The organism is Lentzea sp. NPDC004782, assembly GCF_040609115.1.
Classification (GTDB): domain Bacteria; phylum Actinomycetota; class Actinomycetes; order Mycobacteriales; family Pseudonocardiaceae; genus Lentzea.
The window spans coordinates 111,458-167,914 of the sequence record NZ_JBEXJN010000004.1 but is presented as its reverse complement, the minus strand read 5'-3'; the positions used below and the strand labels follow the sequence as shown (position 1 = coordinate 167,914).

At 69.4% G+C, this 56,457-nt stretch carries 56 protein-coding genes and 1 pseudogene (1 of these 57 running past the window's edge); 24 read left to right on the top strand and 33 right to left on the bottom strand.

Going from position 1 to position 56,457, the window contains the following annotated elements:
• Positions 1 to 117 precede the first annotated feature (117 nt).
• The 3 genes from ABZV40_RS05595 (at position 118) to ABZV40_RS05585 (ending at position 2,815) form a co-directional block, all read left to right on the top strand.
• Positions 118 to 702, top strand: coding sequence for a DNA-binding protein (locus ABZV40_RS05595; RefSeq protein WP_355436290.1), 585 nt, complete (start codon positions 118 to 120; stop codon positions 700 to 702).
• A 28-nt stretch (positions 703 to 730) separates the two neighbouring features.
• Positions 731 to 1,387, top strand: coding sequence for an RES family NAD+ phosphorylase (locus ABZV40_RS05590; protein WP_355436287.1), 657 nt, complete (start codon positions 731 to 733; stop codon positions 1,385 to 1,387).
• Positions 1,388 to 1,450: 63 nt separating this feature from the next.
• The gene (locus tag ABZV40_RS05585) at positions 1,451 to 2,815 is read left to right on the top strand and encodes a hypothetical protein (protein ID WP_355436284.1); all 1,365 of its coding nucleotides are present in this window, start codon (positions 1,451 to 1,453) and stop codon (positions 2,813 to 2,815) included.
• Here the strand turns inward: ABZV40_RS05585 and ABZV40_RS05580 are convergent.
• Positions 2,805 to 4,664 carry a S9 family peptidase gene (locus ABZV40_RS05580; RefSeq protein ID WP_355436281.1) on the bottom strand — a complete coding sequence of 620 codons (1,860 nt, stop codon included), beginning with the start codon at positions 4,662 to 4,664 and terminating at the stop codon, positions 2,805 to 2,807. The two genes, ABZV40_RS05585 and ABZV40_RS05580, sit on opposite strands and share 11 nt — an antisense overlap.
• Positions 4,665 to 4,753: 89 nt before the next feature.
• On the opposite strand from ABZV40_RS05580, the gene ABZV40_RS05575 reads away from it, so the two are divergent.
• Positions 4,754 to 5,962: an amidohydrolase family protein gene (locus ABZV40_RS05575; RefSeq protein WP_355436278.1), complete on the top strand. Its 1,209-nt coding sequence runs from the start codon at positions 4,754 to 4,756 to the stop codon at positions 5,960 to 5,962.
• Positions 5,963 to 6,031: 69 nt separating this feature from the next.
• Here the strand turns inward: ABZV40_RS05575 and ABZV40_RS05570 are convergent, their stop codons facing one another.
• Complete coding sequence (locus tag ABZV40_RS05570; protein ID WP_355436275.1) at positions 6,032 to 7,033, bottom strand: TerC family protein; 1,002 nt, start codon at positions 7,031 to 7,033, stop codon at positions 6,032 to 6,034.
• 369 nt (positions 7,034 to 7,402) lie between these two features.
• Here ABZV40_RS05570 and ABZV40_RS05565 point away from each other — a divergent pair, with 369 nt between their 5' ends.
• Together ABZV40_RS05565 and ABZV40_RS05560 are read left to right on the top strand one after the other, a co-directional pair.
• Complete coding sequence (locus tag ABZV40_RS05565) at positions 7,403 to 10,228, top strand: alpha/beta fold hydrolase (RefSeq protein ID WP_355436272.1); 2,826 nt, start codon at positions 7,403 to 7,405, stop codon at positions 10,226 to 10,228.
• Positions 10,229 to 10,602: 374 nt separating this feature from the next.
• Complete coding sequence (locus ABZV40_RS05560; protein ID WP_355436268.1) at positions 10,603 to 11,529, top strand: ABC transporter permease subunit; 927 nt, start codon at positions 10,603 to 10,605, stop codon at positions 11,527 to 11,529.
• On the opposite strand, the gene ABZV40_RS05555 is transcribed toward ABZV40_RS05560, so the two are convergent.
• Positions 11,522 to 11,914 carry a VOC family protein gene (locus tag ABZV40_RS05555; protein ID WP_355436264.1) on the bottom strand — a complete coding sequence of 131 codons (393 nt, stop codon included), beginning with the start codon at positions 11,912 to 11,914 and terminating at the stop codon, positions 11,522 to 11,524. The genes ABZV40_RS05560 and ABZV40_RS05555 overlap by 8 nt on opposite strands.
• A 56-nt stretch (positions 11,915 to 11,970) precedes the next feature.
• Between ABZV40_RS05555 and ABZV40_RS05550 the strand changes: the two genes are divergently transcribed.
• Entirely contained in the window at positions 11,971 to 12,351 is a 381-nt protein-coding gene (locus ABZV40_RS05550) for a VOC family protein (protein ID WP_355436261.1), read from the top strand.
• On the opposite strand, the gene ABZV40_RS05545 is transcribed toward ABZV40_RS05550, so the two are convergent.
• From ABZV40_RS05545 to ABZV40_RS05525, 5 genes are all read right to left on the bottom strand, one after another.
• The gene (locus ABZV40_RS05545; protein ID WP_355436258.1) at positions 12,348 to 12,695 is read right to left on the bottom strand and encodes an MmcQ/YjbR family DNA-binding protein; all 348 of its coding nucleotides are present in this window, start codon (positions 12,693 to 12,695) and stop codon (positions 12,348 to 12,350) included. The genes ABZV40_RS05550 and ABZV40_RS05545 overlap by 4 nt on opposite strands.
• A 7-nt stretch (positions 12,696 to 12,702) precedes the next feature.
• Positions 12,703 to 13,134, bottom strand: coding sequence for a MarR family winged helix-turn-helix transcriptional regulator (locus ABZV40_RS05540; protein ID WP_355436255.1), 432 nt, complete (start codon positions 13,132 to 13,134; stop codon positions 12,703 to 12,705).
• A 50-nt stretch (positions 13,135 to 13,184) separates the two neighbouring features.
• On the bottom strand, positions 13,185 to 16,067 hold the full coding sequence (locus ABZV40_RS05535; RefSeq protein WP_355436251.1) for a S8 family serine peptidase: 2,883 nt from the start codon (positions 16,065 to 16,067) through the stop codon (positions 13,185 to 13,187).
• A gap of 661 nt (positions 16,068 to 16,728) precedes the next feature.
• A complete protein-coding gene (uvrB, locus tag ABZV40_RS05530; protein WP_355436248.1) occupies positions 16,729 to 18,891 on the bottom strand; it encodes an excinuclease ABC subunit UvrB in 2,163 nt (720 codons plus the stop codon).
• Between the two features lie 47 nt (positions 18,892 to 18,938).
• Positions 18,939 to 20,063, bottom strand: a complete 1,125-nt coding sequence (locus ABZV40_RS05525; RefSeq protein ID WP_355436245.1) for a DUF5685 family protein — start codon at positions 20,061 to 20,063, stop codon at positions 18,939 to 18,941.
• Positions 20,064 to 20,077: 14 nt separating this feature from the next.
• Between ABZV40_RS05525 and ABZV40_RS05520 the strand changes: the two genes are divergently transcribed.
• Both ABZV40_RS05520 and ABZV40_RS05515 read left to right on the top strand, forming a co-directional pair.
• Complete coding sequence (locus tag ABZV40_RS05520; RefSeq protein WP_355436242.1) at positions 20,078 to 20,623, top strand: DUF402 domain-containing protein; 546 nt, start codon at positions 20,078 to 20,080, stop codon at positions 20,621 to 20,623.
• Positions 20,624 to 20,711: 88 nt separating this feature from the next.
• Positions 20,712 to 21,230: a hypothetical protein gene (locus tag ABZV40_RS05515; protein WP_355436240.1), complete on the top strand. Its 519-nt coding sequence runs from the start codon at positions 20,712 to 20,714 to the stop codon at positions 21,228 to 21,230.
• On the opposite strand, the gene coaE is transcribed toward ABZV40_RS05515, so the two are convergent.
• The 3 genes from coaE to rpsA form a co-directional block, all read right to left on the bottom strand.
• The gene (gene coaE, locus ABZV40_RS05510; protein ID WP_355436237.1) at positions 21,206 to 22,354 is read right to left on the bottom strand and encodes a dephospho-CoA kinase; all 1,149 of its coding nucleotides are present in this window, start codon (positions 22,352 to 22,354) and stop codon (positions 21,206 to 21,208) included. The genes ABZV40_RS05515 and coaE overlap by 25 nt on opposite strands.
• 10 nt (positions 22,355 to 22,364) lie before the next feature.
• The gene (locus tag ABZV40_RS05505) at positions 22,365 to 22,958 is read right to left on the bottom strand and encodes a hypothetical protein (protein WP_355436234.1); all 594 of its coding nucleotides are present in this window, start codon (positions 22,956 to 22,958) and stop codon (positions 22,365 to 22,367) included.
• Positions 22,959 to 23,210: 252 nt separating this feature from the next.
• Complete coding sequence (rpsA, locus tag ABZV40_RS05500) at positions 23,211 to 24,704, bottom strand: 30S ribosomal protein S1 (RefSeq protein ID WP_355436231.1); 1,494 nt, start codon at positions 24,702 to 24,704, stop codon at positions 23,211 to 23,213.
• Between the two features lie 179 nt (positions 24,705 to 24,883).
• Here rpsA and ABZV40_RS05495 point away from each other — a divergent pair, with 179 nt between their 5' ends.
• From ABZV40_RS05495 to ABZV40_RS05475, 5 genes are all read left to right on the top strand, one after another.
• Entirely contained in the window at positions 24,884 to 25,717 is an 834-nt protein-coding gene (locus tag ABZV40_RS05495) for a class I SAM-dependent methyltransferase (protein ID WP_355436227.1), read from the top strand.
• Between the two features lie 11 nt (positions 25,718 to 25,728).
• Positions 25,729 to 26,652, top strand: coding sequence for a GNAT family N-acetyltransferase (locus tag ABZV40_RS05490; protein ID WP_355436224.1), 924 nt, complete (start codon positions 25,729 to 25,731; stop codon positions 26,650 to 26,652).
• 78 nt (positions 26,653 to 26,730) lie between these two features.
• Complete coding sequence (locus tag ABZV40_RS05485) at positions 26,731 to 27,363, top strand: hypothetical protein (RefSeq protein WP_355436222.1); 633 nt, start codon at positions 26,731 to 26,733, stop codon at positions 27,361 to 27,363.
• Positions 27,360 to 29,285, top strand: coding sequence for a YhgE/Pip domain-containing protein (locus tag ABZV40_RS05480; protein ID WP_355436219.1), 1,926 nt, complete (start codon positions 27,360 to 27,362; stop codon positions 29,283 to 29,285). Before ABZV40_RS05485 ends, ABZV40_RS05480 begins: the two co-directional genes overlap by 4 nt.
• Entirely contained in the window at positions 29,282 to 29,857 is a 576-nt protein-coding gene (locus ABZV40_RS05475) for a TetR/AcrR family transcriptional regulator (protein WP_355436217.1), read from the top strand. The genes ABZV40_RS05480 and ABZV40_RS05475 overlap by 4 nt, the downstream gene beginning before the upstream one ends.
• Here the strand turns inward: ABZV40_RS05475 and ABZV40_RS05470 are convergent.
• Entirely contained in the window at positions 29,820 to 30,461 is a 642-nt protein-coding gene (locus tag ABZV40_RS05470) for a DUF4328 domain-containing protein (protein ID WP_355436214.1), read from the bottom strand. The two genes, ABZV40_RS05475 and ABZV40_RS05470, sit on opposite strands and share 38 nt — an antisense overlap.
• A 121-nt stretch (positions 30,462 to 30,582) precedes the next feature.
• On the opposite strand from ABZV40_RS05470, the gene ABZV40_RS05465 reads away from it, so the two are divergent.
• Positions 30,583 to 31,029: a hypothetical protein gene (locus ABZV40_RS05465; protein ID WP_355436211.1), complete on the top strand. Its 447-nt coding sequence runs from the start codon at positions 30,583 to 30,585 to the stop codon at positions 31,027 to 31,029.
• A gap of 3 nt (positions 31,030 to 31,032) precedes the next feature.
• Here ABZV40_RS05465 and ABZV40_RS05460 read toward each other — a convergent pair whose 3' ends face one another.
• The 10 genes from ABZV40_RS05460 to ABZV40_RS05415 all read right to left on the bottom strand — a co-directional run bounded on the left by ABZV40_RS05460 (position 31,033) and on the right by ABZV40_RS05415 (position 38,919).
• Positions 31,033 to 31,545 carry a hypothetical protein gene (locus tag ABZV40_RS05460; RefSeq protein ID WP_355436208.1) on the bottom strand — a complete coding sequence of 171 codons (513 nt, stop codon included), beginning with the start codon at positions 31,543 to 31,545 and terminating at the stop codon, positions 31,033 to 31,035.
• Positions 31,542 to 32,114, bottom strand: a complete 573-nt coding sequence (locus ABZV40_RS05455) for an AAA family ATPase (protein WP_355436205.1) — start codon at positions 32,112 to 32,114, stop codon at positions 31,542 to 31,544. Before ABZV40_RS05455 ends, ABZV40_RS05460 begins: the two co-directional genes overlap by 4 nt.
• A gap of 74 nt (positions 32,115 to 32,188) precedes the next feature.
• Positions 32,189 to 32,392, bottom strand: a complete 204-nt coding sequence (locus tag ABZV40_RS05450; protein ID WP_355436203.1) for a cold-shock protein — start codon at positions 32,390 to 32,392, stop codon at positions 32,189 to 32,191.
• 181 nt (positions 32,393 to 32,573) lie between these two features.
• Positions 32,574 to 33,089, bottom strand: coding sequence for a hypothetical protein (locus tag ABZV40_RS05445; RefSeq protein WP_355436200.1), 516 nt, complete (start codon positions 33,087 to 33,089; stop codon positions 32,574 to 32,576).
• Positions 33,090 to 33,123: 34 nt separating this feature from the next.
• Positions 33,124 to 34,170: a Gfo/Idh/MocA family oxidoreductase gene (locus tag ABZV40_RS05440; protein WP_355436198.1), complete on the bottom strand. Its 1,047-nt coding sequence runs from the start codon at positions 34,168 to 34,170 to the stop codon at positions 33,124 to 33,126.
• A 6-nt stretch (positions 34,171 to 34,176) separates the two neighbouring features.
• Positions 34,177 to 34,611 carry a hypothetical protein gene (locus ABZV40_RS05435; protein ID WP_355436194.1) on the bottom strand — a complete coding sequence of 145 codons (435 nt, stop codon included), beginning with the start codon at positions 34,609 to 34,611 and terminating at the stop codon, positions 34,177 to 34,179.
• 38 nt (positions 34,612 to 34,649) lie between these two features.
• The gene (locus tag ABZV40_RS05430; protein ID WP_355436191.1) at positions 34,650 to 35,477 is read right to left on the bottom strand and encodes a carbohydrate ABC transporter permease; all 828 of its coding nucleotides are present in this window, start codon (positions 35,475 to 35,477) and stop codon (positions 34,650 to 34,652) included.
• Positions 35,474 to 36,343, bottom strand: coding sequence for a sugar ABC transporter permease (locus tag ABZV40_RS05425; protein ID WP_355436592.1), 870 nt, complete (start codon positions 36,341 to 36,343; stop codon positions 35,474 to 35,476). Before ABZV40_RS05425 ends, ABZV40_RS05430 begins: the two co-directional genes overlap by 4 nt.
• Positions 36,344 to 36,380: 37 nt before the next feature.
• Complete coding sequence (locus ABZV40_RS05420; RefSeq protein WP_355436188.1) at positions 36,381 to 37,646, bottom strand: extracellular solute-binding protein; 1,266 nt, start codon at positions 37,644 to 37,646, stop codon at positions 36,381 to 36,383.
• 7 nt (positions 37,647 to 37,653) lie between these two features.
• Positions 37,654 to 38,919, bottom strand: coding sequence for a Gfo/Idh/MocA family oxidoreductase (locus ABZV40_RS05415; RefSeq protein ID WP_355436186.1), 1,266 nt, complete (start codon positions 38,917 to 38,919; stop codon positions 37,654 to 37,656).
• 116 nt (positions 38,920 to 39,035) lie between these two features.
• Between ABZV40_RS05415 and ABZV40_RS05410 the strand changes: the two genes are divergently transcribed.
• Positions 39,036 to 39,941, top strand: a complete 906-nt coding sequence (locus tag ABZV40_RS05410) for a nucleoside hydrolase (protein ID WP_355436183.1) — start codon at positions 39,036 to 39,038, stop codon at positions 39,939 to 39,941.
• A 56-nt stretch (positions 39,942 to 39,997) separates the two neighbouring features.
• Positions 39,998 to 40,507, top strand: a complete 510-nt coding sequence (locus tag ABZV40_RS05405; RefSeq protein ID WP_355436180.1) for a hypothetical protein — start codon at positions 39,998 to 40,000, stop codon at positions 40,505 to 40,507.
• Positions 40,508 to 40,578: 71 nt separating this feature from the next.
• Here ABZV40_RS05405 and ABZV40_RS05400 read toward each other — a convergent pair whose 3' ends face one another.
• From ABZV40_RS05400 to ABZV40_RS05390, 3 genes are all read right to left on the bottom strand, one after another.
• Positions 40,579 to 42,051, bottom strand: coding sequence for a hypothetical protein (locus ABZV40_RS05400; RefSeq protein ID WP_355436178.1), 1,473 nt, complete (start codon positions 42,049 to 42,051; stop codon positions 40,579 to 40,581).
• Between the two features lie 136 nt (positions 42,052 to 42,187).
• Complete coding sequence (locus tag ABZV40_RS05395; RefSeq protein ID WP_355436176.1) at positions 42,188 to 42,340, bottom strand: hypothetical protein; 153 nt, start codon at positions 42,338 to 42,340, stop codon at positions 42,188 to 42,190.
• A 134-nt stretch (positions 42,341 to 42,474) separates the two neighbouring features.
• Positions 42,475 to 42,987 carry a GNAT family N-acetyltransferase gene (locus tag ABZV40_RS05390; protein WP_355436174.1) on the bottom strand — a complete coding sequence of 171 codons (513 nt, stop codon included), beginning with the start codon at positions 42,985 to 42,987 and terminating at the stop codon, positions 42,475 to 42,477.
• Between the two features lie 76 nt (positions 42,988 to 43,063).
• Between ABZV40_RS05390 and ABZV40_RS05385 the strand changes: the two genes are divergently transcribed.
• Positions 43,064 to 43,522, top strand: coding sequence for a helix-turn-helix domain-containing protein (locus ABZV40_RS05385; RefSeq protein WP_355436171.1), 459 nt, complete (start codon positions 43,064 to 43,066; stop codon positions 43,520 to 43,522).
• Here ABZV40_RS05385 and ABZV40_RS05380 read toward each other — a convergent pair.
• Both ABZV40_RS05380 and ABZV40_RS05375 read right to left on the bottom strand, forming a co-directional pair.
• Positions 43,519 to 43,722: a hypothetical protein gene (locus ABZV40_RS05380; protein ID WP_355436167.1), complete on the bottom strand. Its 204-nt coding sequence runs from the start codon at positions 43,720 to 43,722 to the stop codon at positions 43,519 to 43,521. The genes ABZV40_RS05385 and ABZV40_RS05380 overlap by 4 nt on opposite strands.
• Positions 43,723 to 43,748: 26 nt before the next feature.
• Positions 43,749 to 44,696, bottom strand: a complete 948-nt coding sequence (locus ABZV40_RS05375; protein ID WP_355436164.1) for an Lrp/AsnC family transcriptional regulator — start codon at positions 44,694 to 44,696, stop codon at positions 43,749 to 43,751.
• Between ABZV40_RS05375 and ABZV40_RS05370 the strand changes: the two are divergent.
• A pseudogene (locus ABZV40_RS05370) lies at positions 44,686 to 45,243 on the top strand (class I SAM-dependent methyltransferase); the annotation flags it as partial. The gene ABZV40_RS05375 and the pseudogene ABZV40_RS05370 sit on opposite strands and share 11 nt — an antisense overlap.
• Before the next feature lie 110 nt (positions 45,244 to 45,353).
• Here ABZV40_RS05370 and ABZV40_RS05365 read toward each other — a convergent pair.
• Complete coding sequence (locus ABZV40_RS05365) at positions 45,354 to 45,953, bottom strand: TetR family transcriptional regulator C-terminal domain-containing protein (RefSeq protein ID WP_355436161.1); 600 nt, start codon at positions 45,951 to 45,953, stop codon at positions 45,354 to 45,356.
• A gap of 63 nt (positions 45,954 to 46,016) precedes the next feature.
• Here ABZV40_RS05365 and ABZV40_RS05360 point away from each other — a divergent pair, with 63 nt between their 5' ends.
• Entirely contained in the window at positions 46,017 to 46,445 is a 429-nt protein-coding gene (locus ABZV40_RS05360) for a DUF1453 domain-containing protein (RefSeq protein ID WP_355436158.1), read from the top strand.
• Between the two features lie 140 nt (positions 46,446 to 46,585).
• Here ABZV40_RS05360 and ABZV40_RS05355 read toward each other — a convergent pair whose 3' ends face one another.
• From ABZV40_RS05355 to ABZV40_RS05335, 5 genes are all read right to left on the bottom strand, one after another.
• Positions 46,586 to 47,617, bottom strand: coding sequence for an Hsp70 family protein (locus ABZV40_RS05355; RefSeq protein WP_355436155.1), 1,032 nt, complete (start codon positions 47,615 to 47,617; stop codon positions 46,586 to 46,588).
• Positions 47,618 to 47,661: 44 nt separating this feature from the next.
• The gene (locus tag ABZV40_RS05350; protein WP_355436152.1) at positions 47,662 to 48,831 is read right to left on the bottom strand and encodes a glycosyltransferase; all 1,170 of its coding nucleotides are present in this window, start codon (positions 48,829 to 48,831) and stop codon (positions 47,662 to 47,664) included.
• Positions 48,832 to 48,926: 95 nt separating this feature from the next.
• On the bottom strand, positions 48,927 to 50,318 hold the full coding sequence (locus tag ABZV40_RS05345; RefSeq protein ID WP_355436149.1) for a helix-turn-helix transcriptional regulator: 1,392 nt from the start codon (positions 50,316 to 50,318) through the stop codon (positions 48,927 to 48,929).
• Positions 50,315 to 50,815, bottom strand: a complete 501-nt coding sequence (locus ABZV40_RS05340) for a hypothetical protein (protein WP_355436147.1) — start codon at positions 50,813 to 50,815, stop codon at positions 50,315 to 50,317. The genes ABZV40_RS05345 and ABZV40_RS05340 overlap by 4 nt, the downstream gene beginning before the upstream one ends.
• Positions 50,812 to 52,143, bottom strand: a complete 1,332-nt coding sequence (locus ABZV40_RS05335; RefSeq protein WP_355436145.1) for an Hsp70 family protein — start codon at positions 52,141 to 52,143, stop codon at positions 50,812 to 50,814. The genes ABZV40_RS05340 and ABZV40_RS05335 overlap by 4 nt, the downstream gene beginning before the upstream one ends.
• A 366-nt stretch (positions 52,144 to 52,509) precedes the next feature.
• Here ABZV40_RS05335 and ABZV40_RS05330 point away from each other — a divergent pair, with 366 nt between their 5' ends.
• From ABZV40_RS05330 to ABZV40_RS05315, 4 genes are all read left to right on the top strand, one after another.
• A complete protein-coding gene (locus ABZV40_RS05330; protein ID WP_355436141.1) occupies positions 52,510 to 53,070 on the top strand; it encodes a hypothetical protein in 561 nt (186 codons plus the stop codon).
• 65 nt (positions 53,071 to 53,135) lie between these two features.
• Positions 53,136 to 53,765: an IniB N-terminal domain-containing protein gene (locus tag ABZV40_RS05325; RefSeq protein ID WP_355436138.1), complete on the top strand. Its 630-nt coding sequence runs from the start codon at positions 53,136 to 53,138 to the stop codon at positions 53,763 to 53,765.
• A gap of 7 nt (positions 53,766 to 53,772) precedes the next feature.
• A complete protein-coding gene (locus ABZV40_RS05320; RefSeq protein WP_355436135.1) occupies positions 53,773 to 55,536 on the top strand; it encodes a dynamin family protein in 1,764 nt (587 codons plus the stop codon).
• On the top strand, positions 55,533 to 56,457 hold the 5' portion of the coding sequence (locus tag ABZV40_RS05315; protein ID WP_355436132.1) for a dynamin family protein. The gene runs 500 nt beyond the window's last position; the window shows 925 of its 1,425 coding nt (coding positions 1-925); it begins with the start codon at positions 55,533 to 55,535; its stop codon lies off the right edge, out of view. Before ABZV40_RS05320 ends, ABZV40_RS05315 begins: the two co-directional genes overlap by 4 nt.

Sequence of the window (56,457 nt, the reverse complement as noted above, 5' to 3'; positions counted from 1 at the left end):
CCGTTCTGGACCGGAAAAACCCACGTAGCGTCATTGCGTGACCGCGCAACGTCGAACGTTTAGGGTCAATGTGCTCACAAGGCGCACAAATGCGCACGCGCGGGATATTCTGTGCGCATGAGTCCCGCGCTGGAGACAGTGCTGGCCAAGGCCGGCCTGCAGGTGAGCCCTGACGAGTTCCTGGCCCTCGTGACCGACGCGGCGCGCAGGCTCGCTCCACCGCACCCCGAACCGGCCACCTACTTCACGCCGGACCAGCAGGCGGCACTCACCGACGTGGGCCTCGACCTGTCCCCGGCCGACCAGTCCGACTCCCGGCCGCGCACCCGGACCGTCGTGGCACACGCCGTGCTGCGCGACTCGGCCCTGACCGTCAACGAGGCGGCACGCCAGCTGCAGGTCGACACGAGCCGCATCCGGCACCGCCTCGGCGTGGGCAGGCTCGTGGGCTGGAAGGACAGGGGCAGCTGGCGGCTGCCCGCGTGGCAGTTCGCGGGCACCGGAGTCCTGCCGGGCCTGGAAACCGTGCTGGCGGCGATCCCGTCAGACCAACCGGCACTGGTCGTCGCCGCGTTCATGACCACCCGCCAGGAGGACCTGCCCGTCGACGGCGAGCCCGGCACCCCGCGCGACTGGCTGCTGGCCGGAGGAGACCCGCGCCGCGTCGCCGACCTGGTCTCCGTGCTCGGCACCCCCGCCTGAGCGCTCCCGAACACCCGACAGGACCCGAATGTCACGGCTTCCGCAGCCGCCTGCCCCTGCCGTGCTGCAAGCGCACCTGCGCCGCACCGAGGACGTGGTGGCCGTCCACCGCGCCACCCGTCTGGTCCGCGTCTTCACGGCCAAGGGCTCCCACCCGCAGCGCTGGAACACGTTCCGCTACACCGGCCCGCTCCCCCACGCCCGCTTCGACGCGCAACAACCGGCCGAGGACGGCAGCCCGGTCCAGGACCACGAGAACGGCGTCCTCTACTTCGGGCTGTCCGTGCGCACCTCGATCGCCGAGGTCTTCCAGGCCACCTCGATCGTGGACCGCCGCACCCGCAGCCCTTTCCTCGTGGTGCTGCGTCCCCGGCGCACGCTGCGGCTGCTCGACCTGGGCGGACTGTGGCCCACCCGCGTCGGTGCGTCGCAGGAGATCTCGACGGGACCGAAGCTGGTGACCCAGGCCTGGTCCCGGGCGATCCGGGCGGCCTATCCCGAGCTGGACGGGCTTTGGTACCGGTCGTCGATGGACTCCGGTGACCCGGCCATCTGCCTGTGGGATCCGCCTGGGGCTTCCGGGCTTCCGGCGGCACCGGACGTGTTGCTGCCGTTGGACCATCCTGGTCTCGACCTGCCGTTGGCGCGCGTGTGCGAGGAGCTCAACTACACGCTGCTGGGGTGAGTCCAGTCCATTCGGGACTCATGGCCCTGGTAGGCCGATCGGCCGCACACCTAGCCTGAACGGATGCGGTTCGCGATCGCCGGGGGTGGTGTGGCCGGGCTGGCCGCCGGTCTGGCGGTGGCGCGCGCCGGGCATCGGGCGGTCGTGGTGGAACGCGACCACGTGACGGCGCAGGACGGGCCGGAAGACGCGTTCGACGTCGTGCGCAAGGGCATTCCGCACTTCCAGCAGCCGCACACGTTCCTGCCGCGCGGGCGCAAGGTGTTGCGCGAGCTCGCGCCGGACGTGATCGGCGCACTGCTCGACGCGGGCGCGGAGGAGCAGGACCTGGCCGCGCAGCTGTCGGGTCCGCGGCAGGCCGGTGACGAGGACCTGGTCTACCTCTGGGTGCGCCGGCCGGTGGTGGAGTGGGCACTGCGGCGCGCCGCGGCGGCCGAGCCCGGCGTGCGGCTGGTCTCCGGCAGGCAGGTCACCCACCTGGTGCCCGGCGCGAGCGGGTTCCACCTCGACGACGGCGAGGAGGTCTGCGCGGACGTCGTGGTCGACGCGCTCGGGCGGTACCGGTGCCCGCCCGGCTGGCCGCGCGCCCGGGCCGAACCGACCGAGTGCGGCTCGATCTACTACTGCCGCTACTTCGAGCTCGTTCCCGGTGCCGAGCACCTCGCGGGGCCGTGGCTGCTCAACCCGCGCGGCGACCTCGGGTACATGGGGTTCAACACCTTCCGCGGCGACAACCGGACCTTCGCGGTGATCTTCATCGTGCCCACCGCGGACCACGAGCTGAGGTTGCTGAAGGACAACCGCGCGTGGGAGGCCGCTGCCAGAGCCTGCTCGCCGCTGGACGTGATGACCTCACCGGATCACGCGCGGCCCATCACCGACGTCATGCCGATGGGCGGTCTGGCCAACATCGACCGCACGAGAGGTTCCGGCGTGCCAGGGCTCGTGCCCGTCGGCGACGCGTTGTGCCACACCAATCCCATGTTCGCCTACGGGCTGTCGTTCGCGTTGGTGCACGCACAGGCGTTGGGTCGTGCCAGCCTCGCGCACACCACGCCCGAGGACGTCTCGGAGGCCTACCTCGCCGACGTCGGCCCGGAAGCCCGCGAACGTCACGCCTTCTCGCTGGAGTTCGACGCGGCGCGCAACGCGGCCTGGAGCGGCACGCCGGTCGACCTCAGCCGCCGCGACGGCTGCTATCCGCTGTTCTCGTTCACCGCCGCGCTGGCCACGGCACCGCACGACGACCACGTGCTGCGCCGGACCGTCGGACGCGTCGGGCTGCTCGACCGGCTCTCGGTCTTCGACACCGACGGCGACCTGCACGACCGCATCGAACGGATCTGGCCGCAGCTCACCCGCGCGCCGGCCGGGCCGCCGCGCGAGGAGCTGCTCCGCCTCGTCACCGCGGACCTGGTCAGCCCTTGAGGTGGCGGTCCCACCACTCCAGCACCGCGTCGAAGCGCTGCCTGCGGTGCCGCGGCTGGCCGGACCGGGTCAGCTCGTGGCCCTCGCCCGGGAAGATGAGCATCTCCGCCTCGACGCCGCGCCGCCTCAGTGCGACGAACATGCGCTGTGCCTGTTCCAGCGGACAGCGCCAGTCCTGTTCGGAGTGGACGACCGCGAACGGCAGGTTGATCTTCTCGACGTAGGTCAGCGGCGACATCGCGCGCTGCACCTCGGGATCGGGGCCGCAGTAGGCGTCGGCGAAGAAGTAGCCGATGTCCGAGGAACCCGAGAAGGAGTCCCAGGCGTTGACGGCGCGCTCGCTCCAGGCCGCGCGGAACCGTTCGCCGTGGTGAGCGGACAGCCACGACGTCATGAAACCGCCGTAGGAGCCACCCATCACGCCGACGCGTTCGGAGTCGCAGTCGGGCCGGGCCAGTGCGGCGTCCAAAAGGGACAGGACGTCGTCGACGTCGACCGTGCCGAACTTGCCGATCACCGCCTGCCCGTGGGACTGGCCGTACCCGGCCGAACCGCGCGGGTTCGGCAGCACGACGGCGTACCCGGCGGAGGCGTAGACCTGGGCCTCGTCGAAGAAACCCCAGCTGTGGTACATGAACGGACCGCCGTGCACGGCCAGCACGACCGGGTGCGGGCCGTCGCCGTCGGGCAGCACGAGCCAGCCGTGCACCGGGTAGCCGTCGGAGGCCGAACCGGACAGCTCGACGACCCGGCGCGCGTCGACCGACGGAAACGCCGTGCGCACACCGGTTCCGACGAACTCGACCTGACCAGGACTGTCCGGGGTGGACACGACGGCGACCACAGTGGACCCGTCGGTGGCGAAGGACTTCACCGCGGCCGACGCACCGGTCAGCACCTCGCCGGGACCGCCGTCGAACGGAATCCGCCGCAGCTCCAGCGCACCACGGTTGCGCACGACGAGCAGCACACCGGCGGCATCGGCCACGGGCTGACCGGAAAGCCGTTCCACGTCAACGGTTTCGGCATCGGTGAGGCGGACGGGGGAAGAGCCGTCCAGCTCCGACCGCCACAGGCCCAGGTTGCGGGCCACCGCGTCGATCCCGGTGAACTCGGTGCCCAGCCAGTACAGCGACGATCGGGCGACGAACGGCATCGAGACCTCGCCGGCGCCGCGCACGAGCAGCGAGACCTCGCCACCGGCGGCGGGAACGGTGCACAGGTCGCCGTGCAGGGTCTCGACCGCGCCGAGGTCGCGCGGTGCCACGAACACCAGCGTCGAGTCGTCGATCCAGGCCGGGTCGGAGACGTCGAACGTCCCGTCGGTCAGCTCGGACACCGTGCCGTCCAGGTCCACGACGTGCAGGCGCGTGCGGCGGTCGGCGAGGAAACCGACGTCGTCGACGCGGTAGTCCAGGCGCGTGATGCGGCGCGGCGCCTCGGCCTCCGGACCGTCGTCGTTCGTGCCGTAACGACCGGCCTCGGGCACGCGCGCCACGAACGCGAGACGCGACGAGTCCGGCGACCACACCGGGGCACCGGCGCCCAGCGGCAGATCGGTCAGGCGCCGGGGCTCGCCGCCGTCCACCGGGGCGACGTACAGCTGCGGCTTGGACTTTCCGCTGACGCGCAGGAACGCGACCGAGCGACCGTCCGGTGAAATGCGCTGCGCATTGTCGCGATCACCGTGTGTCCACGGCGTTGTGGTGCCGTCGGGGAACACCCGGTGCAGGCCGCCCCGGTAGGTGTTCGAGTCGAGATCAGGCTTGGCGATGCTGACCAGCACCAGGTCGCCGGACACGGCGAGGGTGCCGGGCGTGGTGAGCAGCGACAGTTCTTCGGGGCGCACGCCCAGGACGCTAACAGAGCTTGTTAGCAAAGCTCAGCACCGATTGTTGACCGATCACAAAAATTGACTCGCCGCATAGATTTCCGCATATGACGCGCATCGTGTTCTCTGGGGGCAGGGTCTTCACCGGCCGGGCGAGCGAGCCCGGCGACGTGGTGGTCGAAGGCGACCGGATCGTCGACGTGGGCATCGGACTCGACGGTGACACCGTGGTCGACGCGACCGGCCACACGGTCCTGCCGGGGCTGTTCGACTGCCACGTGCACTTCATGTTCAGCGGCGCCGACCTGGTGCGGTCGCTGAACACGCCGTTCTCGCTGCCGTTCTACGAGGCGATCGGGAACATGAAAGCCACCCTGCGGTGCGGCATCACCACGGTCCGCGACGCGCTCGGCGCGGACCTCGGTGTCGCGGAAGCCGTCCGGCGCGGCCTGATCCAGGGACCGCGCATGCAGATCGCGGTCAACATGGTGTCGCAGACCGGCGGCCACAACGACGACTGGATGCAGTGCGGCGCGCACATCTCACCGCCGCTGCACCCCGGCCTGCCGAACACCGTCGCCGACGGCCCCGAGGAACTGCGCAAGGTCGTCCGCACGCTCGTCCGGCACGGCGCGGACATCATCAAGATCGCGTCGAGCGGCGGCGTGATGTCACCGCGCAGCAACCCCCGCCACGCGCACTTCCGCGACGAGGAGATCGCGATGATCGTGCAGGAGGCGAACGCCGCGGGCATCGCGGTCATGTCGCACGCGATGAGCGGCGACGGCATCCTCACCGCGGTCCGCAACGGCGTGCGGTCGATCGAGCACGGCGTGTTCCTCACCGACGAGGGCGTCGAAGAGATGATCAAGAACGGTACGTGGCTGGTGCCGACGTTGATGGCGCCGCGCATGGTGCTCGACCAGGCCGCGGCGGGCGTGGCGATCTCGGACGTCATCCTGGACAAGGCGAAAGCCGTTGTCGCGCAGCACTTCCAGGCGTTCCAGAAGGCCCACCAGGCCGGCGTGAAGATCGCGATGGGCACCGACTCCGGTGTCGGGCCGCACGGCGACAACCTCACCGAGCTGACGCTCATGGTCGAGTACGGCATGTCGCCCGCCGAAGCGCTCTACGCGACCACCACGTCGGCCGCCGAGCTGATGCGCCTCGGAAACGAGCTCGGCGAGCTCACCCCGGGCAAGCTCGCCGATCTCGTTCTCGTCGAAGGTGACGCCGAGCAGCACGTGAAGGCCGGCACCCTCAAGCAGGCCATCCGCGCCGTCTACCAGAACGGCACCCAACTCGTCCAGCTTTAGTTTTCACGCGGGGACCCTACGTACGCTCCTGCAGTACGAAAGGGCCCCGCGTGGCGGAAAAATCACCCGTTAGTGGTTCGCGCCCACTTGCTTCGCGGCATCCGGGTCGCGCTTCACCTTGAGGAGGCTGGCGATCGTCGTGATCGCCAGCACGCCGACGATCACCGACAGCGAGACCTCGATGCCGATCGTCGGCACGTGGAACGGCTCACCGCCGTTGAGGAACGGCAGGGTGTTGGTGTGCAGCGCTTCCAGGATCAGCTTCACGCCGATGAAGCCGAGGATCACCGACAGGCCGATCGAGAGGTAGACGAGCTTCGACAGCAGGCCGCCGAGCAGGAAGTACAGCTGGCGCAGGCCCATCAGCGCGAACGCGTTGGCCGTGAACACCAGGAACGGCTCCTTGGTGAGGCCGAAGATCGCGGGGATCGAGTCGAGCGCGAAGAGCAGGTCGGTGGAACCGATCGCGACCATCACGATGAACATCGGGGTGACGAAGCGCTTGCCGTCGATCTTGATGAACGACTTGGCGTCGTGGAAGTCGGGCGTCACCGGGAAAACCTTGCGCACGATGCGCAGCATCAGGTTCTCCTTGAACTCCTCGTCCTCGTCGTCGTGGCTCTCCCGCGCCAGCTGCCAGCCGGTGTAGATCAGGAACGCGCCGAAGATGAAGAACACCCAGCTGAACTTGCTGATGAGCGCCGCGCCGGCCGCGATGAAGATGCCGCGCATGACGAGCGCCAGCAGGATGCCGATCAGCAGCACCTTGTGCTGGTGGATCGCGGGCACCTTGAACGTCGTCATGATGATCAGGAAGATGAACAGGTTGTCGACGCTCAGCGAGTACTCGGTGATGTACCCGGCGAAGAACTCGGTGGCGTACTGGCCGCCGGAGAAGTACCAGATGCCGAGGCCGAAGAGGCCGGCCATCGCAACGTAGAAGGTCACCCAGCGGGCGGCTTCACCGATCGTCACCTCATGGGGTTTTCGATCGACGATGACGAGGTCCACGGCAAGCAGAACCAGCAGACCTGCGATCGTCGCGATCCACATCCATGCGGGGACGTTCACAACCCAACCTCCGGGATTCTCGGGCGCACGCCAAATAACCCGGAGGTCTCCTCCGCCGCCGAGGTGATCTCGCTGAGACCCTCTCGCACGACCGACGGCACCGGAAGCTCCACGCCGAGCTCCGTACTGACGACACCGCCGCTTAGGGAGTACTCCCCTCCATGCTGCGTGAACATTGTGCGCCACGGACACCTGTTAGCGCCACACAGGGTGAGCAGACCCACGCAAGCAGCAGCAACGGGAATACGCAGCGTGTCGTTCGGGTTTGAACCGCCGCAACCTGAAGGCTCGCTGAAGATCGACTCATGCTGAGACCGGGAGCGGATCCCGACAGGCCGTTCTCAGCAAAACTCGCATATCGTCATCGCTGTGTCCCGCCTCTCCCGCCTTCGCGGCAGGTGGACGATCCCCGCATTGATCGTGGTCCTCGCCCTCGTCGCAGGTGGCGTGTACTTCACTCGATCCGGGGACGACCCCGTGGCCGTTCCCTTCAAAGAAGCGAAAATCGACGCACCTGAGAGCCCCGGCAGCACTCAGACGGTGACGATCGAGACGCGTCTTTACCTCCCTCAGCACACACCCGCGCCCGCGATCATGCTCGCGCACGGTTTCGGCGGCAGCCTGCGCAGCGTGCACACCCAGGCCGAGGAGTTCGCCCGGCGCGGCTTCGTCGTGCTGACGTGGTCCGCTCGTGGCTTCGGCCGCAGCACCGGCCAGATCGCGCTGAACTCCCTGGACCGCGAGGTTCGCGACGCCCAGAAGCTCCTCGACTTCCTCGGCACCCGTGACGAGGTGCAGAAGGACAGCGCCGGCGACCCCCGCGTCGGCGTGACCGGCGCGTCCTACGGCGGCGCGCTGTCGTTGCTGCTCGCCGGTGTCGACAAGCGCGTCGACACGCTCGTGCCCGTCATCACCTACAACGACCTCGCCCAGGCGCTGCTGCCGAACTCCTCGTCGGCGACACCGCACTCGCAAGCCACCCCCGCCGCCACCTCGTTCGGCGAGGACGGCGTCTTCAAGCGCTCGTGGGCGGGCATCTTCTTCTCGGCGGGCATGACGTCGATCGACCTCGCCTCGCCCACGGGTGAGGCGCCGGAGACGGGTCAGACCGAGTCCCAGCAGCCGGCCGGGCAGCCGGGCGGCAACTCGGGTGCGGCGGGCCAGCCACCCACACCGTCGTTGGGGGCGTGCGGCCGCTTCACCCCCGAGGTGTGCCGCGCCTACACGGAGGTCGCCACGACGGGCCGCGCGTCGCAGCAGACGCTGGACCTGCTGCGCCGGTCGTCGCCGGTGGCCGTGACCGACCAGATCAAGCAGCCGACGATGCTGGTGCAGGGCGAGCAGGACACGTTGTTCGGGCTCGACCAGTCCGACGCGACCGCGCGCCAGATCACCGCGGCCGGCGGCAAGGTGAAGACGGTCTGGTACGCGGGCGGCCACGACGGCGGCAACCCCGGCGCCTCGCTGCGCGGTGAGATCGCCGACTGGATGGCGTTCCACCTGCAGGGCAAGGGAAACGACCCCGGCACCGGCTTCGAGTACACGGTGCAGGGCGCGTTCCGCTCGTCCGGCGCTCCCTCCTTGCGCACGGTCGCCGCGCCTTCCTACCCCGGACTCACCGGTGGTGGTGTCGAGCGCAAGACCGTGAAGCTCAGCGGACGCGAGCAGGTCGCGGTGAACCCGGCCGGCGGCAACCCGGCGGCGATCAGCAACCTGCCGGGCCTCGGCTCGGCGTTGTCGCGGTCGTCGGCGATCTCGTCGCGGCTGTCGCTCGACCTGCCGGGCCAGGCCGCGGTGTTCACGTCGGACGCGCTGGACTCGCAGCTGCTGCTGACCGGGTCGTCCACGGCCACTCTGCGCGTCGCGCGCGGTGACCAGACCTCCGGCGAAGCCATCCTGTTCGCGAAGCTCTACGACGTCTCCGCCGACGGCACACGCGTCCTGCCGGGTTCGGCCGTGGCCCCGTTCCGCGTGGCGCTGCCGCCGGACGGCTCCGCCGCCGAGGTGTCCGTGACGCTGCCGCCCGCGGTGCGCCCGGTGGAGAGCGGCCACAAGCTCGCGCTGGTCGTGTCGACGACGGACCAGGCGTTCGCGAACGCCGCACAACCCGCCGCGTACCGGATCTCGCTGGCGTCCGACTCGCTGGCGGTGCCGGTCGTGCCGGGCCGCAACGTGACGACCGGCTTCCCGGTGGGTGCGCTGTGGGGCATCGTGATCGCGCTGCTGGTGCTGATCGGCGCGGGCGTCATCGCGATGTTCCGCCGCCGGCTCGCCCACGACTCGGATCCCGAGCTGTCGTCGGTGCCGCTCGTCATCTCCGGTCTGACCAAGTCGTACCCCGGTGGTCTCACCGCGGTCCGCGACCTGTCGTTCCGCGTGGAGCACGGTCAGGTGCTGGGGCTACTGGGTCCCAACGGCGCAGGCAAGACGACGACTCTGCGCATGGTGATGGGCCTGATCCATCCCACCGAGGGCAACATCCGGGTCTTCGGCCACAAGGTGACGCCGGGCGCGCCCGTGCTGTCGCGCATCGGTTCGTTCGTCGAGGGTTCCGGCTTCCTGCCGCACCTCTCCGGCGCGGCCAACTTGAAGCTGTACTGGGCAGCAACTGGTCGTCCGCTGGAGGAGGCGCACGTCGAGGAAGCGCTGGAGATCGCGGGCCTCGGTGACGCCGTGCACCGCCGCGTGCGCACGTACAGCCAGGGCATGCGGCAACGGCTCGCGATCGCCCAGGCGATGCTCGGCCTTCCGGACCTGCTGATCCTGGACGAGCCGACCAACGGTCTCGACCCGCCCCAGATCCACCAGATGCGCGAGGTCCTGCGCCGCTACGCCGCTGCGGGCCGCACGGTGCTGGTGTCGTCGCACCTGCTGGCCGAGGTGGAGCAGACCTGTTCGCACGTGGTCGTGATGCACAAGGGCCGGCTCGTCGCCGCGGGCGAGGTGGCCGACATCGCGGCGGGAGGCGGCGAGGCGACGTTCCGCGTCGACTCCCCCTCGAAGGCGGCCGACGTCCTGCGGGGCCTCGAAGGCGTGCACGACGTGCACGAGGACGAGGGTGCCGTGCACGCGTCGATGAACGGCGTTCCGCGCGCCGCAGCGCTTTCGGCACTGGTTGCCGCGGGTGTGGCGGTGGACCAGGCGGGTCCGCGACGCAGGTTGGAAGACGCTTTCTTGGAGCTGGTCGGTGAATGACTTCCTGATGGCAGCGGCGTCCGCGACGGCGGGCGCCCAGGCCGAGGCAGAGGTCCCCTCGTCGAGCGCGCAGACGTTGCTCGCGGGCGAAGGGGGTCCCCTTGACTCAATTATCCCAGCCGGCACCGACAATTTCGGAGCGGAGGTGAAGCGATGACCGAGCACGCTGCCGCAGGCGTCCCCTCCGAATCGGCGCACACGCCGCCCGCTCGGCAAGGGGGACCCCTGGTTTCATTCTCCCAGACGACACCGACAGTTCCGGGCGGCGAGCGTCGCGAACGGACCGTTCACGCCGGCGTTTCGCGCCTGGCGAAAGCGACCCTCACCGCGAACCCCAACCGCACGAAGGCGCCGCCCCGGCAGGAGGTGAACCGGTGACCGAGCACGACGTCCACACCGACCCCGGCGCGATCACCGAGCTCACCGACGCCGCCGCCCACCAGCACACCGAGGTGGCCCCGGACGGCTCGGCGGTCGGCTACAAGGCCGGCCGGACGCTGAGAATCCGCGTGGAACTGCAGCGGCAGATCCGCCGCCGCAGGACCCAGTTCGTGCTGGGCTTCCTGGTGCTGCTGCCGTTCATCCTCGCCCTGAGCTTCGAGATCGGTCAGTCCGACCCGAACCGGCGGAGCGGCGGTTTCGTCGACCTCGCGACGGCAAGTGGCATCAACTTCGTGGTGCTCACGCTGTTCGTGAGCGGCAGCTTCCTGCTGCCGATGATCGTGGCGCTCTTCTTCGGCGACACGATCGCGTCCGAAGCGTCCTGGTCGAGCCTGAAGTACCTGCTGGCCGCACCGATCCCGCGGCACCGCCTGCTGCGCCAGAAAGCGATCGCGTCCGGCATCCTCAGCTTCTTCGCCCTCGCGCTCCTGCCGGCAGTCGCCCTCGCGGTAGGCGTCATCTGGTACGGCGCAGGCGAAGTGGTCAGCCCGACGGGCGAGGCGGCGCCGTTCGCCGACGGCGTGGTCGGCATGGGGCTCGCGGTCTGCTACATCGCGATCAACCTGTTCTGGGTCGCGGGGCTGGCGCTGTTCCTGTCCGTGTCCACCGACGCGCCGCTCGGCGCGGTCGGCGGCACGGTGCTGGTGTCGATCGTGTCGCAGATCCTCGACCAGATCCAACCGCTCGAGGACCTGCGCAACTACCTGCCGACGCACTACGCGATGGCGTGGGCCGACCTGCTCTCGACCGATGTGGACTGGTCGGAGATGGCGCGCGGAACGTTCTCCGCGCTCGTCTACGGCGGCATCTTCACGTTGCTCGCGGCACGTCAGTTCAAGACCAAGGACATAACTAGCTGACGCAGAACTCGTTGCCCTCCGGGTCGAGCATGACGACCCAGTGGCCCGTCTGGTCGTTGTGCTCCCGCACGCGTGTGGCGCCCAGCGCGACCAGGCGGTCCACCGAGTCGAGCCCGGCCCGGACGTCCAGGTGCACGCGGTTCTTGGCCGTCTTGCCCTCGGGCACCCGTTGGAACAACAACCGCGGCCCCTTGCCGTCCGGGTCGATCAACGCGGCGTAGTCGTCGGCCGAGTCGAACGGGATGTTGTTCTTGGTCGCCCACTCCTCCCAAGTGGTGAAGCCGGGAGGCGGTGGCTGCGTCACGTAACCGAGTGCCTGCGCCCAGAAGTCGGCGAGCTTCGGCGGGTCGTTCGCGTCGAAGGAGACCTGGAATTCAGTAGCCATGCGGCGACCGTAGAGACCAATGCGGACAACGAGTGTCCGGGGTAGCGTGCCGTCTCATGCCACGTCCTGTGCACTTCGAGATCCACGCCGCAGATCCCGAGCGAGCGCGGAACTTCTACTCCTCCGTCTTCGGCTGGAAGATCGAGCAGTGGGGCGACATCCCCTACTGGACGATCTCCACCGGCGACGACGACCAGCCCGGCGTGAACGGCGGACTGCTGCCGCGCCAGGGACCCGACCCCGCACCAGACGCACCCGTGCACGGTTTCGTCATGACGATCAGCGTGATCGACATCGACGCGACCATCGCCGCCATCGAGGTCAACGGCGGCACACTGGCGCTGCCCAAGAACAAGGTGCCCGGCGTCGGCCTGCTCGCCTACTACAAGGACACCGAGGGCAACATCTTCGGCATCCTGCAGCCGGAGGAGCGCTAGACAGGCCTCTTGCGCTTCGGCAACCGCGCGACGACGGCCTCGTAGGAGCCGTCGACCAGCTCCAACAGGTCGTCGTCGGGCACCGATCCCTTGAGCGCGATGGTGTTCCAGCCGTAGCGCCCGACGTACCCGCTGACCGTGATGTCGTCGGGGAAGCGCTCTCGCCACGGCGCGGCGGCCTCGGCGTCGGCCCCGCACTTCAGCCCGATGGTGTGCGCGTCGAGGCCGATGAACGCGAACGCCTTGCCTCCCACCTTGCACACCAGTTCGGCGTCGCCCCACGGATACGTCTCCTCCGCGCCCGGTTTGCCGGCGCAGTAGGCGATCAGCTCGTCCAGTGTCACAACGGGATTATCGCGCGCCGAACACCGAGACGAAACGGGTGAGCAGCTCCGCGAACGTCGCCCGTTCCCCGTCGGTCCAGTCCGCCATCGCCGCCGCGCACGCCGCCTGGCGCGCTCGGTGCAGCTCAGCCGACGTCGCCCGCCCGCGCGGCGTGCGGACCAGCAGCACCCGCCGCCCGTCCGCCTTGTCCGCGACCCGCGACACCAGCCCGGAGTCGACCGCGCTCGTGACGAGCTTGCTGGCCCGCGGCTGGTCGACGTGCAACGCCGAAGCCACACTGGACACCGTCGCCTGCGTACCGGTCCGCTCAGCCGCCTCCACGACGTCGAGCACGTCGAAAGCCGGTACGGCCAGCTCAGCGAGTGCTCGTCGGGACTGACTGCGCCGCATCGCGATCAGCGCCTGCTCCACCGCGGCGAGGTGGTTTTCCACGTCCACCGAGAGATCATGTCCGTTCTGCGTCCTGACGAAAGCTGTCAGCCGACATCTCACCCCAGAGGGCGATTTACGCCGTAGGCACGGATCGTCTTCTGCTCAACGGAGTTACCCGCCGCATCCACCGCCTTCACGTTGAGCGACACGAACTCCACCCCGTCCGGATGCGGCACGAGCGCCTTCCAGCGCGCCCTGGCTCCCACCACCGGCACGCTCCGCCAGGTGGCGCCGTCGTCGACCGACGCCTGCACCGTGACGCTCCTGACCTCGGCCGCTCCGACCGACCCGGCCTGCGGCACCACGCTGACGTCCACCGGGAAGACCCGGCACCCGGCCGGCGCCCGGTTCAGGCCGTCGAACGCACCGGAGATCCGCAGCGTCGGCACCGGCAGGTACACGTTCCCGTCCGTCCTGCCCGACACGAACTCGAACCGCGCCGCCACCTTCGGCGCGAACGGCGTCCACTTGGGGCTGCGCGCGGCCTCGACGTCCACCACGTACCGCGCCTGCGCCTCCGGCAACCCGGAGAAGTTCAGGAACACCCCGTCGTTCTCCGCGAGCACCCTTCCGTCCACAGTGGACAACTGCGTGCGCGCCTGCACGTACGGCGCCCCGAACACGAACTCGTCCGAAGCGTCCGGCTCCCCCGGTGCGAACGGCCAGTGCTGCACGTACCCGTTGTTCCCGGACCGCACGATCCCGTGGAACCCGCGCAGGTTGAGATCCGTGGACGCCACCGCGCTGTTCCACGACCGAACCCCGCTCGTCCCACCGGTGAACACCGGCCGTCCGGCGCTGATGTGCCCGTCGAACCCGAGACTGGGCTGCGACACCGGCCGCTGGAAGAAGTCCATGACCCACTTGACGTCCGGCCGCCCGGTGAAGTGCTCCACCCGCCGTTGCGGAATCGCCAGGTCCAACGGCGTCCCGAAGGTGATCGACTGCCCCTTGACGTAGAAGGGCGAGGACGACCGCGACCCGATGGCCGGCGCCCCTTGCGCCCGATACCGCACCTTCTCCTCGTAGAGCTCCCGATCCCGCACCCGCGCCCTCACCTCAGCCGGAATCCCGCCGGCGAAGGGCGTCGCCACGAAGTACTCGTGCCCACCGCCGCCCCAGATCTGGAAGGTCCCGAAGTTGAAGTACGCGGCATCGGCCTGCACCGGCACCGCGAAGAACGCGTCCTGCGTCCGCGACGACACCCCGGTCTGCACCCGCACGCCCCCGGCCGCGTACACCGCGTCGATCCCGACGAACCTCCGCCCCACCGCCCGATCGAACCGCGCGCCGACCTCTTTCCCCTGCCGCGCATCGATCGTGATGGCCGTGGGCCGGTCGAGCACGATCTTCCCGGTGCTGGCCCACGTGTGCTCGGCGTCCCCGTGCACCACCGCGTCGACCGAGTAGACACCCTTCACCAGCCGCAACTTCGTCACCCCGCCGACCGGCTGCGCGAAGTCCTCACTCGCCCCGCTCGCCAGCTCCAGCGCACTGACCTCGGCCCCCGACGGCTTCCCGTCCCGCCCGACCGTCGTCACCGTCAGCTCGTACATCTCAGCCTCGGCAGTGAACCCCACCGCGACCGCGATGCCGCCCACCACAACCCGTCCCCCGCCCGGCCCGACGGCCACCTTCGCCGGATCCAACGTCACCTCGACGTCCGCGGCACCACCGCCAGGAACCACGATCTCCTTGGCGCCCAACGCGATCGCCGGATGGTCGACCGAAACCGGCAACGTCACCGCCCGTTCCGACGAGTTCCGAAACGTCAGCTTCCTGGTGATCGGCGGCAACTGCTGATGCGGAAACCGCAACACCCCGAAGCTGAGACTCGACACCGACGCCACAACCGAATTCCCCACCGCGGCGGCGACATCGAGCCGCCCGCTCCCCTCCTCGTACACGCTCCGCCCAACCGACCGCGCCGCCCCGGTGATCGCGGCCTTCAGCTCCCGCCCGGACCAGCCGGGATGCGCCTGTTTGACCAACGCAGCCGCCCCCGCGACGTGCGGCGCTGCCATCGACGTCCCATCGGCCCGCGTGTGCAGGTCGTCAATCGGCTCACCCATGCTCGTCCCGGCGGCCCGCGCGGCCCCGATGCCCTCCCCGGGCGCCACCACGTCGGGTTTGACCGCGAAATCCCCGACCCGCGGCCCCCGACCGGAGAACCGGCTCAACCGGTCACTCTTGCTGACACTCCCCACCGCGAGCGCGGCATCAGCAGCCGCAGGCGAACTGACCCCGTCCTCCCCTCCGTTCCCGGCGGCGACCACGAACAAGGTCCCGTGCTGCTCGGAAAGGCGGTTGACGGCAAGGGACAGGGGATCCGCGCCGTCAGTCGCCCCACCGCCAAGACTGAGGTTGACCACCTCAGCCCGCGGCGCAGCCCACTCCATGCCCGCCAGAACCGCCGACTCGTCACAGGTGTCCTCCACGCACACCTTCCCGACGAGCAACCGCGCGTCCTTGGCGACACCCCCGAACACCCCGTCCCCGGCAACGGTCGACGCCACGTGCGTCCCGTGCCCGAAGGTGTCCCGCACCCCACTACCGGTGAAGTCCTGGGCCTCCAACACCTTCCCCTGCAAGTCCGGATGCCCGGGGTCGTACCCGCCGTCCAGCACGGCAACGGTGACCCCGCGCCCGGTGAACCCGGCCTGCCAAGCCGCAGGCGCCCCGACCTGCGCAAAACTCTCGGCGTCCCACAACCGAACGCGCCCGTCCAACCACACCTTCGCGATGTCCGAGCCGCTCTTGATGCCCTCCCAGGCAACCCCGAGCGCACTCTTGGCAGGCGCCAACGCCCTCCGATCGACGATCAGGGGCAACGTGTCCCGGCTACCGTCGTCCCGCCCCTGCTCAACGAGCCCGGTGACGTCGAACAACCGCTTGTCGACCTTGCCGCTGCGCACCAACGGCACAGCGTCCTGCGGCACCACCAGAACGTGCCCTCTGGCCGTACGCCGCTGGTGAAACAGCACGCGATCACGCCCAGCCCCCGGCATGACCGTGACCCGATCTCCTTGCACAGCAACACGATCACCAGTGACGAGGGTGACCACCTTGAGAGCCGCACCGGCCGACGGAACGCTGGAAGGCAGCCGCTCAGCCGCCGCCGAAGGAACCAAGACTCCCCCGGCAACCGCAACAACGACAGCACCGACCGCCACCCCGCGCAGCATGCAAGCCTCCCGCCCGCAACCGAACCCGGCAGCGCAGCGGCGAGTGCGCGAGATCGACAGTGGCCGGGAAGAGGTTTCCCGTCAAGCGCCACCCGGCCTACGCCCACGCCACCGATGGGAAGGAGGCCGAGACGGGAACACCGAGACGCAGCAAGGGAGGTAGGGCCGATAGGCGGAAGCGGAGATGGGCGCGGGTGGCGGCAACCCGAGATCATCCGCGAAGACGAAGCCGAGCCCGTCTTTTCACAACAACCCACACCGCAACGAAACCAAGCAACCGCAAGCCGCCGTGAGCAACACGCGTGCCATCAACCCGCCCACGGCGCCGGCTGGTCCTCGATCAGATCGGCGGGGTCCGGGGCGAAGCCCCGGAAGCCCTAAAACGCAACGCGACCACCCGCCCAAGCCGCGGATCTCACTTCACCCCGGCCGCGTCCATCCCCCGCAGCTCCTTCTTCAAGTCCTGGATCTCGTCCCGCAACCGAGCCGCCAGCTCGAACTGCAGGTCCCGGGCAGCGTTCATCATCTGATCGGTCAACGACTGCACCAGATCCGCGAGCTCCGACCGAGCCATCCCGGCCCGCTCGTGCGAGGCGACCACGCCGGAGGAGCGGCCGCCCTCGCCGGTGGCGCGCTTGCCGCGTGACTGGTTGCGGCCGGAGCCGCCGACCGGGACCTCGTCCTCGGCCTCGGAGTACACGGCTTCCAGGATGTCGGTGATCTTCTTCCGCAGCGGCTGCGGGTCGATGCCGCGTTCTTCGTTGTAGGCGACCTGCTTGGCGCGGCGGCGGTTGGTCTCGTCGATGGCGTGCTGCATCGAGTCGGTGATGCGGTCCGCGTACATGTGGACCTCGCCGGAGACGTTGCGGGCCGCGCGGCCGATCGTCTGGACCAGTGAGGTGCCGGAGCGGAGGAAGCCCTCCTTGTCGGCGTCGAGGATCGCCACCAGGGAGACCTCGGGGAGGTCGAGGCCCTCGCGCAGCAGGTTGATGCCGATCAGGACGTCGAAGTCGCCGAGGCGCAGCTGGCGGAGCAGCTCGACGCGGCGGAGGGTGTCCACCTCGGAGTGCAGGTAGCGGACGCGGATGCCCAGTTCCAGCAGGTAGTCGGTGAGGTCCTCGGCCATCTTCTTGGTCAGGGTGGTGACCAGGACGCGCTCGTCGCGCTCGGCTCGTTCGCGGATCGAGTGGACCAGGTCGTCGATCTGGCCCTCGGTCGGCTTCACGACGATCTCGGGGTCGACCAGGCCGGTCGGGCGGATGACCTGCTCGACGAACTCGCCGCCGGACTGGCCCAGCTCGTACGGGCCGGGGGTGGCCGACAGGTACACGACCTGGCCGATGCGGTCGGCGAACTCCTCCCACGTCAGCGGGCGGTTGTCCAGGGCGGAGGGCAGGCGGAAGCCGTGCTCGACGAGGTTGCGCTTGCGGGACGCGTCGCCCTCGTACATACCGCCGATCTGCGGGACCGTCACGTGCGACTCGTCGATGACCAGCAGGAAGTCGTCCGGGAAGTAGTCGAGCAGCGTGGCCGGCGCGGTGCCGGGGCCGCGGCCGTCGATGTGGCGCGAGTAGTTCTCGATGCCGTTGCAGAAGCCGACCTGGCGCATCATCTCGATGTCGTAGGACGTGCGCATGCGCAGCCGCTGGGCTTCCAGCAGCTTGCCCTGCCGTTCCATCTGGGCGAGCGTCGTCTCCAGCTCGGCCTCGATGTCGCGGATCGCGCGTTCCATGCGCTCAGGGCCGGCCACGTAGTGGGTGGCCGGGAAGATCCGCAGATCGGAGACCTCGCGGACGACGTCGCCGGTCAGCGGGTGCAGGTAGTAGAGCTTGTCGATCTCGTCGCCGAAGAACTCGACGCGGATGGCGAGCTCCTCGTAGGACGGGATGATCTCGACCGTGTCGCCGCGCACCCGGAACGTGCCGCGGGTGAACGACATGTCGTTGCGCGTGTACTGGACGTCGACCAGCAGGCGCAGGAACGCGTCGCGGTCGACCTCCACGCCCACCTCGAGCGGGATCGAGCGGTCGAGGTACGACTGGGGCGTGCCCAGGCCGTAGATGCACGACACCGAGGCGACCACGATGACGTCGCGCCGGGTCAGCAGCGACATGGTGGCCGAGTGCCTCAACCGCTCGACGTCCTCGTTGATCGAGGAGTCCTTCTCGATGTACGTGTCCGTCTGCGGGATGTACGCCTCTGGCTGGTAGTAGTCGTAGTAGCTGACGAAGTACTCCACCGCGTTGTGCGGGAAGAGCTCCTTCAGCTCGTTCGCCAGCTGGGCGGCCAGGGTCTTGTTCGGCGCCATGACCAGCGTGGGGCGCTGCAGCCGTTCGACCAGCCACGCCGTGGTCGCCGACTTGCCGGTACCGGTGGCGCCGAGCAGCACGACGTCGCGCTCGCCCGCGCGCAGGCGGCGTTCCAGCTCGGCGATGGCCGCGGGCTGGTCACCGGCCGGCTGGTACTCGCTGACCACCCGGAACTGCCCGCCGGTGCGGACGATGTCGCCGACGGGACGGTGCTCGGAGTGCGCCTTGACGGTGCTCTCCTCTGGCGGGAGCTCGGTTGCGAAAGCCACGGGAAGCACGTTACGCCGGGGGTCTGACAATTTCAGATCGTCCCTGATCAGACCCCATCACACGGGCAGCAGCAACAGTCGCAGTCACAACAGTCGCAGCAGCCGGGGTCACACCCGTCGCAGTCGAACAGGTTCTCGCGGCGCTTGTCGCTCCACGGGCCGGGGAACGGGTCGCGGCAGCAGAACTGGCACGTCCCGCACATGTAGAGGAACGCCCCACACCCCGTGAAGCAGCCACGCGGCTGCGGCTGCCAGTTCAGCTGCGGATACGCCCACAGCCCGCTGCCAGGATCCGACCAGCGGGGCTCGTCCGGCTGCTCGTCCGGCTGCTCGTCCTCGCCGAACGCCCGGATGATCGACTCCGCCAGCTCGTGCACCAGCAGCTTGTGCACGAGCCGCGCGTCGGTGAACTCGGCCTCGTCGAGCGCCAGCCGGATGCCCGTCACGGCGTCCAGGCACAGCCGATGTGCCTCGGCCACCGACGTCCCGGTGGCGAGCAACGGGTTCCACGCACCGGACGCGCGGTCGGACTCCAGGTCCTCCGCGGCGTCGATCAGGTGCGCCACCCGTCCGAACAGCCGCCCCACCTCGCGCAACGGCTCGACGTTGCCGGGCCGCCCGGCGATCACCGCGGTCTGCGCGACGGCGAACCCGGTCGCGGTCTCCGTCGGCTCGGTCACCACCAGCACCGAGCTCCCCAGCCCCGCGGCCGCCTCGACGAGAGGCTGCCGCCGCACCGAGTCGATCATCAGCGAGGCGTCGAACCCGAGGTCGGACGCCGTCCCGACACCCTTGGCAGCCCAGCGCCGCGCCACCGCGCGCCCGGCCCAGCCGACCCGGCCGGCGAGCCCGTCCCCGTCGTCCACGTGGTCGTGGATCTTCAACGACGCCAGCACCAGCGACACCGACGCCGCCAGCCGCGCCCCGGACCCGACGGCCACGTCCGCGGACTTCATCCCCCGCAACGCGCACGGTCCCGCAGACCGCCGCGAGAGGCCGCTCTGCGCCTCCACCATCGCCGAGATCATCAGCCCGTCGTAGTTGGTCACGAGCCGCGAGAGATGACCGTGCTCGTCGCGCAACGCCAGGCACATGCCACACAGGTGCGCGAGCCACGCGGACCGCAGCTCAGCGCCCATTCTGTTGCGGCAGGGGCGGATGATCCCGAACATGCGCGGCATCCTAAGTGGCCGGACGCGCCGGTGATGGCAGTATCGGCGACGTGGCACACATCCATCCGCCGAAGATCGAGTACTTCGACCTGGACGCCAAGAGCAACACCGATCCCAAGGGGCAGTTGAGGAGCGTCGACGAGTACCGCCTCACCCCGACGGGCCTCTACATGTTCCGGCCGCTCGCGGGGCACCCGAAGATCAGCCACTTCGAGAGCTGGTTCCTGCCCAAGCTCAACCTCCGCGTCACGCGCCAGTCCTGGCACCCGGGCCACCAACTGGACTTCGACTTCTACGTCGACGTCGTGGAGATCAACGCGATCGGGAGCGTGTGGAAAACAACCGATCTGTACCTCGATCTGATCGTCCGAACGGGTCACAGCGTCAACGTTCTGGACACGGACGAGTTGATCGCCGCAGTTCAGCACAACCTGATCACACCGGAACGCGCGCAATGGGCGCTGGAAACCACCTACTCAGCGGTGTCGGGAATTTCAGCGCACGGTCACGATGTGGTCAGGTGGCTCACCTCTTCGGGTTGTCCCACCACATGGCGTTGATACACAGAGTGTGTTCGTCATCTGACCGTGACGTAACGAATCGACCCGGCGTGTAACTGGGCGCACTTATTTGACTACCCTCGGCGCCGTGGGAGCGGTCACTACACCTCAGCTGGTCGACGTCATCGACACGATTTCGGGCGTGCGCACTTATTCGTCCGGTGGCACGCGGACCCTCAGTTCGTGCGACGTCGAACGGTGGGGTTTGCGGATCCAACATCCCACCCCGGAAGACCCGTTCTCCGACGCCGAGGTCACCTGGCTGCTGCCCGAACTGGGCCTGCGCCTCACGACCTACCGCGCCCGCTCCCGCCACGCCCGCAGCGGCCCGAGCGTGCTCTCCGCCGTGCGCGTCGAGCGCGACCACCGCCACTGGCAGACCACCGACCTGTTGCTGGGCCTGGCAGTTCCCGGCGGCACCACCGCCCGCATCGTCCGCAGCGAGGAGTTCGCCGCCGCCGTGGCAGGCCGAGTCCTGCGCCCCGGCGACGCCGACCAGGCCCTGCGCACGGTCCACCGCACCCTCGAAGAGCTCAGCAACGTCAACCACAACCTCACGAGCTGGCTGACGTGGCAGGGCATCTACGACACCTGGCCGCCCTTGTAAGCCGCAACGCGCGCGACGGCCGCCTCCATCCACGGCTCCTTCGCCTCACCGTAGGCGAAAGCCCCGGAGTCGGCCGCAAACCGTTGGGACAGCTCGAGCTTCAGCTCCGCGTACTCCGCCCGCGCCGCCGCGTCGTGCCGCAGCCAGTCGCGAAAATCGATCGCCCACCGCCAGTTGGGCGCCCCTTCCACCCGCAGGTGCAGGTTGACCCGCCGTCCGGGATCGGCCCCGGCGTGCAGCCGCTTGCTCCAGTCGCCGTCACCACGAGGCGTGTCCTCATACGGCCCCACGTACGGAAACCCGGCCTGCGCCAACGTCTCCCGCAACGAGTCGGCCGCCGCCATGTCCTCCACGGCGAGCTGGAAGTCCAGCACGTCCTTCGCCGCCAGCCCGGGCACCGCGGTGGACCCGATGTGCTCGACCCGCCGCCCACCGGCGGCCACGCTGATCCGCCGGGCGATCCGCCGTGCCTGAGCGGGCCACCGCCCGTCGTACGGCACGACAATCGGCGGTCCGGACGCGTACGACTGCGTCCGCACGTTCTTCTCGAACCCGACCAGCCGATCCCACAACCCGGTGACGTCCGGAACCTCACCGCTGTTGTCCAGCCACACGTCCGCAACAGCCCGCCGCTGCTCATCCGTGGCCTGCGCGGCAATCCGGTTCTCCGCGTCCCGCCGATCCATCCCCCGGCTGCCGACCAACCGCCGCAGCCGGGTCTCCACGTCCGCGTACACGACGATCACCAGGTGGTACACGGCCGCGATGTCCCGCTCCACCAGCAACGGGATGTCGTGGACGACGATCGCGTCCTCAGGCGCCTCAGCCATCCGCTGCCCGGTCAACGCCCCGATCCGCGGATGCGTGATCGAGTTGAGCGTCTGCCGAGCCTCCTCGCTGACGAACGCCTTGGCCGCCAACGCCGCCCGATTCAACGTGCCGTCGCCGTTCAGCACGTCGTCCCCGAACGCCTTGACGACCTCCCGAAGCCCTTCGGTCCCGGGCTCCAGCACCTCACGCGCGAGCTTGTCCGCATCGATCACGACCGCGCCCTTGTCGGCGAGCAGCTTCGCGATCGTCGACTTGCCGGACCCGATTCCCCCGGTCAACCCCACCCTGAGCATGCCGCACAGGCTAGACCGGAGGCGTCATGGCCTGCTGAGCGAGTACCGGCAGCACCGCCATGAGCCGGGCCTGCGGGAGGAAGTTGTTCCGGTTGCGCACCACGAACGTCGACTTCCCGAGCGACCCGATGAGCAACTGCTCGTCCTTGCCCTCGATCAACGTCCCCTTCTGCTTCCCGACGTCGACCTCGGTGATCTTCGCCCCGTCCTGCCGCTCAGCCTCGACGCTCTCGGTGACCCGAGTACGAGCCGTCAACTCGTCCACGTACGTCGACAGCCCAATCACGATCTTCGCGTCGTCAAGCCCGCGCTTCTCGGGAATCCCGTAGTAGCAGTCGATCTTCCCGGTCTTCCCGATCGACGGCTCCTTGATCCCGATGATGATCCGAGGCTCGCCGGGCAACTCCTGCCCGACCGTCGCGTTCATGACCTCAACCGGCACCACGAGCTCGCAGTCGTCCGGCAGCGGCCGATCCACCATCACCGGCACCCGCGACGGCTTGGTGGGCGGGGTGATCTTCGGGATCTGCGGTGGCGGCGCCTGGGTCTGCGGCGCCGGAGACGAGCAGCCCACGCAGACCGACAGCGCAACCGCGCCAAGCACCACCACAGCGAACTTGTTCCCACGCATAGGTTTGCCAACCTACACAACGGGGTTCGGCCTCCACCACAGAGTGAACGGGTGGCGTCTCCGAGCGTTCGGCGTCGCGGTGGATGAAGGGCGCCTTCATCCACCTGACGTCGATGAAGGCGCCCTTCATCGACAACGAGGCGCGACCGGAACGGCCGGGCACGACGACAAAGGCCCCCGCACCGCAAGGGTGCAGGGGCCTTGGTCAGATCAGGCCAGGCGGACTCACATGCCGCCGGACAGCTTCTCCCGAAGCGCGGCGAGCTGCTCGTCCGAAGCCAGCGTGCCACCGGACTGAGCCGGCGCACCCACCGAGGTGGTGCCGGAGACGTCGCCACCCGAGGTGTAGTTGCCCGCACCCTCGGCGGACGCCTCCTCCTCGGCCTCGGCGGCCTTGCGGATCTGCTTCATGTGGGCCTCGTAACGAGTGTGGGCCTCGGCGTACTGACGCTCCCACTCCTCACGCTGCTTGTCGAAGCCGTCCTGCCACTCCTGGGTCTCCGGGTCGAAGCCCTCGGGGTAGATGTAGTTGCCCTGGTCGTCGTACTCGGCGGCCATGCCGTACTGGGTCGGGTCGAACTCGGTGTCGACCGTGAAGCCCTCGTTGGCCTGCTTGAGCGACAGCGAGATGCGGCGACGGTCGAGGTCGATGTCGATGACCTTGACCATGACGTCGTCGCCGACCTGGACGACCTGCTCCGGGATCTCGACGTGGCGCTCGGCCAGCTCGGAGATGTGGACCAGGCCCTCGATGCCCTCGTCGACGCGGACGAACGCGCCGAACGGAACCAGCTTGGTGACCTTGCCCGGCACGATCTGGCCGATCGCGTGGGTGCGGGCGAACTGGCGCCACGGGTCTTCCTGGGTCGCCTTCAGCGACAGGGAGACGCGCTCGCGCTCCATGTCGACGTCGAGGACCTCGACCGTGACCTCCTGGCCGACCTCGACGACCTCGGACGGGTGGTCGATGTGCTTCCAGGACAGCTCCGAGACGTGGACGAGACCGTCGACGCCACCCAGGTCCACGAAGGCACCGAAGTTGACGATCGAGGACACGACGCCCTTGCGGACCTGGCCCTTCTGCAGCTGGTTGAGGAACTCGCTGCGGACCTCGGACTGGGTCTGCTCCAGCCACGCGCGGCGGGACAGGACCACGTTGTTGCGGTTCTTGTCCAGCTCGATGATCTTCGCCTCGAGCTCGCGGCCGACGTACGGCTGCAGGTCGCGGACGCGACGCATCTCGACGAGCGAGGCGGGGAGGAAGCCGCGGAGGCCGATGTCGAGGATGAGACCACCCTTGACGACCTCGATGACCGTGCCGCGGACCGGCTCGTCCTTCTCCTTGAGGGCCTCGATGGTGCCCCAGGCGCGCTCGTACTGGGCGCGCTTCTTGGAGAGGATCAGGCGGCCTTCCTTGTCCTCCTTCTGGAGAACAAGAGCCTCGACCTCGTCACCGACGGAGACAACCTCGGCGGGATCGACGTCGTGCTTGATCGACAGTTCGCGCGAGGGGATGACGCCCTCGGTCTTGTAGCCGATGTCGAGCAGGACCTCGTCCCGGTCGACCTTGACGATCGTGCCCTCAACGATGTCGCCGTCGTTGAAGTACTTGATCGTCTTGTCGATAGCAGCGAGGAAGTCCTCCTCCGTCCCGATGTCGTTGATCGCGACCTGCTTCGGCGCAGCGGCAACGGGGGCGGTGGTGGTGTCGGTGGACATTAGGTAGGTGGCTCCGGTACGGATTGGCATTAATGAGTGGTAGTGGTGCGCGCGCAGCGTCGCAGCGACCTGGAATCCCGACCGTTCTGGATCATGGGCAGCACTAACCCACTACGCACGCGATATCGTACGCGGCCGCCAGACGCGCAAGCAAACCAGCCCCCATGTGAAGGAGCAGTGTGTCCAACCAGCACGCGAGCGCGGAGCAAGCGCTCGGCACCGCCGGCATCGTCAAGCGCGGGGCGGACGCCGCCGAGTCACGCGCGGCGAACCGCGTCTGGTGGGACGCCGACGCCGACGACTATCACGAGACGCACGGCGACTTCCTCGGCGCGGCCGACTTCGTCTGGTGTCCGGAGGGCCTGCGTGAGGAGGAGACCGGCTTCCTGGGCGAAGTCGCTGGTCGGAGCATCCTGGAAGTCGGCTGCGGCAGTGCGCCGTGCGCGCGCTGGCTCAAGGCCAACGGTGCGGACGTCACCGCGCTCGACATCTCCGAGGGCATGCTCCGGCACGCCCGCGAGAACAACGCGAGGACCGGCATCGAGGTCCCGCTCGTGCAGGCCAGCGCCGACCAGCTGCCGTTCCGGAGCGGCACCTTCGACGCCGCCTGCTCGGCGTTCGGCGCCGTGCCGTTCGTGGCGGACGTCGAGGAGGTCTTCGGCGAGGTCGCCCGCGTGCTCAAGCCGGGCGCGAGGTGGGTGTTCGCCGTGAATCACCCGATGCGGTGGATCTTCCCGGACGACCCCGGCCCGCTCGGACTCACGGTCACGCAGTCGTACTTCGACCGCACCCCCTACGTGGAGGTCGACGCCGAGGGCCACGCCACCTACGTCGAGCACCACCGCACGCTCGGCGACTACGTGAAGGCCCTCACGAACACCGGCTTCGTGCTGGAAGACCTCGTCGAACCCGAGTGGCCGAAGGGGCACACCCGCGTCTGGGGCCAGTGGAGCCCGCTGCGGGGCAGGCTGTTCCCCGGCACCGCGATCTTCCGCACACGCCTGACGTCGTAATCTCAACGCCCATGACCCCGGCACGCGGACTAGTGGCGGCCCAGTCGGCTCGTTTCACCTCACTGGACCCGTTGCTCCCGGCCGCCGCCGAGCCGCCGACGGACGGGCACGTCATCACGGCGGCGCTCGCGGACGGCACGCGGGTGGCCGGGGTCATCAGCCACAAGACGTTCGACGAGCACTCGACGACCCGGCTGTGGTCGACCGCGCAGGTGTGGGAGCTGCTGCCGCTGATCGGCACCTCACAGGGCATGGACGCGCTGCTCACGCGCTTCCGCCAGCACCTCGACACGCATGAGACGGGCGACGACGACAGCGCGTGCGTGGTGCATTGGCCGAGCCGCGACACCAGAGCCGCACGCGCGTTCCTCGACCACGGCATGGTGCCGCTGTCCGTGCTCGCCGTGCGCCTGCGGACTCCCCCGGCCCGCGTCCCGCGCACGCTGACGATCCGCCGCGCCACCCCGCACGACCTGGACAGCGTGCTGGAGCTGGCGCTGGCGGAACTGGAGTACTCGTCGTTCGTCGGCTCCACGATCGTCCGCCCGGAAGCGCGCGCCATCAAGCAACGCGCGCTGGCCGAGCGCCTGGCCAACGCGAGCCCCATCTGGCTCGCCGAGCGCGACGGCATCGCGGTCGCGCTGGCCGAGTGCGCGATCGTGTCGTCCGAGCCCGGCTCGATGGCCGCGACGAGGCTGCCGCGCGGCCGCTGGGGCTATGTGAACTGCCTCTCGGTGCTGCCCGGCGCCCGCGGCACGGGCATCGGCCAGCAGCTGGTCGCCTACGCCCACCATGAGCTGCACCGGATGGGCGCGGTCGGCACGTACCTCTACTACAACCCGCCGAACCCGTTGAGCAGCGTCTTCTGGCCGCGCCAGGGCTACCGGCCGTTGTGGACCGTGTGGGAAGTACGTCCGGCATCCGCCCTCAGGTGAACTATGTCCGACTTGCCACCGAGCCGAGCCTGCGCCAGAATTTGTACTGACCGGTCAGTTTAAACGGAAGGTGAACCCGTGGAGATCCGCGCAGAACGCGCAGGCGTCAACGGAGCACATGGTCCACTGCTCCGGCCGACCTCGCTGGTCGTGAAGCCGGGCGAGCTGACGCTGGTCGCGGGCGAGCCCGGAACCGGTCACACGGCGCTCGGCCTGCTGCTCTCCGGCCGCATGAAGCCCTCGACCGGCACGGTGTCGCCGGACGCCAAGACGCTGCGCAAGCAGGTCGTGCTGGTCGACGCCCCCGAGGTGAACGAGCCGGAGGAGGCGCTGACGCTGGCCGCCGTCGTCGGCGAGGAGCTCGCGATGAACCGCATGCCCTCCGGCAAGAAGGCGGTGCACGACTGGTTGGTCGAGCACGGCGCCGAAGAGCACGCCACCAAGCGCTTCGAGCACGTGCCGGCGCACACGCGGTGCGCGGTGATGCTCGAACTGGCCTCCGAACGCCCCGGCGTCACCACGCTCGTCCTCGACTGCCCGGACCGCTACCACCCCGACCCGCGCGAGTGGTTCGCCCTGGCGCAGACCTACGTGACCCCCGAACGGTCCGTGGTCGCCCTCTGCTCGAACACCTCCGCCCACATCCTCGACATCCCGCACGCGCGCCTTGGTGAGGACAACGACGACACCAAGATGGAGATCACCGCATGAGCGCCCTTCGCATGGCCTTCAACGAACTTCGCCGGATCACGTCCGGCACCCTGCCCAAGCTCGCAGTCGTCGCGCTCTCGCTGGTGCCGCTGCTCTACGCGTCGCTTTACCTGTACGCAAACAAGGACCCGTACGCGAACCTCCACAACGTCCCGGCCGCGCTGGTCGTGAAGGACAAGGGCACCAAGGACCTCAACGCCGGCAAGAACGTCGGGGACGAGCTGCTGAAGGGCAACAAGTTCAACTGGCACCTCGTCGACACCGTCGACGAGGCCGACGAGGGCGTGCGGAAGGGCAAGTACATCTTCGCCCTGACGCTGCCGGAGGACTTCTCCGAGGCGCTCACGTCCGCCGAGCAGAACAAGCCGCGCCAGGGCGTGCTGACGCTGACCACCAACGACGCCAACAACTACCTGGGCAGCACGATCGCGAACCAGGTCGTCGCCGAGGTCCGGCGCGCCGTGACCGCGAAGGTCTCCACCGAGGCCGCGGACAAGTTCCTGCTCGGTTTCTCCACGATCCGCGAGGAGACCACCAAGGCCGCCGACGGCGCGACGAAGCTCGCGGACGGCGCTGCTCAGCTGCGTGACGGCGTGAACGAGCTCGACAAGGGCCAGCACCAGCTGCTCGACGGCGCCACGCAGGCCGCGAGCGGCGCCGCGCAGCTCCGCGACGGCACCCACCAGCTGCGTTCGCAGACCGCGCCGCTGCCCGACAGCACCCGTCAGCTCGCGAACGGCGCGCGTCAGGTCGCGAACGGCAACGAGACCGCGGCACGCCAGGCCGAGGAGTACGCGCAGAAGGCGCAGGCGCTGGTCGGCGTGCTCGACCAGGCCAACGGCGACATCGCGAACCGCTTGCGCGCACTGGGTTTCACCGAGGACCAGGTGCAGCGCGTCATGTCCACGATCGGCCAGGTGCGCAAGCCGGTCGACGACGCCAACGGCAAGGTCCAGGGCGCGTCGAGCGACCTGCGCAAGCTCGCGAACGGCGCGGACCAGGTGGCAGACGGCGCCGAACTGCTCGCCTCGAAGATGCCCGCCCTCGTCGACGGCATCGGCAAGCTCGACGACGGTGCCACGAAGCTCGCGGACGGAACGGCCCAGCTGCGCGACGGCGAGCAGAAGGCCGTCGACGGCACCACCAAGCTCAAGGACGGCGCGAACCAGCTCGCCGACGGTTCGGCCCAGCTGCGCGACGGCCTCAACGGCGGCGTGAACAAGATCCCGAACGCGGACGACCCGACCCGCGCGGCGATCGCGCAGGCCATCGGTGACCCGGTGGCGGTGAAGGGCCTGTCCCAGACGAAGGCCGCCACCTACGGCGCGGGCCTGGCACCGTTCTTCCTCGGCCTCGCAACGTGGATCGGCGCGTTCGTGCTCTTCCTGCTGCTGCGTCCGTTGTCACGCCGTGCGCTCGCCGCCGGTCAGTCCTCGCTGCGGGTGGCGTTGGGCGGATGGCTGCCGGGTGCGTTGCTGGGCATCGTGCAGGTGCTCGTGATGTTCACGGTGGTGCGGTTCGTGGTGGACATCGTGCCGTCGAACCCGTTGGGCACGTTCGGTTTCCTCGTGCTTATGTCGCTGACGTTCGTCGCGATCCTGCACGCCCTGAACGCCGCGTTCGGTGCCGTGGGCAAGTTCCTCGGCCTGATCCTGCTGATCCTGCAGCTGGTCAGCGCCGGCGGCACGTTCCCGTGGCAGACGATCCCGGTGCCGCTGTACCCGCTGCACTACGGCCTGCCGATGGGCTACGCGGTCGACGGTCTGCGCCACCTGATGTACGGCGGCGACCTGGGCAGCGTCGGACACGACGCGCTGATCCTTCTCGCCTGGCTGGTCGGAGCCCTAGCCTTGTCCTCCGTGGCGGCCTACAAGCAGCGGGTGTGGACACCGTCGAAGCTCAAGCCGGAGCTCGTCCTGTGAGCGCGCGGACGACGGCGACCAGGCAGAAGCTCTTCGACGCGGCGTTGAAGCTGGTCGGCGAACGGGGCGCGGCCTCGGTGACGGTCGACGAGATCGCCGCGGAGGCGGGCGTCGCCAAGGGCACGATCTACTACAACTTCGCGTCGAAGGACGCGTTGGTCGAAGCCCTGCTGCGCCACGGTGTGGAGATCCTCGCGGGCCGGCTGCGGTCCGCGGAGACCGCCGACGACTCACTGGAAGCGCTGGTCGACGAGATGCTCGGCTTCTGGGCCGAGTACCCGGCGTTCGGCCAGCTGCTGGTCTCCGAACTGTGGCGCACGCCGGGTCAGTGGCACGGCACTCTCTCGTTGCTGCGCGACGACATCGTGTCGATCGTGAAGAGTCAGATGAAGCGCCTCGCCGACGCGGACCGGCTCCCCGACGGGGTCGAGGTCGGCACCGCGTCGGCGGCGTTGTTCGGCACCCTGCTCGTGATCGCCCTGGACTGGCAGGTGTTCCAGCCGGAGCGGTCACGGGCGGAGGTGCGCGAGTCGGTCATGCACCTGGTGCGGGGGCTGGGACCGGCTCGGTGACGGCGTGCTGGGCGTCGTTGATCTTCCGGATGATCTGGATCGCGAGCACCGCGGCCGCGACGGTCGCCGCCGTCGAGAGCGTCGACCACACGGCCTGGTCCGTCTGGAGCCTGGCGCCGACGTAGGCCAGCACGAACGACACGATCCAGCACGACCACCACGCGGTGACGAGGCCGCTCCTGGGCCTCAGCTGCAGTGCCAGCGTGCCCTGGCTGCGGTCCGACGCACGCCAGATGTCGTGCATCACGGCCTGCGGGACGAACAGGTTCACGATCGGGATGAGCCAGCCGAGGATCACCCACATCGGTGCCCACTTGTGCTGGTGCCTGGACGCGGTGGCGTGGGAGTTGAGCCGCGCCCAGTACATCCACACGATGAACGTGATGCCCGCCAGCACGTAGGCGACCAGCCAGATCCACAGCAGCATCAGCAGCGCCGCCACCGCCGCCGCCTGGGCCGCAGTGCCCTCGACGTGGTCTGTCACCACCGAGCCCAGGGTCCAGTCCGCGACCGTGTTCACGATGTCGAGCACCACCGTGATGACGATCAGGATGATCGCCGCGGTACCGATTCCGCGCACGGGTCTGAAAGCCTCGTTGCTCACTGAAAGTCCCCCCAAGAAACGTACGTCCCCCGACGTCGCGGCGGAGCGTACAGCCTCAACGCCCGATCGAGCGATGTGTTTGGTCGTGCGGGGCTAAAAGGCCGCCGGTACGAACGAAGGCATGTCGAAACCGCTACGCATCCTCGCCGCGCTGCTCGCGTGCGCCGCGCTCACGACGTCCCCCGCGCTCGCCGCGGAGCCCGCGAAGGCCAGCGCCACCTTCGAGGAGAAGCTGTTCTCGCCCGTCGACGGTGTCCTCGACTTCGAGGAGACGACCGGCGGCATCAAGGTCAGCGGCCAGTTCAAGAAGGGCTTCTCCTCCGACCGGCCGGACGACTACCAGCTGCAGGTCCTCGACAACGCGGCGGTGGTCGTGGACTTCACCAAGGAGTTCCGGGCGACCGCGGAGATCACCTCGCCGAAGGTCGAGAAGTTCGAGTTCACCACCAAGACCAAGCAGAAGATCGCCGACATCCGCAACGAGGACGTGGTGGTCCGTCAGCTCGTGGACGTGGCCGCGGGCATCAAGGTGCAGGCCGAGATCGGCCGCGCGAAGGTCGTCAAGTAGCGGTCAGCGGGCGTCCTCGTGGTGCAGCGAGGGCGCCCGCCCCTCCAACGCCCGTTCGACGGCCTCCAGCACCGCACGGCTCGTGCGCAGGGCGGCGTCGTGGGCGAAGTGGCCGAGCAGCACCTGCTGCGTCGGATGCGGCAGGACCGGGTCCGGTACCGGCGCGTGCGTGTGCACCTCCACCACCGGCGCGTTATCGGCGAGAAGGTGCTGCACGGCCCGCAGCACGTCCACGCGGTAGCTGTCGTGCACCCACGCGACCAGCAGGTTCACCGGTCGCCCGGCGAGCTCGTACTCGACCTCGGACGCCAGCTCCGCCGGCTTGGTCCAGTCGGCTTTGATCCACGTCGGACGGTGACCGCGCGAGATCGACGCACGCGCCGCACGTCCCGGACCGTCGTCGGCCATCAGGGGCCGGGTCCGCGACGGCAGCACGACCTGCCAGCCGCGTTCGACCAGCCGTGCCGCACATCCGGCCAACATCCCGGTTCCGCCGAGCACCAGCGCCGTTCTCACCGAGCACGCTCCCGTCCGACCGAGGCCAGCGGCCCTGCCAGCCACCGCTCCACCTGCCCCTGCCCGCGCAACCGCACGACCACGACCTGGTCGACCAGGGCGAGCACCCTGGCCCGGTTGCGCCGGTAGGTCTTCGGGCCCCACCGCAGAATGTGCTCGGAGTCGGTGAACGCCGACCACAACGACGGTTCCTGGTTACCGTTCCACAACTCCACCCTGCGCGCGCGACGTCTGATCGTGCGACTGACGAGCCGTGCCATCACCATCGCGAACGGGTGATCGAGCCACACCAACGTGTCCGCACGGGCCAGCAGCTCGCGCCGCACCTCCTTGTACTGGAACTCGGTGACCCAGTGGCCGTCGTCCGCGAACGCCGCGACCTCCGCGCGGAACTCCGGGCGCGGCGTCCACTGTGGACCCCAGTAGAGGCTGTCGAGCTCGATCCGCCGCAGGCCGCGCTGCTGCGCGATGCGCAGGCAGAGGGTCGACTTGCCGGAACCGGTGTTGCCGGCGACGAGGATGCGCCGGGGCACGTGCGGCAGCGGATCAGCTGGTCCGAGCAACGGCATCGGGCCAGGGTAGTGCCATCACAACATCAAAACAGGGCCCCCGGAAACCCGGAGGCCCTGCTTCGCGAACAACGTCAGAGAGCGGTGACGTTCGTCGCCTGCGGGCCCTTCTGGCCCTGCGTGACGTCGAAGGTGACCTTCTGGTTCTCCTCCAGGCTGCGGTAGCCGCCGCCGTTGAGGGCCGAGTAGTGGACGAAGACGTCAGCGCCGCCGTCCTCGGGGGCGATGAAGCCGAAGCCCTTTTCGGCGTTGAACCACTTGACGGTGCCGTTGGTCATGTACTGCTCCTTCAATGCTGAAGAGCGTGCCGCACTTTGCGGCCGCTCCGTGGTTGGTCGAGAGCCGACCTGCCCCTACCGCGAAGAAGGAGAAGCGCTCGCAACTGAAGTTTGGCGAGCGTGAAATGACACGAACACAAAACCACAACCAGGAGACAGTCTACCCCATGTCGCCGGAAAGCTACCGGCGCTTCCGCACCGGCACCGCGAACCGCTGCTGCATGAGCGACACACGCCACACGAGGAAGCACGCGAGGCCGGCCGCGACGAGCGCGCACAGCGTCGACAGCGTGGAAAACACCACGTAGACGGGGGTGTCGAGCATCAGCGACTCAAGGATGTCGCACGACACCATCGCGAGGAACGCGTACTGCCACGGCTTGATCAACGGGCTGGCCACCCGCTGGTCGAACGGCACGTCGCGCTGCGCCGGGTCGGAGGCCCGCCACACGTCCGGCATCATCCGCACGCCGTGCAGGGCGATGGCCTCGGCGTTGTGGGTCGCGTTGCGGAACCACAGCACGAACGCCACGCCCGCGGGGATGAGGAGCATGATGGCGAGGAAGCTCCACGAGGACGAGCCGCCCCGCCAGTCGTTGATCGTGCCCCACACGGAGGCGACGGCGACGAGCACGATGAGGCCCTGGCTGACGTATCCCGTCAGCCGGACGTCCCTCAAGTCGATGTAGGTGTCCAACGCAACTCCCCGAACGAGCGGACCCGGCGGGAGACTACCGCCCGAAACCGCAGCCCAGCTCGCTGAAAGTCGCGACCTTCTCCGCGGCGCGCACGACGACCTCGTCGATGCCGTCCAGCACGTACCGGTCGACGACGCGGCGGGCGGGCACCAGCGGCACGTCCGCCTTGGCGCACGCCTCGACGACCGACGTGAACGCCCGCGCGGCCGCGAGAGGCGCGACGAGCGGTTCCCCGGTCTGGCGGTGCCGGATGAGGTTCTCCAGGAGGTCGACCCGGGGCGGCACGGCCATGCGGTGGTCGTTGACCGTCAGCCGGTCCTCGTCGTACCACCACACGGCCTGCCCCAACGAGCCGTGCACCAGCACGACCGGTGGCAACGATGTCGACGCACAGAGCGTCGTCGCCACCACGACGGGTGGTGCGCCATCGGCCGTGACGCGTACGCACGCCGTGTCGTCGGCGGTGATCGTGTCGCGGCACCGGAACAGCTCCAGCTCGATGCCGATGTCCGTGCGTTCCTCGACGTCGGCCAGCAGCAGCGCGTTCTGCACGGCGTGCGCGAACGGGTTCACCAGCGTCCCGTCCTCGCCCTGCCGTCCCGCCCACGCGGCCCGCTCGTAGTAGGTGTCCGTGCGCACCCAACGGCCGGCGGCGCCGATGCCCGCGATGTCGCCCAACGCACCGGACCCGATCAACGAGCAGAGCCTCCGGTACGACCCGCGGCCCTGCGCCTGGAACCCCACCTGGCAGACCAGCCCGCGTTCGGCGGCGGCCGCGGAGATCTCGTCGAAGTCCGCCACGGTCAGCAGCGCCGGCTTCTCCACCAGCACGTCACACCCCAGCGCGAACGCACTCAGCACCAGGTCGCGGTGGGTCGCGGGAGGCGAGGAGATCACCACGACCTCGGGGTGCAGTTCGGTGGCCAGCGACGGCAGGTCGGGGTAGGACGGCACCGGCACGTCGACGTCCGCGACGTCGACGACGCCCACGAAGGTCGCGACCCCGTCGTGCCCGAGCCGGAGCAGGTTCTCCACGTGCCGCGCCCCATGCCCACGTGCACCGACCAGCGCAACGCGCATCGTCCCTCACCCTTCTCGGGTGGACTCCGCCGCCAGCGCGAGCGGTCCGGCGATCACCAGCGCCAGCGGAGGCAGGGCCCACACCAGCACACCGGCGACCACCAACGCGGCCATCAGCATCGGCCGAGGTGCCTCGAATTTCAATGCGCCGCGCCATCCGAGACGTGCTTGATCAAGCAGGAGCGCACCGAAGGCCGCCGAAGCGAGCAACACCCCGCCGCGAACGAACCACGGCGCCGGCATCACCGTGACCACGAGCAGCACGTCCACCACCAGCACCACCCACAGCACCGCGAACACCAGTCCCGGCACCCACCGCACCCGCAGCAGTGACCAGAACCTTCCGGCCGGAAGACCGCCCCGCAGGACAGCGCATCCCGCCCCGAAGGCCGAGCAGGCGGTCACGAGCGGGAGTGAGGCCACGAACACGAACAGTCCCACCAACAAAGTGTCGGCGAGTGTTTCGAGACGTTCGCGGGTCATCCCTTCAGCCCCGTCGTGGCCACCCCGGCGACCAGGAACCGCTGGAACGCCAGGAAGAACAGCCCGATCGGCACCAGCGACAGCACCGACATGGCGAACATCGGCCCGTACGAGGACGACGACGTCTGGTCGATGAACAGCCGCAGCCCCATCGGGATCGTGTAGTTCTCGGTCGACGACAGGTAGATCAGCTGCGAGAAGAAGTCGTTCCAGGTCCAGATGAACGTGAAGATCGCCGTCGTCACCATCGCCGGCCGGGACAGCGGCAGCACCACGTACCGGTAGTTGCGGACCGGCCCGCAACCGTCGATCTTCGCCGCCTCGTCCAGCTCGTGCGGAATGCCGCGCATGAACTGCACCATCAGGAACACGAAGAACGCGTCGGTCGCCAGCAGCTTCGGCAGGATCAGCGGCACGAACGTGTCGATCATCTCCAGGTGCTGGAACACCACGTACTGCGGGATCAGCGTGACGTGAGCCGGCAGCATGATCGTGAGCAGCGCGAACGCGAACAGCGGGCCGCTGAGCCGGAACCGCAGCCGGGCGAACGCGTAGGCGGCGAGCGAGCACGACACCACGTTCCCGATCACCGCGCCGGACGCCACGATCGTGGAGTTGCCGAGGAACGTCCAGAACGACTCACCGCCCGCGCCTTCCAGGGCACCTCGATACCCGTCCGCGGTGATCCTGCCGGGGAACAGCGAACGCAGGTGCGCCACCAGGTCCTCGACCGGGGTCAGCGACGCCGAGAGCAACCACACGATCGGGTACAACACCAGGGCCAGTGCGGCCAGGCACAGCACAACGACTCCGGCCCGCCTCATCGTTCGTCTCCGTAGAAGACCCAGTACCGCGAAGTCCGGAACAGCACCGCGGTGATCACCGCGATCGCCACCAGCAGCACCCACGCCATCGCCGACGCGTAACCCATTCGGAACTCCGTGAACCCACGTTCGTACAGGTAGAGCGTGTAGAACAGGGTCGAGTCGGCGGGCCCGCCCCGCCCGCCGCTCACCACGAACGCCTGCGTGAACGCCTGGAACGCGTGGATCGTCTCCAGCACCAGGTTGAAGAACAGCACCGGCGACAGCATCGGCAGCGTGATCGACCACAGCCGCCGCCACCAACCCGCGCCGTCGACCGCGGCCGCGTCGAACAGGTCGCGCGGGATCTGCTGCAACCCGGCCAGGAAGATGACCATCGGCGCACCGAACTGCCACGCGGACAACAGCACGATGGTGAGCAACGCGTGGTCCGGCGTGTCGACCCAGGTGTCGAAGATCGCCCGCCACGCGAGCGCCAGCCCGACCGACGCGCCCAGCAGCGAGGGCGCGTAGAAGGCCGAGCGGAAGAACGCCTGTCCCTTGCCGCGCAACGAGTTCAGCAGCAACGCGACGGCCAGCGCGAGCACCAGCTTCAACGGCACCGACCACGCGACGTACCGCAGCGTCACGCCCACCGAGCGCAGGTAGCGAGGGTCGTCGCCGAAGAGCTTGGCGTAGTTGCCGAGGCCGACCCACTTCGGTGGGTTGAACAGGTCGTAGTCGGTGAACGACAGGTACAGCGACACGACCATCGGCGCGACGGTGAGGCCGATCGCGCCGAGCAGCCACGGCCCGAGGAACAGGTACGCGACGCCCTGCGACCGACTCGGCCGCCGAGGGGGCGCGCCCTCGGCGGCCGGCTTCACCGGTGCGGAAGACACCCGCTCGGCGAGCACCACGGCGTCAGCTCAACGCCTGTTCGGCGTCTTTGAAGAACTCGTCGGCCGCCTGGTCGATCGTCTTCTTGCCGAACACGATCTCCTCGTGCTTGCGCTGCATCAGCTTGTAGACGGCACCGTCGCCCTTCGGCGGCGCGGGCGGCGCGTCGCCGAGCTTCGCGTCCACCGCCTTCTCGTAGTCGAAGATCACCTTGTTGGCACCGCCGAGGTTCTGCGCCACGGCCTCGCGGATCTTCAGGTTCGCCGGCAGCCCGCGGTTCGCGCCGAGGATCTTGCCCGCGTCGGGGTCGTTGAGCAGGAAGTCGATCAGCTTGACCGCCGCGTCCTTGTTCTTGGTGCGGGCGGAGGCGCTGATCAGCTGTGACGGCTTGCGGTACGAACCCAGCGCCTCCTTGCTGTCGCTGGGGTACGGGCCGAGCTTGAGCTCGTCCGGCCGCACGGTGTTGTAGCCGCCGTAGAGGCTGTCGTAGGTGTGCTCGGACGCGGACAGCTTCTTGCCCATCGGCGTCTGCTCGGCACCGGCGTTCAGCGTGGTCACCAGCTCCGGCGGCGTGGTGGCGTTGCCGTCGCGGAAGTCCTTGGAGAGCTGCCAGAACGCCTTCAGGTCGTCCTTCGAGTACCCGAGCTTGCCGTCCTCGGCGTAGAGCTTCTTGCCGTGCTGGCGCAACCAGGTCTCGAAGACGTCCTCGGTGCCGCCGAAGTCCGTGGCGCCCGCGATCTTGCCGCCGGTGCTCGCCTGGATCTTCGCCGCACGTTCCTCGTAGTCGGCCCAAGTCCAGCCGAGTTCGGGCGCTTTGACACCGGCCGCGTCGAAGAGCTTCGGGTCGTAGACGATCGCGGTGGCGTTCTGCGCCAACGGCATCGCGACCTGCTTGCCGTTCAGCTTGCCGCTGCCGATGAAGCCGGAGTTCCAGTCGCTCGTGCGGATCTCCTTGCCCACGTACGGGGTGAGGTCGAGCAGCACGTTGCGGCCCGCGTACTCGTTGAGGTAGCGGTAGTCCATCTGGATCACGTCCGGCGCGTTGCCGCCCGCGATCTCGGTGGAGAGCTTCTCGAAGTAGTTCTGGAAGTTCTGGAACGACGTCGAGACCTTGATGTTCGTGTTGCGGCTCTCGAACAGCCGCACCGCCTCGTTGGTCACCTTGGCGCGGTCGTCGTTGCCCCACCAGATGAAACGGATCTCGGCCTGACCGCTGCCGCCTCCCGAACCGCACGCGCTCGCCGCCAGCGCGGTGCACAGCAGCAAGCCCACAACCCCGTGCGCTTTCACAGCTCTCCTATCGAAGGTCGATGACGTCGACGACGCGGACCGGTTCCCCGGTCTCGAAGCTGCGGTTGGCGGCGAAACCGGTCAGCAGCGAGAGGGTGCCGTCGTAGTGCGTTGCCTTGCGTCCCAACGGGTCTTCCTGCCCGGGCGGCCCGTACAGCGCGTCCACCATGCGCTGGTCGGCGCCGCCGTGACCGTCCCGGTCGTACTCCACCGGGACCTCTTCCCGTTCCTCGAACAGCCGTTGCACCGACAGCTTCGCCCACCCGTCCTCCGGGTTGGCGTTGACGCCGTGCACGGTCGGGTGCCGGCTCGACACCCAGGAGTTCTCGACGACCTCCAGTTCGAGACGCCCCTTGCTGCCGTTGACCATCAACCGGTAGCCCTCCCACGGCGAATAGGCCGTGAGGTGGTAGGTCAGGTTCACGCCGTCGGCGTACCGGACGATCACCGACATGTCGTCCTCGATGGACACACCGGGCTCGAACGGGTTCTGGTCGCGGCGATACCCGTCCTCGTGCTGTGCGTCGAGGTAGAGCTTCCTGAGCCAGTCGTTCTGCTCCAGCTTCAACGCGAACCGCTCGTCGTCGGTGTAACCGTGAAGCTTGCCGTTCTCGTCGCCGTAGAAGAACAACCGGCCGTGCGCGTAGACCGTCTCCGGAATCGAGCCGACCCACCAGTTGAGCAGGTCGAAGTGGTGCGTCGCCTTGTGCACCATGAGACCACCGGAGTTGGCCTTGTCGCGGTGCCAGCGGCGGAAGTAGTCGGCGCCGTGCCGGGTGTCGAGCAGCCACTCGAAGTGCACCGACCCGATCTCGCCGACCGCGCCTTCCGCGAGCAGCTCGCGCACCTTCTCGTGGATCGGGTTGTAGCGGTAGTTGAACGTGACGGTGACGTTGCCGTCGTTGCGGTGCACCGCGTCCAGGATCTTGCGCGCCGACGGCACGTCCGTCGTCATCGGCTTCTCCGTCACGACGTCACGACCGGCGTCGAGCGCTTCCACGACATAGGTGACGTGGTGCCGGTCGACGGTCGTCACCACGACCACGTCGACCTGCTGCTCGTCGAGCATCCTGAGGAAGTCGCTCGCGTCGTACGCGGGAACCGGCTCGACCCCCTGTGCCACGAGCCGGTCGTTGTGGACGTTCATCCGGGTGCGGTTCACGTCGGCGAACGCGACGAGCTGACAGGTGGCCGCGTGCTCGACCGCGATGGCGTGGATGTGCCGCTCCGCCCGTGCTCCCGTGCCGACCACGGCGTAGCGCCTGCGGACCATCGCAAACCTCCCCGGTAAACGGTTTCCCCACGCTAGCCGCACCGGCCCTGACCTCGTCAAGGGTTCGCGAAAACGTTTTCGGCTGTTTCATGGACGTGAACCCCGATGATGGCCTCATGCCCACTCCCGTAGTGCTCGACTGCGATCCCGGACACGACGACGCCATCGCGATTCTGCTGGCCGCCGGAGCGCCCGGGATCGACCTGCGCGCGATCACGACCGTCGCCGCGAACCAGACGTTGGACAAGGTCACCCTGAACGCCCAGCGCATCTGTTCGGCGGCCGGAATCTCGGTGCCGATCGCACGCGGGTGCGCCCGGCCGCTGGTGCGGCCGCTGCACGTGGCGGAGGACATCCACGGCGAGTCCGGAATGGACGGACCGGCGTTCGGCTCGGTTTCCGTTGGAGTGGTTGAGGATCACGCAATCGACGTGATGCATGCGGCAATGCCGGCGACTTTGGTCGCGACAGGTGCGTTGACGAACGTGGCTTTGTACTTGCAGCGCTACGGAACGGCCGCGGTACGCGAGATCGTGTTGATGGGCGGGTCGACCGGGCGCGGCAACACGACGCCGTACGCGGAGTTCAACATCTACGTCGACCCCGAGGCCGCGGAGATCGTCTTCTCCAGCGGCGTGCCGGTCACGATGATCGGGTTGAACGTGACGCACCAGGCGCTGGTCACGCCCGCAGTTGTGGCGCGGTTGAACGCCTTGGGCCCGCTCGGGCAGATCTGCGGGGACCTGATGACGTTCTTCGCGGCGACCTACCGCGAGGTGTTCGGGTTCGAGGCGCCACCGCTGCACGACCCGGTCGCGGTCGCGCGAGTGATCGATCCGACGCTGGTGACGTGTGTCGAGGCGTTCGTGGGCATCGAGACGGTCGGCGCACTCACGCGTGGCGCGACCGTCGTGGATCTGCACGGGCGGCTGGGCCGGGAACCCAACGCGCGGGTCGCCGTCGGGCTCGACGTGGACCGGTTCTTCGACCTGGTCGTCGACGCTGTGGGAGGGCTCACGTAACAGCGTTGACGGTGTGGCGATGATAGGCGCAAGGGGGCACTTTCTTTGGGGGAATCATGACCGACCCTGTCCACGACGCGCAGCAGCCTGCTGTCGAGCCGGAGACGCCGGCCGCGCAGCCGCCGCCGGAGTTCGACGTCTACACGCCGGTGTTCGCACCGCAGCAGCCCGAGCCCGCGCCCGTCGCGCAGGTGGCGCCGCCGAAGCCGCGGAAGACCGGCGTCATCGTCCTGACGGTGCTGGTCGTGCTGCTGTTCGGTGCGGCCGGCACGTGCGGCGTGCTGCTCGTCCAGGAGAAGGACCACACCGCCGGTCTCTCCAGGCAGATCGAGGGCAAGGACCGCGAGATCGCCGACCTCACCCGGAAGGTCAAGGAGAGCAAGGAAGACGCGATCCGCGCCGCGGACCTGCAGAAGCTGGCGGAGGCCGCGCAGAAGAAGGCCGAGGCGGAGGCGGCGTCGTCGCAGAAGTGCCGGGACGCGGCACGCGCGCTGCGGGCGGCGGCCATCGCGGGTGACGAGGCCAGCGGCCTTCCCGCGGCCAAGGACGTCTTCGCGAACTGCTGAGGTGAACGATGAAGGGCTCCTTCATCCACTTGAGGTGGATGAAGGAGCCCTTCATCGGTTTCAGCGTCAGGTCAGCTGATCGCCCGGTCGCTCAGCAGCGCCCACTGGCTCCAGCCCGCCTTCTCCTTGTAGAAGCGGCGGATCAGCTTGCCGTCGTCGGTGCGCGCGAACACCTCGATGGTCTTGGTCTGCGCGTGGTACATCGCGGTGGGTGCCTCGGCGACCTTGGTGGTGCCCAGCTTGGCCCACGCGGTGAAGCCGCCCGCCGTGGCGCGGGAGTGCTCCACGATGCCGCCCTCGCCGAGCTGCACGACGTCGATCGAGCCGGTCGTCGTGTTGAACACCGCCGACGGCGCGCCGGTGCCCTTGCCGCCCAGCGACTTCCAGACGCCCGCCGCGTACTGCTCGACGCTGCCGGACGCGGTGCGCACGAAGACCTGGTCGACGGCGACGCTCGGGTCGCTCACGATCTTCGTGTCGCCCTGGTCCTGCCACTTCTCACCGTCGAACCTGATCAGCTTGTCGTCGGCGGAACGCGCGTAGACGTCCTTGTCGGCGACGGCCGGGTTGCCCTGGATCTTGCGGTCGCCGACCGGCGCCCACTTGTCCGTGAAGCGCAGCAGGGCACCGTCCGTGCCGCGGGCCAGCACCTCGACGGCCTTGGTCTTCTCGTTCCACCACAGCACGGGCTCGCCCGCCACGGCCGTGTCGCCGAGCGCGGCCCACTTGCCGTCGACGCGGCGGTAGATCTTGCCGTCCGTACCGCGCGCGAACACCTCGACGATCTTCGTCTCCGGGTTCATCAGCGCGACCGGGTCACCGGCGAAGACCTCGGAGCCGAGCTGCTGCCAGCCGTTCCAGCGGCTGGTCTTGTGGAAGTTCGTGATGATCGTGCCGTCCGCGGCGCGCGCGTAGATCTCCAGCTGCTGCTGCGCGGTGTTGGAGATCTGCGGGCCGGAGCTGACGACCGGCTTGTCCGTGACCGGGGTGTCGCTGGGCGTCTCGCTGCTGCCACCGGCGTCGACCACGCCGTTGTAGCGCAGCGGCACGTACCGCTTGGCCGTGCTCGCGCTCCACACGCGCTGCACCGGGACCGCTCCGTCCGGACCTGCCTGCTCGCGCACGATCGGCCGCGTCTTGGCGGCGTCGGCCCAGCCGATGAACAGCGCGACGTGGTTCTCGCGGTCGTTCAGAGCGTCGCCGGGGCGGAGGTCCTCCCAGTCGATGCGGTGCGCGACCTGCTCGAGGATGTGGGTCGTGTAGGAGATGCGCAGGCCCCAGGCCATCGACACGTAGCCGGAGCAGTCGGTCCGGTACGCGCCGTACCTGTTGCCGAAGCAGTCGCTCTGGCTGTAGGGCACGCGGGCGCTGATCCACGTGCGCGAGCGCGCCAGGATCTCGCTCCGGGTGATCTTGGAGTTGGCCTCGTAAGTACCGCAGACCACCCCACCCTCGGCAGCAGCGACCGCGACGTCCGGCATGGCCAGCGTCGAGCCGAACGTGATGGCCGCCGCGGCGACCGCCAACATCCCCCACGACTTCATGCGGGCCACCGTAGCAAGACGATGTGAAGTTTTGGTCCAGTCGAACGGCCCGAATTCCTCCTCAGCGCCCAGCCGGGTGACGATCTTGAACAGCCGGTTGCCGACCGGTTGCCGAGCGGGACCGGCGACCACCGGTTCACGGTTCGCGGACGCCGAGGTAACGGCGCGGCGTGCAGAGGTCGGCTCCCGTCTCGTACGGGTACGTGACGGGACGCAGGCGGGCGCGGTGGCCACCCGCCTGCTCGTACGCCCAGTACCGGCCGGGTTCCTCGGCCGATGCCGTCCGCACGGATGACCACGCCGCCGGGCTTCCGCTCCTCAGGTGCGGTCAGGGTGCGGCCACCAACAGGCGCGCTCCACGATCTCGGAGCGGCTGACCGGCGCACGTGCGGTGGTCACGCGGCCATGGCCGGAGATCGACCTCTAAATCACCTGCAAGCTGTCTACAAGGTCGGCGTCGGTGATCTCCGCGGTCACCCACGCGAGCGGGTAGCTCAGCTCGATCGTGTCGACCTGCCTGGTCAGGCGCACGCCGGGCAGGACCTCGCGGGCCAGGGCGAGCATGGCCTCGTTGTCCGGCAGCACGTCGCCGTGCAGTTGTGCGACCCCCATCCGCGCCGCCACCGCGGTGAGCTCCTCCAGCAGACGCCTGCCCACCCCTCGGCGTTGCCACAGGTCGACGACTGCCACCGCGATCTCCGCAGTGCGCTCACCGGTCTTGATCACCCTGGCGATGCCGACCGGGTCACCGCCGATCCGGGCGCACACGGCGGCGTGCCGTTGCCCGTCCACGTCGACCAGCACCCGGCGGGCGGACGCGGTCATCCGGGGCGTCGGAGCATGGAACCGCAGGTAACGGCTTCGCGCGGACAGTCCGGCGAACACGGCGTCGACAGCTTCCGGCGCGGTGTCGCGGTTGAGCTCGGTGACGCGCATGCGGATCGTCTCCCTGGGTTCGGAATCCGAACTGTAGCTGAGTTCGAAAATCGAACGCAAGGAGTATTCTTGAAGCATGCCGTACGCGAGTTTCGCCAGCATGCCCTGCGCACTGGGTCGCCCCGCCGCGCTGCTGGGCGAGCGCTGGACGTTGCTGCTGCTCCGCCAGATCTTCCTGGGCACCCGCCGCTTCGAGGACTTCCAGACCACGATGGCGATCTCCCGCAGCGTGCTGACCGACCGCCTGAACGTGCTGCTTCAGGAGGGCGTGCTGAAGCGCGTGCCGTATCAGGACGAGGGCCGCACACGGCACGAATACCGGCTCACGGAGAAGGGCCGGGACCTCTACCCGGTGCTGATGGCGCTGCGCACGTGGGGCGAGAAGTGGATGGCTCCTGAGGAAGAGGAGTCGTTCCACCTCCACCACCGCGACTGCGGCGGCGGCGTGCGAGCGAAGGTCGAGTGCACCGACTGCGGCGCCGAGCTGACCGCGCGCGACGTGCAGGTGACGGCGCGCGTGAACTCGGACGGCTAGAGGGCCGAGCGCCACCCGGCGGCGCCCAGCCCTTCCAGCTCTGCCGCCTCCCGCGCCCTCAGCTGTGCGAACAACTCCTTGGCCCGCAACCACATCTCGTCGTCTGCCGTGGCCGCGGCGAGATCACGCATCGTGCGCGCCGCCACCGGCACGACCTGGCGCGGTCGCACCTCGACAGGTCCCGGCACGAGCGCTCTCACGCTCACACCTCCACCCCAGATGACCTTCAGGCGTGGCACGGGAATGCCTCACCCTCGCTCAGAGCGACACGTTTCAGGGTGCGGAGCACCGGCGCGGTCTCCGTCTCGCGCACACCGTCGAGGCTCCCGATGCGCTCGGTCAGATACCGGTAGAGGTCTCCACCGCTGCGGCACGTGACACTGGCCACCAGGTTCGCCGGTCCGGTCGTGGCGGCCGCGAAGTACACCTCCGAGTGGGTGGCGAGGGTTACCCCGACCGCGGCGAGACTTCGCGGTTCCACCCGCATCCACAGCCTGGCCTGGGTCGCGAAACCGAACCGTGACGGATCAGCGTCGAGCCGCAGCTCCAGCACCCCGGTTCTCCTGAGGTGCTCGACGCGCCGGCGGGCGGTCGACTCGGAGGTCCTCGTGGTCGCCGCGAGGTCTGCGTAGCCGGCGCGTCCGTCGACCTCGAGCGTTCCGAGCAACGCCTCGTCCAGGGGCGTGAGCTCGGTGGGCGGTTCCGGCTCGAACTCCGGGCGCAGCGCCGCGACCTCGTCCGGTTCGAGGCAGGCGAGACCGCGCCACGTGCCGGGCGAGGCGAAGCCCCGCAGGACGTTGTGCGCGCTCACGTCGACCAGGCGCCGGGGCAGCCGGTCGAGCAGCAGCTCGTCCGGGTTCTTCACCTGCTGCAGGCACGAGATCTCGGTGCCGCCGGACATCAGGTGCACCCAGAACGTGTCGTCGCGCCGCGCCAGCGCCTGGGCCAGCGCGGGTCCGGCGTCCGGGGTGCAGCGCAGTCGCAACGTCCAGGCGTGGTGGCCGAGCCGGAACCGGTTGAGCGCGCCCCGCACCCTGATGCCGCGCTCCTTGAGCCGTTGGTAGCGGCGGGCGGCGGTGTGCTCGGAGATCCCCAGCACACCGGCGATCTTCGCGAACGGCGCGCGGCCGTCGATCTGGAGTGCGTGAACCAGTCTTCGGTCGATGGATTCCACCTCATTGAAGCTAGTTCGTGGCGGATTCCGCCGCATCTGTGCTTGTGGCCGACGGTTCGGTTCTCAGCTCGGTCAAGCTGGTCGCATGGTTGATTTCGAGGGGTTCTACCGGGGCGGTGAGCTGGTCGAGGGCGTGCCGCACACCGGCGTGCCGTGGGACATCGGGGCGCCACAACCGGTCGTCGTCGCCTGGGCGGCGGCCGGGCGGTTCCGCGGGCACGTGCTGGACGCGGGCTGCGGCACCGGCGACAACGCTCTCTTCCTGGCTTCGCGCGGTCATCGGGTCACCGGGGTCGACATCGCGCCGACCGCGATCGAGACGGCCCGCTCCCGCGGTGACGGCGTCGAGTGGGTCGTCGGCGACTCGGCGCGGTTCACCGGCCGGTTCGACACGGTGCTGGCGAGTGCGTTGTTCCACTGCCTGCCCCCGGCGCAACGGCCGGAGCTGATGGTGGCGTTGCGCAACGCCGCCGTGGACGGGGCATTGCTGAACCTGACGTCGCTCGCGGTCGAGGGCGGCCCGTTCCAGGTGAGCGAGTCCGAGCTGCGGACGGCGGTGGAGCGGGCCGGGTGGGAGATCACCCGGTTCGAGCGGGGGGGTGATCCCCGTGGCCGGCGTCGACGGCGTGCCCGAGCTGCCGGTGTGGGTCGTGGAAGCTACCGCAACGAGTCGAGGTGCCGGCGCAGCAACGACGTCGTGAGCTCCGGCGTCATCCGGTCCGGCTGCAGCACGCCGTCCACGGTGAGGCCGTTCAGCAGCGACGCCAGCCGTTCGGTCTCCAGCGCGAGGTCGAGGTCCGCCGCCACGGAGCCGGACGCGTGCATCGCGGTCAGTGCCCGGCGGCAGAGCTCCCGCAACCCGTCGTGGAGCCGCTCGGCGTGCGGCCTCAGCGACGGCCTGGTCCGCGCGGCGGTCGCGAAAGCCAGCCACAGCACGGCTTCGTCCCGCCGGCGGTCGTCGAGCGGCAGCACCTCGGCCAGCACCCGTTCGCCTGGACGGACGTCCGAACGGTCACCGAGCGACCGCACGTGCGCCATCACGCGCTGGTCGATCGACTGGATCAGCGCCTCGACCGCGAAGATGATCATGTCGTCGTGGCTGTCGAAGTAGTGGCGGATCGAGCCGATCGCCAGGCCCGCCTCCAGTGCGACGTTGCGCAGCGACGCCTGTTCGACGCCGTCCCGCACGACCACGCGGAACACCGCCTCGGCGACGGCGCGGCGGCGGGCGACGGGATCGACGACTCTCGGTGACACCTCCCTTTTGTAGCATGACCCTGCTAGTTTAAGTAGCAGGGTCATGCTACTAAGGGGGATGCGATGACATATGCGCTGATAGCGGCCGGTGTCCTGTACGTGCTCGTGAAGCGGTTCGCGGGGGAACCGCTCAACGCCAGGGACCTCCTGGCGCCACCCGCGTTCCTGCTGTTCTTCGGCATCCGCGCGGTGGACGGCATCCACCTGGCCTATCTGCTCCCGTTGGTCGTGGGGTTCGCGTTCGGCGCGTTGCGGGGCATGACGATCAGGCTGTTCGAACGCGACGGGCACCTTTGGCAGCGGTACACGCCGTGGACGTTGCTCGTGTGGATGACGTCGATCGGTGCGTCGCTGGGATTCGCGCTGCTGTTCGACCAGCACGCGCCCACGCAGTTGTCGATCGGCGTGAGCATGCTCGGTGAGCTGTGCACGGTCGGCGCCAAGGCGCTCAACACGGGAGTTCCCTTCGCACCCGATGCCCGGAAGCTCTAAGCAGGTAGCCAGAAGTCGTGTTCGCAACTCGCCGTCCGGTGGATGAAGGGCTCCTTCCTCCACCTGGTGTGGATGAAGGAGCCCTTCATCCATGTAACTGCCCGGCAGGCGGGTTGCGGACAAGACCTCTGGCAAGGCGCTCAGATGTGCGGCAGCACAGCCGTTCCCGGCGGTGCCAGCTGAACGCTGGTCGTCTCCACCTCTGGCCGGTTCATGACTTCGTGGGCGGCCCACCCGCCCACGACGATCAGCGCCACGAACGCGGCCGCGATGAACGGCGTGGCCGGAATCCGTTGCCCGGCCTGCGTTTTCTCGCGCGGCACCGGCGGGTGGGCCACCGGTGCCGCAGAGGGTGCGGGTTCCAGCCGTTCGGCTTCGAGGAGCGCGCCCATCGCGGCCGCGCCGTCCGGTGCCCGCACCACCGGCAGGCGCAGGCGGGCCGAGATCTCGTTGGCCACCAAGGGGATCCGGGCCGACCCGCCGACGAGCAGCACGACGTCGGGCCCGCACTGCACGGCCGCCCGTTCCAGGGCGTCGACGGCCAGCTCGACGGACGGCCGGATGATCGCCTCGAACTCCAGCCTGCTGAGCCTGACCTCGCGGACCTCGTTGCCCGCCAGCACCGGAACCCGGACCTCGGGGTAGCTGCCGAGCAGCTCCTTGGCCTCGACGCAGCTCCGCACCAGTTCCGGGCCGTGTACCCGGACCTTCGCGGTGACGTGCTCCACGACCAGGTCGTCGAGGTCGAACCCGCCGATGTCGACCCGCTCCGGCCGCCCGGCCACCAGGAACACGCCTTGCTTGCGCAGCAGGGTGATCTCGGCCGCGGTGGCCCCGAAGTCGAACACGGCGATCGTGCTGTGCTCGGGCATCGGCACGTTGTCGTCGAACGCGATCGCGGCGGCGTGCGGTGCGGGCACGAACAACACGTCCGCACGCCCCACGTCGATCAGGTCGTGCCTCAGCTGTTCGAGGTGCTCGTGCGGCCACGACAACGGATGCGTCAGGGCGACCCGGCTCGGCGCCTCCCCGCACCTCGCCGTGAGGTCGTCGAGGATCTCCGCGATCTCGCCGGCCGGGGTGTGCCATCTGCGGCCGACGGCCGTGACGCCCCAGGCGGTGGCGACGGTGGTGCCTGCGGATCCGAGATCGAGCCCAACCTGGTACGACATGTGCGGGTCACCCCTTGCGCGCGGACACCCACAACACGTACGTCTCAGTTGGCCTGGTTCACCTTCATCAGACGTTCCGCGGCGACCCTCGCACCGTCGGTCCGGACCTGCGCGCCCACCTCGGCCGCCTGCTCGGCCAGTTCGAGCACATCGGCGAGAACCTCGGTGGTGACGACCTTCGCCGACCGTCCGACGCCCAGCCGTTCGACCTGCTCACCCCAGTAGTACTGGTCGTACATGTGGGGCAGCACGATCTGCGGCCTGCCGGACGCCGCGGCCGTCGTGGTGGTGCCCGCGCCGCCGTGGTGCGCGATCGCGGCGACGCGGCGGAACAACGCCTGCTGGTTCACCTCGCCGATCGCGATGCAGTCCCCGGCGTCGTCGGGGAGCTCCAGGCCGGCCCAGCCCTGTTGCAGCACAACGCGTCTGCCGAGTTCGCGAGCTGCGGCGACCGCCTGGTGCGCCGTGTCCTGAGCGCCGCGCATGCTGCCCAGCCCGAAGTAGACGGGCGGCTCACCGGCGGCCAGGAACTCCTCCAGTTCCGGACTGAGCGGGCGTAGGTCGTCGGTGAGCCAGGCGCCGGTCGTGAAGAGCTCGCCGGGGCCGGGCCACGGGCCGAGCACCGGGTCCGCGGCGAGCCACGGGTCGTCGCCGAAGACGTGGGCGCGGACGTCGTCGACCGGGTCCAGGCCGAGCTTCGCGCGTTCGGCGTTCAGGCTGGGCCTTGAGTTCGTGAAAAGGAGTCGGTGCTGCTCCCATTGCGCGAGATTCTCCTCTGCCGTTCCGTTCACCGGAACACGGCCCAACATCGCCGGCGGCGCGTGGTGCGGTGAAGGCAGAGTGTTCGCGCAGAAGCTCGCGTACACGTAATGCGCTCCGGTGCTTTCCGCCACCGAACGCGTGGCGTGCTGCAGTGCACCACCCGCCACCAGGACGTCCGCTTTTTCCGCCGCTCGGCCGACGACCCGGAACTGCTCCCGGACCGACTCCTCGGCCAGTCGTCCCAGGTCCTCGCGCTTCAGCTGTCCGGGCGAGAACGTGCGCAGGTGCGGACCGACCGGCGTGAAGTCGATTCCGTTGCCGGTCACGAGCTCTTCGAAGTCGGGCGGCGCGACGACTGCCACGTCGTTGCCCAGTTCTTTGAGCTGCACGGCCAGTGCGGTGACCGGCTGCGCCTCTCCCCGCGACCCGATCGTGGACACCAGAAATCGCATTTCGGATTCCCCCTTCGCTCAAGGCCACGAATTGTGGGGGATTCCCGGGGTCTTGCGGCAAGTCCCCCGGTCGGTTATAAGTTCCAGTGGGGGGATCAACCGGCGAGGCGCGACCGCAGCGACGCGATCAGCTCGGCCCGGCTCGACACCGCGAGCTTCTGCCGGATCCGCGCCACGTGCTGCTCCACGGTCTTCGGCGAGATGTACAGCCGTGCCCCGATCTCCTTCTGGGTCAGCCCGTCCAGCAACAGCTCGCCCACGGACCGCTCGCGCTTGGACAGCCCGTCACCGGGTTCCTCGGTGGCGAACCTCGCCCGCAACGCCCGTCCGGTGCTCAGCAGTTCGCGCGCCTCGGCAGGATCGCTCAGCTTCGCCGCAGCGGCACCGCACAACGCCATGGCCTCCCACGCGTCGTCCAGCCCCGCCGCCACCGCCGCCACCTCACGTCCGTCCACGGCGCCACACACCACGGAGGCCCATGCGCGTGCGGCCGGCCCTCGGTCCGTGCCCTGCAACGCCGCCGCGGCCTGTGTAGCCGCCTCGACATCCCCGGCACCGACGGCGCGGTGCAGCTTCCACCAGTGGTTGACCCGCAACGCCCACTGCGGCACACCGGCCTGGGCGATGGCACAGGTCATCGCCTCGACCACGGTCTCGCCGTCGAACCGCGACACCGCCGCCGCACCGACGGAAAGCTCACCCCACGCGTCGAGCAGCAGCAACTCGACGTCCGCGCCGGCCACCACCGGCGCGACACGGCGCCACGTCGCACGCAACGCCTCCGCGTCACCGGCGCGCCGCGCGAGGCCGATCGTCACGGCCGCCGCCAGCACGGCGTCCCGGCGCAGCACCGGCGCGTCACCGGCGGAGGCGATCGCGGCACGTGCCTCGGCGAGCCGTCCCGCCCGCAGGTGCAGCCAGGCGGCGAGCAACCGCCGTCGTGCGGTCGGTGGACGGTTTTCTCCGGCCGCAAGAACTTCCTGGGCGGTCCGGTCGTCACCGCCCGCGATCAGCACGGTCACGGCCAGGTCGTCCCACCGCTCGGCCGCCAGCCCGTCGACCGGCACCGTCGCGACCGCCAGCCCCGCCAGCCTGCGTGCCGCGCGGTCGAACCCGCCCCGCACCGCCTCGATCGCGGCGTCCACGCCGTCGAGGAACACGGTCAGCCCGCGCGGTGCCGCGCCCGACAACCGCTCGCGCGCCCCGGCGAGGTCCCGGTCGGCGGCGTCGACGTCACCGCCGAGGCACGCGGCCAGCGCCGCCCGTCCGTGCGCGGCGACGGCGGGTGCGCCGGTCAGCACGGTGGCGATCACCCGCCACCTGGCCGCCGCGTCGACCAGCGAACCGTCCGCCGCCGCGGCCGCGGCGGCCACCCCCGCGGCGAGGCAGTCCTCGTCCGCCCCCGCCGCGAGGATCCGATCCGCGGCCTCGATCGCCGCGGCCGTGTCGCCCGTTCTCCACGCCAGGTCGACCTCAGGTGCCCTCATCGCTTCTCTCCCCCTCCGAACCACACCCGTGCCGCCGGCAGGAACGAGACGACCACCGCGACCACGGCGATCCCGCTCGCCGCCACCAGCCCCACGAGGAACACCGACCGCAGTCCCCCGACCGCGATCACCGCGTGCGCCACCACGGCACCCGCCAGCACCACCAGCACGACTCGCGCCCACCGCTGCCCCCGGTTCAGCGCGATCGCACATCCCAGTTCCAGCAACGCCAGCAGCACCCCGGCACCGATCAGCAACGCCAGCACGGCGACGGCCACCCGTTCCCGCATGACCGCGGTTTCGGCCGGGAACTCCTGCGCCACCCGGGCGGTCAGGTCGGCGACGAGCTCCCGCGCCTCGGTCAGCGCCAGCACGGAACTGGCCAGCTGCACCACGGCGACGGTGATCCACAACCACACAGCGGCCCTGACCACCGGCGGCCTGACCCGTTCGACGGGCCGGAAACGGTGCAGGGGAGGTCTCTCGGGTCTCGTCACGGGGCACCGGCTTTCGTCGTGCTGCTCGTGGTCGTGGTGGTGGTCGTCGAGCTCGGCGGCGGCGTGGACTTCGTCGTGGTCACCGTCGTCGCCGAAGGCCGCGTGGTGGTGGGTTTGGCCTTCGGTGGCTGCGTCGTGGCCGGGCGCGGCAGCACGACCGGGGCCGTCTGCCGGTCAGGGACGTACTCGACGACCGCCGGCTGCTCGGTGGTCTGCGTCGTCGTGGTCGGAGCCGTCGTGGTGATGGTCGTCGTCTTCGCACCGGCTTTGTTGGTCAGCACGTTGTTCGTGAGCAACGCCCCGGAGACGGCCACGGCGAGCACACCGGCCGTCACGAACGGTGTCAGCCTCTTCTTCTTGGGCCGCAACGACTTCGGAGCTTCCGGCAGTGGCGGCCGGGTCCACGTGGCGGTGCCGGGTTCCGGTTCGCGACCGCGTGCCTCCAGTGCGGCGCCGACGGCGGCCATGCCGTTCGGCGCGGGTGACACGGCCCGGCCGAGCTGCGCGGAAACCTCCTGCGTCACCAGCGGAATCCGCGACGAGCCACCGACCAGGAGCACTGCGGCGAGCTCGTGCGGTGGCGTTCCGGCAGCCCGCAACACGCGGTCGAGGGTGGCCACGGTCTCCTCGACCGCGGGCCGGATCATCGACTCGAACTCGGGCCGTCCCAGCCGCACCTCGCGCGTCGCGATCCCGGGCAGCGCAACGGGAACCAGCACCTCGGTGTCGGCGGACAGCCGCTCCTTGGCGGCGGTGCAGGCCCGCCGCAGTTCGGCCACCGCCCTCAGCACCGCGGGATCCGCCGGGTCCAGCGCGTCCCAGTCCGGCCGCAGCGCCTCGACGACGTGCCCGAACACGGCCTCGTCGAAGTCGAGCCCGCCGATCTCCAGCTCCTCCGGTGGCCCGGCCGGCACGAACCGGTCGGCGGCGAGCTTGCGCACCACAGCGGCACCGAAAGTCTTGCCGCCGAGGTCATAAACAGCGACAGCCGCGCCTTCCTCCAGGCGCGCAAGGGCGTCGTGCGCGCGGACCGCGGCCTGCGGTTCCGGTACGAACAGCACGTCGGCCAGACCGGTCGCGGCCAGCGCGGACCGCAACAACTCCAGCCGGTGGTGACCCCACCCCGCCGGGTGGGTGATGGCCACCCGCGCCGGCTTGCCACCGGGCAGAGAACCGAGCAGCCGCACCAGAAACCGCGCGGTGACCACTTCCGCCGTCAACGCGGCGTCACCGAGCCGCAACGGAGTGGGATCGCCGATGCGGTTCGTGAACTGCCGCGCGACGCGACCGGGATCGGTCGGCGCGCGTCGTTCGGCGTCCTCTCCCACGAGGAACGTCCCATCCGGACAGTGGAAAACCACGGACGGCACAAGCACTTCAGGCCTCGCGGCCTGTTCCCGTCTCCAGGTCGACACGCATGTGAAGGTCGATCCCAGATCCAGCCCAACCTGGTACGACATCGGACTCTCCCCTTGGGCAACTCGCGGCGGACGTACCTACACGTGCGTCTCAGTTGGCTGGTTCACCGCGGTTGACGAAACAGGGGCCAATCCCCTATCGGCCCCGTCGCTCCCTGTGTTCGCGACGGTGACGAACCGGGTTCGGTCCCGATGGCAGAGGCCTCGCCGAAACCTAGCTTCGTTGGTGTCAGCCGGTCGGAACCGCCGCCGGCGACCGACACCAAGGAGCAGGACATGAGCAAGCCCATCGACCTCAACGCGTTCCTCGCCGACCTGACCGCCGACCTGGACTCCACCAACGCCGCCGAGCAGCAGCTGCAGACGGCCCAGGTCAACCCGCAGTCCGCGGAGCAGGCCGCCGAGCAGGCGCAGAACACCACCACGGTCACGAGCACCGCGGGTGGCGACGGCGGCGACGGCGGGACGGCCGTCGGTGGCGACAGCGGCAGCGCCGACGGGGGCAACGGCCTCGGCATCGGCGGCGCCGGTGGCGACATCGACCAGGACGGACTGGTCAACGTCAACTTCGGTTCCACGTCGGGTGGCAACGGTTTCGGCTTCGGCGGCAACGGCGGCGTGACCGGTGACGGTGGCGACGCGGACGCGTCCGGCGGCGACGGCGGCGCGGCGCACTCCGACGTCGACGTGGACGCGGGTCAGGACCTGGACCAGCACACCGACCAGATCTCGGACCAGGACACCGACCTGACCGCCGTGTCGGACCAGGCGAACGACTTCGACGTCGACTCCCAGATCGACAACATCCTCGAGGACCTGGACCTGCCCGCTTTCTGATCTGCGGACCGGCCCCGTCCGCGAGGGGTGGGCGGGGCCGGTTCGTCCCACGTTAGGAGCCGGACATGCTGTCCTCTCTGATCGACTTCCTGATGCACCTGCTCAGGGACGACGACGCGAAGAAGGCGTTCGACGCCAACCCGGACGCCGAGCTGAAGAAGGCGGGTCTGAGCGGTGTCACCGGACAGGACGTCCGGGACGCGCGGCTGATCATGGCCGACTCCGGCGGGGTGCGCGCCCGCGGTGCGCAGACGTCGTCCCCGCACCACGACGACCCCGTCCGCGAGATCCACCACACCACGCACGAGTACGTGGTGGAGAAGCCGGTGACGACCGTCGAGCAGCACATCAGCATCGACGACCGGGACGTCACGATCATCGACGACTCGTTCAACTCCGACAACGACACCGACGTCCACTCCGTCGCCGTGCAGGACAACGACACGAACGTCGTGCAGGTGAAGGACTCCTTCAACGATCCGGTCCACCAGCACGAACCGGTTGCACACGAGCCCGTTCTGCACGAGCCCGTCGTGCACGAGCACGTGCCGGTCGAGCCGGAACCCGCGGAGGACCACCACGAGATCGCGCTGGACGACCCGGTCGCGCTGCCCGAGCCGGAGCCGCACCCGGTGGACCTGGAACCGGACCACCTCACCGAACCGCACCTCGACCACGACCCAGTGATTGCGTGAGCTCACCATGACGACCACACCGATCGAGGCCGTGGACCGCGCGCTCGCCGCCATCGCGCGCTACGACCGGCCTGACCTGGAAGCACGGCTGCGGCAGGCAGGGGCACGACTGCGGGACGACCGCGTCCGGCTGCTGGTCGTCGGCGAGTTCAAGCAGGGCAAGAGCATGCTGGTCAACAGCTTGCTCGGGGCGCCGGTGTGCCCGGTGTTCGACGACATCGCGACGTCGGTCCCGACCGTCGTCCGGTACGCCGACCAGCCGGTCGTCACCCTGGTGCGGGGTGACTCGCGCATCGAGGTGCCGGTGGATCAGCTGCCGCGGTACGCGTCGGAGTCTGGCAACCCCGGCAACGCGGACCGGTTGGACCACATCGAGGTGGGAATCCCGCGCCCGATCCTCGGTGAGGGGCTGGAGCTCGTCGACACCCCCGGTGTCGGCGGGCTCGGCTCGGTCCACGGCGCGGCGACCACGTCCGCGTTGCCGACGGCCGACGCGGTGCTGCTGGTGTCCGACGCGTCCCAGGAGTACACGGCCCCGGAGCTGGAGTTCCTGCGCAACGCCGTGGCCGTGTGCCCGAACGTGGCGTGCGTCGTGACGAAGACCGACCTCTACCCGGACTGGCGTTTCGTGGCTGCGCAGAACCAGGCGCACCTGGAGGAGATCGGCCTGACGCCGCCGTTCTTCACGGTCTCGTCGACCCTGCGCTGGCACGCGCTGCAGACGGGCGACCAGGAGGTGAACCGCGAGTCCGGCTACCCGCCGCTGGTCACCTACCTCCGCAAGAAGGTGCTGGGCGAGGCCGAGTCGCTGGCCCGCCTCTCCACCGCGCACGACGTGCACGCCGTCATCGACCAGATCACCTCCTCGCTGCGCGCCGAGGCCTCCGTCCAGTCCGACCCCGCGTCCGCCCGGGCGTTGATCGACGAGCTGTCCGCGGCCGAGCAACGCGCGGCAGGCCTGAAGGAACGCTCAGCGCGTTGGCAGCAAACGTTGTCCGACGGCGTGGCTGATCTCAACGCCGACGTGGACTACGACCTGCGCGACCGCATGCGCGAGATCGTCCGCGTGGCCGAGGAGTCCATCATGGACGGTGATCCGACGAAGATCTGGGACCAGTTCACGAAATGGGTCCAGGACACCGCCGCTTCGGCCGTCTCCGCGAACTCGGTGCAGGCGACCCAGCGGGCTCGTTGGCTGGCCCGCCGCGTGGCCGAGCACTTCGACTCCGACCGCGAGCAGACGCTGCCGTCGTTGCAGACGCCCTCCGGCGACCCGCTGCGCTCGGTGCGGCCGATGGAGGTCCGTCCGGACGAGAAGTTCGGTGTGGGCGGGCGTTTCCTGAGCGGTCTGCGCGGCGGCTACTCGGGCATGCTCATGTTCGGGATGATCGGCTCGGCGATCGGGCTGTCGTTGATCAACCCGCTGTCGATCGGCGCGGCGGTGCTGCTGGGCGGCAAAACCATTGGCGACGAACGGAAACGCATCGTCCAGCGCCGCCAGAACGACGCGAAGGCCGCCCTGCGCCGCTACATCGACGACGTGACGTTCCACGCGGGCAAGGAGTCCCGCGACATGCTCCGCGTGCTGCAACGCGACCTGCGCGACCACTTCACGGCGTTGGCCGACCAGCTCAAGCGCTCGCTGCAGGAGTCGATCCTCTCGGCCCAGAAGTCCGTGAAGGCCTCGTCGGAGGACCGTTCGGCCCGGCTGAAGGAGATCGCCGCGGAGCTCGCGGCCCTGGAGAAGATCCGTGCGGAGGTGACGCCGTGATCATCGACGAGGTCCGGCGCGTGCTGTCCCTCGCCGTCGACGCCTACCGCGACCAGCCGCGCGCCGCGGCGTTCCTGCGCGGCCTGCTGGACCGCCTGGACGCACCGCTGCGCGTCGCGATCGCCGGCCGGGTGAAGGCGGGGAAGTCCACCCTGCTGAACGCCCTGGTCGGCGACTCCCTGGCACCCACCGACGCAGGCGAGTGCACGCGGGTCGTCACCTGGTACCAGGACGGCCGTTCACCGCGCGTCGTCCTGCATCCCGTGGCCGGGAGCCCGGTCTCGCTGCCGGTGGTCCGCCGTGCCGGAGCCCTGTCGATGGACCTCGGCGGAGCTGCGGTGTCCCGGCTGGTCGTGGACTGGCCGTCGCAGAGCCTGCGGCACGCCACGTTGATCGACACGCCGGGCATCGCGTCCCTGACGGCCGAGAACTCGGCGCGGGCGGTGCGGTTCCTGACCCCGGACGACGAGACGCCGACCGAGGCCGACGCCGTCGTGTACCTGATGAAGCACCTGCACTCGGCCGACGCGTCGTTCCTGGAGTCGTTCCGCGACCAGGGCGTCGCCCGCGCGGCCGCCGTCAACACCGTCGCCGTGATCTCCCGCGCCGACGAGATCGCGGGCGGCCGCGTCGACGCGATGATCTCCGCCCGTGCCATCGCGGCCCGCTACCGCCGCGCCCCGGAACTGCACGGCCTGGCGCAGAACGTGGTCGCCGTGGCCGGCCTGGTCGCCGTGGCGGGGCGGACGCTCACCCAGGCCGAGTTCGTCGCCCTGTCCGCGCTGGCCGCCGAACCGCGTGAGTCGCTGGAGTCCTCGTTGCTCTCGGCGGACCGGTTCGCCGCGGGCTCTGCGGAGAGAGCCGCTCTGCTGCGCCGGTTCGGCGTGTTCGGCATCCGGTTGTCGGTGACGCTGATCCGCC

Excerpts from the sequence above, each read along its gene's own strand:
- ABZV40_RS05595 (WP_355436290.1), top strand. The coding sequence starts at position 118 with ATGAGTCCCGCGCTGGAGACAGTGCTGGCCAAGGCCGGCCTGCAGGTG.
- ABZV40_RS05590 (WP_355436287.1), top strand. The coding sequence starts at position 731 with ATGTCACGGCTTCCGCAGCCGCCTGCCCCTGCCGTGCTGCAAGCGCAC.
- ABZV40_RS05585 (WP_355436284.1), top strand. The coding sequence starts at position 1,451 with ATGCGGTTCGCGATCGCCGGGGGTGGTGTGGCCGGGCTGGCCGCCGGT.
- ABZV40_RS05575 (WP_355436278.1), top strand. The coding sequence starts at position 4,754 with ATGACGCGCATCGTGTTCTCTGGGGGCAGGGTCTTCACCGGCCGGGCG.
- ABZV40_RS05555 (WP_355436264.1), bottom strand. The coding sequence starts at position 11,914 with ATGGCTACTGAATTCCAGGTCTCCTTCGACGCGAACGACCCGCCGAAG.
- ABZV40_RS05550 (WP_355436261.1), top strand. The coding sequence starts at position 11,971 with ATGCCACGTCCTGTGCACTTCGAGATCCACGCCGCAGATCCCGAGCGA.
- ABZV40_RS05525 (WP_355436245.1), bottom strand. The coding sequence starts at position 20,063 with ATGTTCGGGATCATCCGCCCCTGCCGCAACAGAATGGGCGCTGAGCTG.
- coaE (WP_355436237.1), bottom strand. The coding sequence starts at position 22,354 with ATGCTCAGGGTGGGGTTGACCGGGGGAATCGGGTCCGGCAAGTCGACG.
- rpsA (WP_355436231.1), bottom strand. The coding sequence starts at position 24,704 with ATGTCCACCGACACCACCACCGCCCCCGTTGCCGCTGCGCCGAAGCAG.
- ABZV40_RS05490 (WP_355436224.1), top strand. The coding sequence starts at position 25,729 with ATGACCCCGGCACGCGGACTAGTGGCGGCCCAGTCGGCTCGTTTCACC.
- ABZV40_RS05480 (WP_355436219.1), top strand. The coding sequence starts at position 27,360 with ATGAGCGCCCTTCGCATGGCCTTCAACGAACTTCGCCGGATCACGTCC.
- ABZV40_RS05465 (WP_355436211.1), top strand. The coding sequence starts at position 30,583 with ATGTCGAAACCGCTACGCATCCTCGCCGCGCTGCTCGCGTGCGCCGCG.
- ABZV40_RS05455 (WP_355436205.1), bottom strand. The coding sequence starts at position 32,114 with ATGCCGTTGCTCGGACCAGCTGATCCGCTGCCGCACGTGCCCCGGCGC.
- ABZV40_RS05450 (WP_355436203.1), bottom strand. The coding sequence starts at position 32,392 with ATGACCAACGGCACCGTCAAGTGGTTCAACGCCGAAAAGGGCTTCGGC.
- ABZV40_RS05440 (WP_355436198.1), bottom strand. The coding sequence starts at position 34,170 with ATGCGCGTTGCGCTGGTCGGTGCACGTGGGCATGGGGCGCGGCACGTG.
- ABZV40_RS05430 (WP_355436191.1), bottom strand. The coding sequence starts at position 35,477 with ATGAGGCGGGCCGGAGTCGTTGTGCTGTGCCTGGCCGCACTGGCCCTG.
- ABZV40_RS05415 (WP_355436186.1), bottom strand. The coding sequence starts at position 38,919 with ATGGTCCGCAGGCGCTACGCCGTGGTCGGCACGGGAGCACGGGCGGAG.
- ABZV40_RS05410 (WP_355436183.1), top strand. The coding sequence starts at position 39,036 with ATGCCCACTCCCGTAGTGCTCGACTGCGATCCCGGACACGACGACGCC.
- ABZV40_RS05405 (WP_355436180.1), top strand. The coding sequence starts at position 39,998 with ATGACCGACCCTGTCCACGACGCGCAGCAGCCTGCTGTCGAGCCGGAG.
- ABZV40_RS05400 (WP_355436178.1), bottom strand. The coding sequence starts at position 42,051 with ATGAAGTCGTGGGGGATGTTGGCGGTCGCCGCGGCGGCCATCACGTTC.
- ABZV40_RS05390 (WP_355436174.1), bottom strand. The coding sequence starts at position 42,987 with ATGCGCGTCACCGAGCTCAACCGCGACACCGCGCCGGAAGCTGTCGAC.
- ABZV40_RS05385 (WP_355436171.1), top strand. The coding sequence starts at position 43,064 with ATGCCGTACGCGAGTTTCGCCAGCATGCCCTGCGCACTGGGTCGCCCC.
- ABZV40_RS05360 (WP_355436158.1), top strand. The coding sequence starts at position 46,017 with ATGACATATGCGCTGATAGCGGCCGGTGTCCTGTACGTGCTCGTGAAG.
- ABZV40_RS05355 (WP_355436155.1), bottom strand. The coding sequence starts at position 47,617 with ATGTCGTACCAGGTTGGGCTCGATCTCGGATCCGCAGGCACCACCGTC.
- ABZV40_RS05350 (WP_355436152.1), bottom strand. The coding sequence starts at position 48,831 with ATGCGATTTCTGGTGTCCACGATCGGGTCGCGGGGAGAGGCGCAGCCG.
- ABZV40_RS05345 (WP_355436149.1), bottom strand. The coding sequence starts at position 50,318 with ATGAGGGCACCTGAGGTCGACCTGGCGTGGAGAACGGGCGACACGGCC.
- ABZV40_RS05330 (WP_355436141.1), top strand. The coding sequence starts at position 52,510 with ATGAGCAAGCCCATCGACCTCAACGCGTTCCTCGCCGACCTGACCGCC.
- ABZV40_RS05325 (WP_355436138.1), top strand. The coding sequence starts at position 53,136 with ATGCTGTCCTCTCTGATCGACTTCCTGATGCACCTGCTCAGGGACGAC.
- ABZV40_RS05320 (WP_355436135.1), top strand. The coding sequence starts at position 53,773 with ATGACGACCACACCGATCGAGGCCGTGGACCGCGCGCTCGCCGCCATC.